Genomic DNA, 57,460 nt, shown 5'->3' with positions numbered 1-57,460 from the left:
TCGGAGAAATTGTCAATACCTGTGGACGGGTGTTGACGTTGCCTCAGCGCATGCGCGCGGTCTCGTGTAGATGATCGAAGATAATCTGGTCGACTGGGGAGACCCGGTGGCGGTCGGCGTGGGTGAGCCAGACCATCTCCTCGATCTCGCTGCTGGGCTGCAGAACGCCTTGGTAGTCGGCGGTGTAGCAGGTCATGCGGACCATCGTCCCGTCGGGGTGACTATGGGCTTGGGCGTGGAAGGTTCCGACGTGCTCGGCGGTGTCGGGAGCGATGATCACGCTGAGTTCTTCCTGGATTTCGCGGACGAGGGTGTCGATGTCGCCTTCGCCTGGTTCTCGCTTGCCGCCCGGGATGTAGTAGACGTCCTTGCCGCGTGATCGGGAGCTGAGGATCGCGCCGTTCTCGAGGCGGATCCAGGCGATCTTGTCGATGATGGTCATGCTTGGCGCTCCCTGGGGCTTGTCGGGTGGACTATGCGGCCAGGTCGGCTGGGCGCTCGACCAGTTGGCCGTTGATGAAGGTAGCGCCGGCGCGGACCAGGGCGACCAGGTGCGGTGCGTTCACCGCCCGCCACCGGTCCTGCGCGGACTCGATCAGCTTGAACGCCATGGCCAGGCCAGCGGCTCGGCTGCCGGGGCCCTTGGTGACGCGGGTCCGGTGGCGCACCGTCGCGAAGGTCGACTCGATCGGGTTCGAGGTACGCAGGTGGATCCAGTGCTCGGCGGGGAAGTCGTAGAACGTCAGCAGCTCGTCGAGGTCGTCGACGACCTTGGCGACGGCCTTGGGGAACTTGACGCCGTAGGCGTCAGCGAACCGCTTCGCCGCAGCACGGGCGTGCCGCTTGTCCTCGGCGTTGTAGATCTCAGTCAGGGCGGCCTTCGCGCCCGGATGAGCTGACTTGGGCAACGCGGCCAGGACGTTCGCTGTCTTGTGCACCCAGTCGCGCTGCTCCCGGGTGTCTGGGAAGACCTCCCGCAGTGCAGCCCAGAAGCCGAGCGCGCCGTCACCGACCGCGAGGACCGGGGCCCGCATACCCCGACGAGCGCAGTCACGCAGCAGGTCAGCCCACGAACCGGTCGACTCTCGGTAGCCGTCAGCCAGGGCGACCAGCTCCTTCGACCCATCGGCGCGGACCCCGACGACCACCAGCAGGCACAGCTTGTCCTCCTCCAGGCGCACGTTGACGTGAATGCCGTCGGCCCACACGTACACGTAATCGACGCTGGACAAGTCCCGCTTGCAGAAGGCGTGGTAGTCGTCGGTCCACTGCTTGCTCAGCCGGGTGATCGTGGCCGAGGACAGACCGGCGGCCGAGCCGAGGAACGACTCCAGGGCCGGGACGAAATCACCGGTCGACAAGCCGTGCAGGTACAGCAGCGGTAGCACCTCGGCCACCTTCGGGCTCTTGCGGCACCACGGCGGCAGGACCACTGACCGAAACCGCTTCCGCTGCCCGGTCTCCGGATCGACGCGCTTGTCGTTGACCCGCGGCGCCCGCACCTGCACCGCGCCAGCCGAGGTCATCACTTCCCTCGGCTGGGCGTGGCCGTTACGCACCACCAGCCGCCGGCCCTGCTCATCGCGTTCGACCGCCAGCTCGGCCAGGTACGCGTCAACCTCCGCTTCCAGCGCGGCGGCCAGCATCCGCCGGGCACCCTCCCGCACGATGTCATCCAGCAGCGAGACGTCCTCACGCCTCGCCCCGTCCTCGGCGACTACAGTCAGCACCAGGCGTACCTTCCCGACCGACGCGCCAACGTCGGCCTTCACTCGAGATCCTCAACCGATCATCGGGAAGGTACGCCCCTTCCCGACCGATCCACAGGTCTCAAGCATTTCTCGGGCGTTCGTCCTGGACTACATACGCCCCAGTGGCCTGATCGGTGCGGACGCGAACAAGATCGACCTGCCGCCGGTGGACTTCGACTACGTCGACGGCGTGCAGCCGAACTTCCGCGACGGCCGCGTCGACTACGACGAGTCCGGACTGGGTGTGTCCGCGGTGCGGATGCCCCGCCTGCTGGTGGTCCGTAACGGTTTCGGTGGGCGGACGGAGGTCACGTACGGGACGCAGAAGCCGTGCCCGCAGGGCGGGTCGACACAGTCGGGCTACAACAGTTGGCACAACGGCAAGGTGGGTAACTGGGACGTCAACACCGAGGACTGCTACCCGATCTTCCACTCACCACCCGGCGCCGACCCCGGCTTCGGCATCTTCCACAAGTACCTGGTCAAGAAGGTGGTGGTGAAGGACCAGGTGGGTGGGTCACCGGATCAGGTCACCCAGTACGACTACTCGGTCGGGAACCCAGCCTGGAAGAACCCCAACAACCCGCTCGTGCCCGACGAGTACGAGTCGTGGAGCACCTTCGCCGGCTACAACCGCGTCCGTGTGGTGCAGGGTTCGGGGACGGACCCCAGTAAGTACACGGTGTGGATGTCGAACTTCTTCCGCGGCATGTACCACGACATCTACGACCCCGGCAGCGGCGGCGGTATCAAACAAACCACCGTCACCGACTACGCCGGTGACACCTACGACGACCACTACGCCCGCGCCGGCCGGACCCTGCAAACCCGCCACTACCGGATGACCACCTACAACGCCAATCCGGCCAACGCCTCCTACACCGAGGTCGCCAGCACCCGCTACGACCACGTCATCCAAGGCAGCTCCAACGGCCCCGGCTACGCCAACCCCCGCCAAACCCGCCTCGGCCTGGAAAGCAACCGGGTCAAACTCGACGACGGCAGCTGGCGGACCAACGAAGAGAGAACCATCTACGAGTCCACGTACGGGCTCCCGATCCGCTTCCACCAGTACAACCAGGTCGGCGTCGCCGACAACACCTGCACCTCATACACCTACGCCCAACAGAACGCACCCAACTCCTACTACATGATCGACTTTCCGGAGCGGGTGGAGACCTGGTCGGGCGACACCTGCGGCTCCGGAATACTCCTCTCGCGCGAGGTCACGTTCTACGACACCTACACCGTCGAAGGCTCCCAGGCCCCGTTCGACGGCAACATCGCCGAGACCCGCACCTACACCAGCCCGACCAACTACGTTTCCAGCGGCCGCAGCACCTACGACAACACCGGCCGCCTCTTGACCTCGACCGACTCGGCGGGGCTGACCACCACGACCACCTACAGCCCGGTCGTGAACTGGCCCGACAACGGCATCACCAGCACCATCGGCGGCGGCTTTAACCACACCACCACCACGTTGATCGACCGACACACGGGTGAGCCGTCGAGGATCACCGACCCGAACGGCAAGGTCACCGACCTTGTCTACGACCCTGTCGGTCGCCTTGCCGAGGTCTACCTGCCGGGGCAGGCCAAGTCCACCGGGGTACCGTCGCTGCGGTTCAGCTACCAGATCACCTCGAACGGCATCGGCCAGCCGACCGCCCCGGCGCGGACCAGGAGCGAAAGGCTGCAGTCCCACAGCGGTAGCCCCGTCTACCTGAACTCCTACCAGTACGTTGACGGTCTCGGCCGGGGCAGGGAAACTCAGCAGCCCGGCCCGAACGGCGGCCGTGTTGTTGCCGCCACCACCTACGACGCCCGCGGCAACGTCGCCGCCACCACCGACCCGTTCCACAACAGCTCGGCGGCAGGGGCCGGGCTGGTCAATCCCAACCTCGCCACCGTCCCGGCAACCCACGAAACCAGCTACGACCACTTGAACCGGGCCACGACCCAGGTCGACAAAAAGCTGGGGACGGCGTGGCGGCAGACGGCCACCACATACCACGGCGACCGTGTCACGGTTGTGCCGCCAGACGGAGGTACCAAGACCGTCAGCCACATCGACGTCCGCGGCAACGCCACCCGCCTGGACCAGTACACCTCGGCCACCAACCCGAACACCTATCAGAGCACCACCTACACCTACGACCTCCTCGACCAACTCACCGCCATCGTCGACACCGACGGCAACACGTGGGCCACCACCTATGACCTCGCCGGCCGCGCTACCCAGAAGGTCGACCCGGACTCGGGAACCAGCGCCACCCACTACGACAGCGCTGGCAGAATCGCCTACACCATCGATGGACGTGGACAGAAGCTTTCTGTTCAGTACGACGGCAAGTCCAGGGCAGTTGGCAGCTGGGCCGGCGATGTCGGTACCGGCACCCGAATCACCAGCCACGTCTACGACACCATCGCCAAGGGATACCTGACCTCATCCACCCGCCACCACGGGGGCAGCGACTACACCACCGCTGTTATCGGCTACAGCGACCGCTACCAGCCCACTGGCAAGGCGCTGACGATTCCCGCCGCGGAAGGCGCCCTCGCCGGCACCTACGGCACCACGTTCGCCTACGACAAGGCCGGGCACCTCACCAGCGGTAGCGAACCCGCCGCAGGCGGACTACCCACCGAAACCCTCACGTTTGGCTACGACAACAACGGCTACGCCACCACCATTACCGGTGTCGACACCTATGTCGCGGCCACCAGCTACTACGCCCACGGCCCCACCCACCAACTTCTGCTCGGCGCCAGCGGCAAACGGGTCCGGCTGACCAGCACCATCGACCAACAGACCGGTCGACTCGACGCCACCAGCATCGACCTGGAAAACACCCCCGGCACCTTCACCACCAAATACGGCACCGCCTACGGCTACGACGCCATCGGCAACATCACCTCCACCCTCGGCAGCACCGATGGCACCGCCGATCAGGTCGAATGTTTCCGCTACGACCCGCTGCGGCGCCTGACCACCGCCTGGACCGGCGACACCCCGTCCGCCACCGCCTGCGACCAGACACCGCGACGAGGCGGCAGCATCGATCCGTACTGGCGATCGTGGCAGTTCGACGCCGTCGGCAACCGCACCAAACAAACCGACCACAACCCCGCGGGCAACACCGTGTGGACCTACGCCCACCCGGCAGCCGGCGCCACCCGACCCCACGCCCTTACCAGCGTCACCGCGACCGGCCCCCTCACCGCTACGCCGACCCGAACGTTCAGCTACGACAACGCCGGGAACACCATCACCCGGCACACCGAGGCCGGTGCGGTGCAGCAACTGGAATGGAACGCCGAAGGCCGTCTCGACACCTTGACCGAAGGCACCGACGAGACCACCTACGTCTACGACACCGAAGGCAACCGCCTTATCAGCCGCGCCCCGGACAAGACCACCCTCTACCTCGGCGCCACCGAACTCACCCTCACCACCGGCAGCAACCAACCCGACGGCACCCGCTACTACACCGCGGGAGGCCGCACCATCGCCGTGCGCACCCTCCTCCGCCTGGTCTGGAGTGGCAGCGACCACCAGGGCACCGAACAGGTCCAAATCAACGCCGACGACCTCACCAGCAGCCGCAAGCGCCGCCTGCCCTACGGCGAAGACCGTAGCGCCACCCAACCCACTTTCTTCGGCACCCGCGGCTTCGTCGGCGGCACTCAAGACGACACCGGCCTCACCCACCTCGGCGCCCGCGAATACGACCCCACCCTCGGCCGCTTCATCAGCATCGACCGCATCATGGACCTCACAAACCCGCAGCAAATTCATGGGTACGCCTACAGCAACAACTCGCCAGCCACCTACAGCGACCCGACCGGCCTCTACTTCGAAGAGGACAGTCACGGCCAGGGCCGTCGAGCCCAGATTGTAAAGTCATCCTCGGGAAAGAGCACGGTGAAGGTTTCCGGACGGCCGGTGAAAGTGGGCGCCAAGAAAAGCGGTGCTACCACGACGACCACCGTGATTAATAGAGGAAAGGGCAAGGGTGGCAAAAGCCCGGGTTCGGGCGCAAATTCGAATGACGGGCTTACTGGTAGTTCCCTGGGCATCTATCAGACGCTGTGGTGCTTAGATATGGGGCTACTTGCCTGCGCGAGAGGCATTGTGATTCAACAGAAGGCGCTCGACGTGTCGAACCGCCTTGCTGACAACTTCCGCTGGTCAACGGGGCGCCGTAACGCATTCCGCCATTCTTACTGGATGGGGCTGATGACCGTGCATGGCTTCACGTATGACGACGCGGTCACGCTCGGTGTCGCGCACGAGAAGGACACCGACACGCAGGGGGAGCTTCCCGGATCGGCCGACTCGAACGCTGATTTGCACAACAATTCCGTTGGCGCCCGCATCGGCGTGGATGTTCGACCGTGGTACGTGGCCGCGACCGGTGTCGGTGCCACCGCCAAGCACGAGAAGGAGCTAGAGGATAGGCTGATGCTGATGGTTGGCGGAGGTGTTCCCGGCCGTGGCCCCGCGGCACCTGAGAAGGGCCCTGCCTCCTACATCTCGGTGTGCACCCGCGATGGCTGGCTTATCATGATCGAACCGGGGAAGTGAGACGTGCGACGCACTGGGCGGCGACGGCGAAAGGTGTCCGTCCGGAGCTGGTCGGGCTTGGTGGCTGTTCCGCTGGCCTTGCTGCTCGTGGCGCTGGCAGGTGGATGCCAATGGTCTTCGCTCTCGGTCGTACATGTCACGATCTCGGACCCGGTCTGGTCGAACGACGGCTGGGTGTATTACCTGCGGGAGGAGGCTTCCGACGGCAGGCAGCTGTGGCGGCAGCGGCCGGCGCAGCGATCCGGGGAGCTTGTTTTGGACCAGGCTGCCGCCAAATCCGTCTGCCTCGACGGTGCGTTCAGTTTTCTCCATCGGTCGCCCGCTGGTGGGCTGAGAGTGGCGGTGGAGTGCGACTCCGGCACTCGTACCGAGTTGGTTGCCTACTCCGACGGGAGGCACCAGCTTGAGCCGCATGCATCGGTTTCGTTCCTTGGAGATGTTGCCCTCGTAGAGGGTGAGGCGACCGGCTATGCGGAGGTGCCACGCGAGTGTGGCATGGCTATCCAATCTCTCGTCGACGGCAAGCTGGGGGACCTTGACGCACTCATCACGGTGGATGGAAAGTCGCTCAATATTGGCGGCGGGGGCGATGACTGTAGCTCAGTCGTCTGGGTGCAGTCGCCGGCGGTTGCTCGCGGAAAATTGTTCTTCTTGGTCGCGTCGAACTCGTTCGGCAAACTGCCGGTGACGACATCGGATGTGTTGGAGGGGTTCACCTGGCAGCTCGTGCAGTGGGATCCAAAAAGTGGGTCAACGCAGTTTGTCGCCGAAATCCCTGGCATCGCCGACCTTGCAGCGAGCGGTCAAGAAATTATTGTGGCGGTCCATTCTCGGGGCAAGGGAAATGGGGTGTGGTCCATCGACGCCGCCAGTGGCAAGATGTTGCAAGTCGTGGATGGCGAAGAGGCCTATCATCCCAATTTCTCACCCGATGGCAAGGATTTCGTCTACGTCGAGGACCTTGGCCGCCTGAGGTTTGGGTCGCTTCCTGTCAATAAGTAATGCTCACGACCAGCCGCCACCCGCACCCGTCGGCGAAACTCGTCATCGATCGCGTCCCCCGTCCCGCTCTTCCGCCACGTCGTGAACCAGCGATGCGCCGCATCCGGCGGCGCCAGATCGCGAGGCATCATCCGCCACGGACAGCCCGACTGCAGCACACAGAAGACCGAATCCAGGATCAACCGATCGCCGTACTTGCGGAGCTGGCTGCCTTTACGCAGGTCTCGTACCGGCATCAAGGGTGCGAAGATCGTCCGCATCGCATCGGTCAAGCTCGACGGATAGCATGAACGGGCGTCATCCCCGCCGCAGTTGAAGTTGCGCACACAACGCGATCATGGCGGGGATGATCCATTTGTCGAGCACCCGCCATCGACATGTCTCGCCGTAACGCAACGCCCATACCGTTTACCCGACAGTCTCTCAGTCATGAACCTCTATTCCCCAGAGGGTGGTGTGACCTTCTATCCCTTTGCGGTTGGCTGATCTGGGCCCATACCCCGATGGGGTGATGTCGCGTTAGCACGCTCGTGAGTGGAAGTGCAGCGTTTCCGAATGATCTGACCGATGAGCAGTGGGCGGTGGTCGGGCCGTTCCTGCAGGCATGGAAGGACCGGCGTCCGTCGGTGTCGGGGCATCAGGGCCGTAACGAGCTACGGGAGATCGTTAACGCGTTGCTCTCAGGTTCTGTCAATCCCCTGGAACCGTGGAGGACTCGGTTATGCGGCCTGGTTCTCCAGGACGTATGTAGTTGATCGTTCGTAGTCGATCGGTGAGCGTCCGTTGCAGACGGAATGGCGGCGTCGGCGGTTGTAGAAGTCGGTGATCCAGGTGGCGATCTTCAGCCGGGCCTCGGTACGGGTGCGGAACTGGTGACGGTGGACGTACTCGACCTTGATGGTGGAGAAGGTAGCCTCGGCCACGGCGTTGTCGAAACACGACCCGACCCGGCCCATCGACTGGCGTACCTTCCAGCGGGCGCACGCCCGGGCGAAGTCGGCCGAGCAGTATTCGGCTGCCCCTGTCGCTGTGAAAGATCACCCCTGCGACGTCACCGCCGCGGGTGACCGCGGCCATTTTCAACGCGGCGACGACCAGGCCGGCGTCGTGGCGTTCGCCCATGGCGTAGCCGAGGATCCGTCGGGAGTGCAGGTCGATGACGGTGGCGAGGTAGAGCTTGCCCTCCTGCGTGGCGATCTCCGTCATGTCGCCGCACCAGGCCACGTCCGGCGCGGGCGCGGTGAACTGACGCTTGACCAGGTCCGTGGCGGCCGGCCGTTTGCCCTACTGGGTGCCCGTTCTGGTTCGGCGGCTGAGCTTCTGGTCGGTCATTGCGGGGTTGGTTGGTCGTGCCGGAGCAGGACAGCGTAGCCGGCGGCAAGGACGATCGCGACCGTTAGACCGGCACCGCATGCCTGGGTGACGGCTAGGAATACCATTCGCTGGGGGGCCACGTCCTCGACGGCGGCCAGGGCGGCACCGCCGGTGGCGGCGAGCCCGATGACCAGCCAGGCGGCCACCACGAGTACCCGATTGGCGGTCGGCCGTTGCTCAGGTACCGGCGACTGCCTGCGCCACCATCGGAGCAGCCAGACCACGACCACGACGGCGCCGACGATGGTGCTCACGCGCTGTATCCAGCGATAGCCCGGCGTGCCGAGGTGCGATTCAGCCAGCCAGCCGATGTGAGCAGCACCCCACATCCCGTCGTGCGTGAACGAATCCCACAGCACGTGCGTCAGCGCACCGATCACCAGGGAACCGACCAGCATCGCCGCGTAGCCAACCGACCATCGACGCTGAGACCCGGGCGAAGGTAGGCGTTCGCGCAGTCGAGCCGGCGAGATGGCGGTCAGGAAGCGGGCCAGCAGCCCATGCCAGAGGATCAACGCCCCAAGACCCAGCACCACGTCGACGCTGAGGACGCCGACGAGTGAGTGGGTCAGGGTCGCCTTCACCGGCAGCGGAAGATAGTAGGGGACATCAGGAGCCATGCTCCCAATCGCCAGGGCCGATGGCACCAGCCATGCTGACCGTGTCAACGGCAGCACAGCCGCGACGTGACTCCCCGTGAACGGCACCTCCGGCCCGCCTCCCTCGGTAGAATCCTAGAGACACCCAGCCGTAATCCACCAACCTCTGCCGCTGGAAGGGTTCAAGCGCCACCAACGGGAGTCGAAGCAGAAGCAAAGCGTCACCGGTGAGCTGATCGAGGCCGGCATCGGCGACCTGCCACTCAACGAGCAGTGGCTCCTCGAACTGGCCGAAGACGACAACTGGGAGACCTCCGCAGTCGCCAGCGCTCTCTCCAGGCGGGAGTGCCGTTATTTCCAGTCCCCCAACTGGCGCTGCCCGGCCTGGACCTGGTGCCGCTCGACGGCCTGCACAACTGACCATGTAAGGAATCGGCTTCACCGACGAGATCAGCGACGCCGACATCGACGCCATCGTCGCCGAAGCCCGGCATCGCTGCGCCGGCCTACCACCTTTGGATCTGTCATTCGGCCCGGTAGACCCCGACGCCGAAGGAATCGGCCTGCTCGTCCGCCCCTGGGACCGCGTCGAACACCTCCGCGCCACCATCCGGGACGCCATCGGCGCGGTGTGGCCCACTGTCCCCGAGCCCGCGCAAAGGTTCCGGCCGCACGTCACGATTGCCTACAGCGGCTCACCAGCACCAATCGAACCGATACGTGCCCGGCTGGCCGAACTCCGTCACCGGCCCCCGGTGCAGGTGACAATCAGACAGGTGCCGTTGATCGCGCTCCGACGGGAGAACCACACCTACCGATGGACGACAGTCGCGACGGTGCCCTCGGCCGAGTGACATCGGCTTGTCTTGACGGCCCACAGACCGTCCTGCCTCAGCCAGCTGCTGCCGTACTCCGCAGCAACGAGTCGTACGTGTCCGTTATGCGCGTCACCGTCACTCCGAGCGACCGGACCAGGCCGTCTAGACGTTCCTGCGCGGCCCGGCCGGACTCCTCGGTGCCGATCAACGCCTCTACCTCTACGAACGTGCCCAGCCCTTCGACGGCGTCCAGACATAGCGACACCTCACCCCACCGGCCGGTGCGGCGCCTCTTGACGATCTGTACCGTCGGTGTGAAGCCCATTGTCACCAGCGCGCCGTGCATCTGCTCCCGGTCGGCTACCACGGTCTCGTGTTCCAGGCAGGCCATCTCGTTGTCCACCGGCCGCTTGACGGTGAACAGGTGCCGGCCGTCCTGGGTGCGCAGCCGCGCGAACGGCACCCCGATCTTGCTCATGCCGTACCGCCACGCCGAAGGCGCGTATGCCTGATCGTCCTGACGTACCGCGTCGGACAACACAACTCCGTGAGCTGTCAGAGCCGCCAGCAGCGCCGTCTCGTCGCTCACGCGATATTTAACCTCGACTTCATGCACTGCTTCCGGGACAGCGGTCACGCCGCAGCAGCCTAGTCGCCGCCAACCCGCCGGTTGGCAGGCGCGCCGCCCGAGCCGAGTCGGCCGGCTCCGGCGGGGTGGCGGGGCTCCCGGTCCCTACAGGATCCGGCTACTGTGACAACACCCCGTACCCGCGCCTGTAGGAAGCCAGCCCTATGTCCAGCGCGCCGCAAGAGGTCCGCGAAGCCCGCCTCGCGCTTGGGCGCAAGCTGGCAGGGTTGCGTAAGGCCGCCGGCTACACCCAGAACAGCCTGGCACCGTTGACCCTGTACGGACGCAGCACCGTCGCCAACGTCGAGCTGGGCCGACAAAGCGTGGGCCGGGACTTCTGGGTCCGCTGCGACCAGATACTCGACACCGGTGGTGCGCTCGCCGCCGACTACGACCGGATGCAGGCCCGCGCCCGACAGCTGGATCGCTTGTCCGCCCTTCGTGGTCTGCCGTGGCCCTCTGGTCCGGACCACGCCGACGGTGAAGACGTCGACGGGCGATCGCCTCTTCGGGGCCGCAGGCCGGACGCTTCGCGGCCGGAAGGTGGTCTGCTCGCGGCAGCGCATACGCTCGGCCCAGCGGGGCTTGCTCTCGATGACCTCGACCGGTTCCATGCCGTGGGACGCGATGCCCCCCGCTACCTGGATGCCGACTTGGTCCGATACCTCGACAACGGACTGGACCGATGCGCCACCGCCGCCGGGGTCCACGGTCCACGGCACGCGCTACCGGGAGTGCTGGGCATTGTGGCCCTGGTCCAGCACTGCGCACGCGATGCGAAGCCGCAGGTGAGGCAGCCGCTGCTCGCCCTCGGTGCCCGGGCGGCCGAGTTCGCCGGCTGGCTGTACCGAGACTGCGGTCAGCCGTCCCCAGCGGACTACTGGCGCGACCGGGCAGCGGAGTGGGCCATGGAGGCCGCCGACTTCGCGATGCCGGGCTACGTGCTGATCAAGAAGAGCCAGTCAGCATGGGACGACCGTGACGCGCCCAGGATGCTCGGACTGGCCCGGGCGGCGCGAGAAGGGCCATGGCGACTCCCGGCGCGCGTCATGGCGGAGGCCGTGCAGCAGCAGGCTCGCGGTCTGGCGATGCTCGGCACCGGTCAGCGGCAAGTCGACGACATGCTGAAGGAGGCCCGCGACTTCCTCGACCTCGCCGCCGAGGACCGAACATCGTTGGCGGCTCACTACGACACCGTTCTATTCAAGGTGCAGACGGCGATCTGTTATGGGGAATCCGGACGCCCGGAGCAAGCCGTCGAAATCTACGGGTCGACGTTGACGCCTACCGTGTTCTCCGCCCGCGATCTCGCCTACTTCTCCACGCTGAAGGCTCAAACCCTGGTGGCCGTACATCGTCTCGACGATGCGGCGCTTGCCGCTACAGCGGCGATCGGCGCGGCATCGGCTGCGGGATCCGCCCGTACGCTCCGAGAGCTGTTCCGCCTGCGCCGTCGCCTCCAACCGTGGCACGCCCGCCCAGCCGTACACGAGTTTCTGCGGTTGATGGATGCGGTGTAGTCAGGACAACCACCCAGTGATCGACTGGATCGCCGCAGCCTGCCAAGCCTGGGTTCGTGGTTCCAGGTACTGGGGATCGTCGTGCGCCGCGATCCCGTGCTGCGCTCCTTCGATCTCGATCAACTCGGCCGGGCCAGCCAGTTTCTCGATGAGGTCGCGGGAACTCTGCACGGGGATGAACGTGTCACCGGTGCCGTGCAGCACCAGCGTCGGAACCTTGATCTGATCGACCGCTTGATCGGGTCGCAGGTAGAACACCTCGTTCAACAGTGGGCGACCGAGCTTGAACGTCGGCGAGTGCGGCAGAAAACCCTGTTGCAACAGCTGGCGTCCAGCGTCGTCATCGATCCGGTCGTCGGTCCAGTACGGCTTGTCGTCAATGAAACGCTTCTTGTAGTTGATCAAAGGGTTGATCAGAACCAGCTTCGCCAGCGACTCCGGATACCGCGCGGCGTAGAAGCCGCAGATGCCACCGCCGAAGCTGGCACCGAGCAGATGCACCGGCGCCGAGCCGGCGAGGGTCCTGGCATGTGCCAGCGCGGCGCGGATGTCGTTGAGCACGCCGGAGATGGTCAGATCCTCCTGACGACCTTCGCTCTCACCGTGACCCCGCAAGTCGAACCGCAAGGACGCGATACCGCCCGCGGCCAGTCCGTCCGCCAAGCGGGCGAAGAAACCACCCTCTTCCCGGGTGACACCGCCGCCATGTACGAGCACTGCGACCGAAGTCGATGGCGTCGCTGGCGCTACATATGTCCCCGCCAGCCGGAGCCCGTCGAGGCTTCGGAAGGCTACGGGCTGCGCGGGCGCTGTCGAAGATGACTCACCGAGCACGTCGTGTCCTCCGTCTGGCAAACGGCCTCGCCCGAGAGAGTACCGGCATCCGGCTGGAGTATTAGTAGTGCTTTGTTAGGTTGGGACGAGTTGGCGGCAGAGGGGGCAGAACCCGAGCCAGGTCGCGAGTAGGTACTGCAGTTGCCGCAGGACGGCGTACAGGCTCAGGTCTGCCCCACTGCTTTTGGGCGCGCCAGCCGCAGTTGGGTGAGGAACAGTTGGGCGGCCGCGGCGAGGGTGACGTGGCGGTGCCAGCCGATCCAGGAGCGTCCTTCGAAGTGGTCGAGGCCGAGGGCGGTCTTGAGTTCGCGGTAGTCGTGCTCGACGCGCCAGCGGCTCTTGGCCAGGCGGACCAGTTCGGCAAGTGGTGTGTCGGCGGGCAGGTCGGACAGCCAGTAGTCGCTGGGTTCGTCCTGGCCGGGAGGCCACTGCACGAGCAGCCAGCATTCGGGCAGGACACCGTCGTCACCGCGGTGCGGTCCGCGTCGGACGGCCCGGCCGGCGGGGCGCACCCGCAGGGCGAAGAAGTGTCCGGACAGGTCACCGACGGGCCGGTCGGGGTCGCGGTCGGGTGCGGGTAGCCGGGCACGCCAGCGCACCAGACGCGCCGCGTCGGCGCCGTGGGCGAGGGCCAGGTCCTTCAGGCTGCGAGCAGGGTGGGGGTACTTCGGTGTGGGATGGGGGCCGACTCCGGCGTAAGGGACCTCGACGGGCTGGGCGTCACCGGGTTGAGCCGTGGTGCTCGACGTGGTCGCCACGATGTAGCTGATGCCGCGTTCGGTCAGGCCCTGACGGAACTCCGCGACCTGGCCGTAGCCGGCGTCCGCGGTCAACAGCGGCGGACGCAGCCCCCATACGGCCAACTCGTCGAGCATTTCCAGGGCCATCAGCCACTTCGGCCGGTACCGCTCGGCGTCGGGGACCTTCGATGCCGTGCGCCGCCGGCGGATCTGGTCGATCTGCTCGGCAGGCGGCACCTGCACACGCACATGTGGTTTCTTCGCCCCGGCCTGGTCGCGCGTGACCGGCTGCTGGCGCAGCCTGCGGGCGTGCGCGTTCGCGGGCTTGCCGTCCGGGCCGGGGACGCAGGTGTCGTCCCATGACTCCGGCACGAACAGCCGCCAGTTCAGCACCGCCGAGGCGGCGTCGGTCGCCGCGTGGACGCTGACGGCGATCTGGCAGTTGGCGACCTTGCCGAGCGTGCCGGAATACTGCCGGGCCACACACGCCGATGCCTTGCCGTCCTTGGGAAACCCGGTGTCGTCCACCACCCACACCTGCGGCGCCACCAGGTCGACCGCGGCCGCCGCCAGCCGCCGTCGTACACCGGCGACATCCCAGGTCGAGGAAGTCAGGAACTGCTGCAACTGCTGGTGATCGACCCCGAGTCGTCCGGCCATCGGCTGCATCGACTTACGCCGGCCGTCCAGCATCAGCCCACGCAGATACCGCAGACCGGTTGCTCGCTGGTCCGACCGCCGCAACCCCGCGAACACCCCTGCCGCGAAGTCCTCCAACTGCGCCCGCACCCGAGCGATTTCCCGCTCATCCACGCACGCACCCAAACACCAGCACGACGCTCATACAAGCGACACGCCACAACGACCTAACAAAGCACTACTAGTACTCCAACGTCACTTCGCCTGTCTGCGCTGGTAGTGGGATCGGCGGGCTCGGGCTTGGGATGTTCGTCGCCAGACCGACCAGTGCAGGATGTGCTCTGGTGGGAGCGTCACGGCGAGGACGAAGGCGTTGAAGAGGTGGCGGATCTCGGCGACGGTCAGCGGAATGATCTCTGGGTCGGTGTCGGGCTGCCGCGCGGCGAGAATGGTCAGGACGGCGAGGGCGAGCATGGCCAAGGTGATGTGGCGGTGCCAGCCGGTCCAGCCTCGGACCTGGTAGTGGTCCAGGCCGACTTGGCCTTTGCCGGTCTGGAACAGCTCCTCAATGCTCCAGCGGGAACCAGCGACGGTGACGAGGGTGTGTAGCGGCGCCGGGCGGGGTGACCAGCACAGATAGAAGGCCAGCTCACCGGTACTGCGGTTGCGGCGGATCAGCAGACATCGATGCTCACCGGGGCTGGTGGCGGTGGTGATCCAGGCCCACAGGTACTCGCGTGGTCCTTTCGCCCCGGGTCCGCAGCTGTGCTGCTGCCACTCGCGGCTGGGGATCCGGTCGGCGAGGTCGTCGACGCGGATGAGGGTGCGGCCGTCGTTGACGTCCACGCGTCGGTCGCAGCCGACGGCCAGGACGTAGCCGATCCCGCGGTGTTCGAGGTCAGCGCGCAGTCCGGGGTCGGCGCCGTAGACCTCGTCGCCGGTAACCCACCCGAACGGGACTCCGGCGTCCAGGGCGGCGGCGATCATCTGCCGGGCCAGCGCAGGCTTCGTGGCGAACCCGACCTGGTCGGGGACGCCGGCGGCGGTGAGGCGGTCGGGCTGCTGACACCAGGTCGTCTCGGGTAGGTAGAGCCGACGGTCGATCATCGCCCGCCCGTGCGGGGCGATGTAGGCCAGGAACACCCCGACCTGGCTGTTCTCGATCCGACCGGCGGTGCCGGTGTACTGCCGCTGCACCCCGACCGAGGACAGGCCCTTCTTCAGGAAGCCGGTCTCGTCGCAGGCCAGCACCGCGTCGGGGTGCCCGAGCTGTTCGATCAGCCAGGCCCGAACGTCGTCGCGGACGGAGTCGGCGTCCCACACCGCCGTGCGCAGCAGCCGCTGCATCGCCTGCGGATCGTCGTGACCCGCCCGCTCCGCCAGGGACCAGCACGTCTTGCGTTCCACGCCCGACAGCAGTCCTTCCACGAACTGCCCGACGGTTCGACGGGGCTCAGCCCGCACGAACCGGTCAGCGACACGCGTTACCGCCTCGTCCAGGATCACCCGCCATCCGGCAGGGTCTACGCTGTGGCACGCGGCCACCGCACGATCTTCGATTGTCCTCACAAACCATCGATGATCAACGCGGTGGCCGTCTTCATACCCGCGCCACGCCCAACGCCGAACCCAAGTGACGTTGGAGTACTAGTCGTAGAGTCGTGGTCCTTTGGCGCCGTCGCCGCAGCTGCGGCGCTTCCATGCCAGGGTGGGCGCGTTGGCGGCGAGGACGTCCAGGCGGGAGTTGCCGACCGTGGTGGGGACCCGCTGGTTGCGGGGCACGGCCAGGACGTAGCCGATGCGCTGTTGCTGCAACCACGTCCGGAATTTCGAGTCCTGCCCGTATGCCTCGTCCGCGGTGACCCACTTCGCTAACAGGCCGGCGGCGATGGCACGTTCAATCATCCGCAGGCCCAGCGTGGGCTTTGTGGCGAACTCGACGCTCGTGGCGATGCCGGCTTCAGCGCGGCGAGCGGGGTCGTCGCACCAGCCGCGGGGCAGATACAACTCCCGGTCGACGGGGATCCGGACGCGACGGCCGAGTTGCTGCGCCGCGCCGACATGCTCCTGCAGGCCCTGCGGATGACGGACCCCGATCCCGGCGGGACGGCCGCGGTGGCCCGCTACATCGGGACCGCGCGGTTGCTCGCTGGCCGGGACAATCCCCCGATCGACGGCACGACGGCCGACATCGCGTGGCTGCTCCGGCAGACCGGTCACCGCGATGAGGCTGTCGACTTCGCCGAACACGGTCTGGCCAACCTGCGAACCGAGTTCGATGGTCGCAAGGTCATGTATGCGACCGAGAGCGTCCAGCTGCTCGACATGATCAAGGTGGCCCATATCCGGCTCGTCGCGCTGCTGCTCATGGATGCCATCGACCGCGGCGCCGAGGACCAAGCCGGCGAGATGGTCGAGGAGCTGACCACGCTCGACGTCTCCGGGGTCAGACCGGACTGCTGGGTCGAGGCCGCGTGCGCGGTTGCCCTCGCATTTCGGCGTTTTCCTGCTCCTGCCGGACCTTCCTCGGACCGGGCGAGTGGTGGGCATCGCGTCTGCAGTGATGGGTGCGCTCGTCGCCGAGGGGGATCTGCGCTGGTTCGCAGTGGTTGGGCCGCTGCTTGCGGCGTTGCCGGAGGATGAAGCAATACTGGCCTGGGCAAGCGGTCGTCGGTTCGAATCCGGCCGTCCCGACAAAGAAGAAGCCCTGACCAGCGGAAACGCGGTCAGGGCTTCGACTTTCTTCTATGAAGTTTTGAACCGTCCCCCGAAAACCCCCGTTTACCGGGTGCGGCATTCAAGTTTGTCATCGGTGTGCATCGTTGGGTGTGGGGATGTGTGTTGCCGGTTGGGGTGGGCGGCGAGGCGTTGCAGGACGTCGGAGACGTCTGGGACTTGGACGGGTTTGGCGGATGTAGTAGGTGGTGGTGACCTCTTCGCTGGAGTGGCCAAGTTGTGCGGCGGCGCTCTTTCGTTGATGAGGGTGGCGACGGTTTGCGGAAGGTGTGTGGGGTGTCCGCGGCGGCAGTTTGCGGGCCATGAGCATGCCGACGGCGGACCGAGTTGCTCAAAGCTCATCCGCTCACCCACCAGCGCCGCCTGATCAGCGACTGATCCCGCGAAGAGGGAATGGGCCTATCCGCTCGGCACGGCTGATGGCCCCGCGTGCTGACGCGCGGCGGCAATCAGGTCCGCCGGGTAGCCGGGTTCGGGCGGGCGATGATTTCGCCGGGGGTGCCCTGCTGGACCGGCACCCCTTCGTGCAGCACGATGATCTGGTCGCAGTTCTGCACGGCCTCACCGAGGTCGTGGGTGATGAACAGGACGGCCAGGCCGATGCCGTCGGCGAGGTGGCGCAGGGTCGCGGCGATGCCGGCCCGGGTGGAGACATCCAGCATGGAGGTGGCCTCGTCGGCGATCAACAGCACCGGATCACCGGCAAGGGCGCGGGCGATGGCGACTCGTTGCCGCTGTCCACCCGACAGCTGATCGGGACGTTTGTCGACCAGGTCGGTAGGGAGTCCGGCCAGGTCGAGGGCTCGGCTGATCCGGGTCGGGTGCAGGTGGCGGGGGGTACCGGCGATCCGCAACGGCTCCGCGACGAGGTCCGCGACCGTCATCGCCGGGTGCAGGGCACCGTATGGGTCCTGGGCGACGAAGCCGAGCCGGTGTCGTACGGCGCGCAGTCGCCGTCCCCGCAGGCGGGTCAGGTTGGTTCCGGCGACCTCGACCCGAGCGCCTCGCCCGGGCGCTGCCGGTGCGGCGGGAGGGCAGGCGTGACAGGCGGTGATCCGGTCGGTGCCGCCGGCGACACCCGACCGGATCACCACCCCGGTCAGTTGTCCGGCGGTGTCGCGGTGGCGGCGACGAGCAGGGACAGCTCTCGGACGAGGTTGTCCAAGGACTGGCCACTCTGCGCGCGGAGCAGTCCGAGGCTCAGGTCCGCCAAGAGGTAGAAACCGAGGGTCTTGGCCTGCTCGGAACTGAACGCGGCGAGGAGTTCCTCGGCACCGCCGAGGTCACCGCGATGCTTGGCCGCGATGACCCCGGCAGCGCGCTGCACCAGTTCCGCCGCGGCCGGGGTGAGGCCGGTCACGCCGGTCAGATCTTCGGCGCGGCGGCGCGGGCGGCATCGAACCGGGCGATCACGTCCGACCAGTTCACCAGGTTCCACAACCGGTCCACGTAGTCCGGTCGCACGTTCTTGTACTGCAGGTAGTAGGCATGCTCCCAGGCGTCGAAGACCAGCAGCGGCGTGGTGCCCTGGCCTACGTTGCCGTGGTGGTCGTAGACCTGTTCCACGATCAGTCGCTGCCCGAGCGGCTCCCAGGCCAGCACGCCCCAGCCGGAACCCTGCACACCCTTGGTCGCCGCCGACAACTGGCCGGCGAACGCCTCGAACGAGCCGAAGTGCTCGTCGAGCGCCGCTGCCAACTCGCCGTCGGGGCGGTCACCGCCGTCTGGGGACAGGTTGCCCCAGAAGATCGAGTGCAGCACGTGACCCGAGAGGTTGAACGCGAACGTCTTCTCCAGGCCGACCAGCGTGCCGAAGTCGCCCTTGGCGCGGGCTTCGGCGAGCTGCTCCAGACCGTCGTTGGCGCCCTTGACGTACGCGGCGTGGTGCTTGTCGTGGTGCAGTTCCAGGATCTGTCCCGACATCGCCGGCTCCAGCGCGCCGTAGTCGTAGGGCAGGTCGGGCAGGGTGTAGACAGCCATCAGAGTTCCTCCAGGGTTGCTGCCAAGATGATGCTCTTGCCACTATCTTGCAATAGAAGCGGTGATGGCGCGGCGAGGAGGGCGGTTGACCACATCGAAGACCGACCGCGTGAACGCCGCGGTGCGGCGGCTGCGTCGCGCCGGCCTACGTAACACCGCCGCCCGACGAGGAGTGCTCGACCAACTCGCCCATGCGGTAGGCGGCCGCGGGCACCTCACCGTGACCGAGTTGCACCACGCGCTGCTCGCCCATGGTGTGGCCGTGGAACTGTCGACAGTGCATCCGGTGCTGCGGCAACTGGTCGAGTGGGGCACTGCGCACACCGTGCCGGTCGGCCGAACGACCACGCTCGGTCTCGCCGACGACGCGCACCACCACGCCGTCTGTGGCGCCTGCGGCGACATGCGGCAGTCGCCCGAGGCGGTCGACGCGAGCCTCGCCACCGCACGCGCCGTCGGGCCAGATCTGCCCGCCCAGCCCGGCGGTGTCGTCGTCTACGGACGGTGCGCGGGGTGCCGGACAGCGACCCGATAAGGGCACAACCCGTCGGCGTACGGTCGGCCCCGACGACGGTGGGATCACAGCGCCCACCCCGTGCCCGCGGCGCCGGCACGGGCAACCGCAGCGGGCTGGCCGACAGCTATCGACTCGCCCTGCGGGCGATGGCACTGGCCAACGCACGGCTCGACGATCTCACCGACGCGCGGACGCTGCTGGCCGACCATCCCCCACTGTCCGCCGTCGTGGACACCGACCTGCACAGGCTGCAGGTGGTCGGACATCGCCTGCGTCAGGTGTTCCAGAGCGTGACGGCAGGCGGCGAGCGGGAGGCGGTGGACGAGCTCAAAGCCCTGCTGGCCCGGTACCGATTCCGGCCAATGATCTCCGGCACCTCGGCGGTCGACTGGCCGTGCACGTCGCCACACCTGGCACACCGCGCTCGGTCGAGTACGTCGCCGCCGCCGTGTGGGGACTCGCCGTGTGGCTGTGTGAACGGGGTATCGACCGGCTCGGCGTCTCGCGGAACCACGGTGCCCGACCGCGTTCCTCGACGACAGCAGCAACCGATGCCGCCGGTTCTGCTCCGACCGGTGCGCCACCCGCCACCACGTCCGCGCCCACCGCGCCAGACACCGCGCCACCCAGCCCTGACCACTGCCCAGGGAAGCCGGTCGATGGTCACGGCGCAGCCGGTGGAATGAGGAGCTTTACCGAGTGTGGCGACCCAGGTAATCGGGAGCCGAGCCCGATCCGGACTGAGCTTCCCCATCCGCACCCGGACGAGGCCGACCTTTACGCAGACCTGCTCACCGACCGGTATGCCCCGGGGATCGATGGTTGTTCTTAATCCCTTGTGGCGGTCACGCCGGATGGCTGATCCGGCTGGAGGGGGTCCCCACCCGTCACGGTGACATACGGTGCGTGTCTGGTCGCGGATTGACAGCGGCTGTGGGGTGGACGAGACTGGCGCGACAATTGAACAGCCGCGTGTGCGTGCGGGGGAAGTCCGGTCGAAGTCCGGCGCTGGCCCGCAACGGTGGGCCGCCAGGGGTATCCCTGGTGGCGAGCCCGAATACCTGCCGTGCCCGCGAGTCCTGCTCCTCACCCGTCGTGGCCCACGGGTCGGAGGCCGGCCAGTCGCGCCCTCGCCGGGCGGGCCGGGTTCTGATGACCGCCGGGCCGGAAAGGCGCTTCCGATGGTCGTCCGCCTGAGCCGGCACCGCCTGCTCGCCCTGTTCTGCGGCGTACTCGCCGCTCTCACCCTGGCCACCCCGGCGGTCGCCGCGCCCACTCAGGTGGGTGCCGTCCGGCCGGATGCGGCCGCTGGTTGGCTGGCCCGCCAACTCGTTGACGGGGAACGTTTCGAGACCGTCTTCGACGGCGTCGCGTACCCGGACCAGGGGCTGACCCTCGACGCGGTCTTCGCGTTCGCTGCCGCCGGTGCCGCCGACGACTTCGGCGCCCAGGCCCTGGCCTGGGTCACCCGACCGGGCGTTCGCGACGGGTACATCGGCGACGGAGTCACCGAGGCGTACGCGGGTGCGACCGCCAAGCTTGCCCTCGCGGTCGCGGTGCGCGGCGGTGACCCGACTGACGTCGGCGGTGTGGATCTCATCGCCCGGCTGCGCTCGCTCCAGTCGCCCAGTGGCCGTTTCACCGACCTGTCGGCGTGGGGTGATTTCAGCAACGCGTTCAGCCAGTCGTTCGCCATCCTCGCGTTGGACCGGACCACGCAGGGCGTGCCGGCGGCCGCCGCCGGGTGGCTGGCCGGCACGCGGTGCCCCGACGGCGGCTATCCGCTGCTGGCGGCGCAGCCGGTCTGTGTCTCCGATGTGGATGCCACCGCCGTCGTGGTGCAGGCGTTGCGTGCCGCCGGCCGGTCGGCCGACGCCGCTGCGGGGCTGCGCTGGCTGGTTTCCGTGCAGCGCGTCGACGGCGGTTTCGCCAGCGCGGGCGGGGTCGCGAATGCGAACAGCACCGGGTTGGCGGCGCAGGCGCTGCGCGACGGGGGTCGGCCGGTGGCCTGGCTGCGGGCCCGGCTCTTCCTGGCCGGACTACAGGTCGGCTGCGCCGCGCCGGTGGCCGACCGGGGAGCGGTTGATTTCGACGGTGGGGTCTTCGACCCGGCGACCGCCACCCGCGCCACCGCCCAGGCCGTGCTCGGCCTGACCGGCACCGGATATGCCCGGCTCACCACGGCCACCGCGTCTCCCGGTGCCCCCATCCTGCGCTGCCGCTGACGGTCCAGACAGCGCCCGTCCCCTCGAAGGAGTGTCCATGTCCTTTGTCCAGATTCCCGTCCGTAGGTGGCTCGCCGGTGTGCTGGCCACCGCCGTAGTCGCTCTCGGACTGATCGCTGTCGAACCGTCCCCGCGGGCTGGGCAGGCCGCCGCGTGCACCGGGACGTCCGGTGTCACCGTGGTGGTCGACTACGGTTCGCTCGGTGGCGGCGTCCAGGTGGCGTGTGCTCTCGGTGACCCGGCCACCGGGCTTGCCGCGCTGCAGGGCGCCGGCTTCACGGTGACCGGAACGCAGCGGTGGGGCCTGGGGTTCGTCTGTCGGATCAACGGTCAACCGACCGCCGCGACTGAGCCCTGCGTCAACACCCCGCCGGCCAGCGCGTATTGGTCGTACTGGCACGCCTCGGGCAGCGGCGCCGCCTGGACGTACAGCACGCTGGGGGCGACGAGTTACAACCCGGCGCCGGGCACGGTCGAGGGATGGTCCTTCGGTGCCGGTGTGGCACCCAGCATCACCGCCCCCTGACCTGCAGATCGGGCTGATGAGCCGCTGACGCCCGCCGGGTGTCGACGCCGTCTGGCACCGTAGGGCGACCGCACGGTACGGTGTCGACACCCGGCGTGTCGGGCACACAACTGAATGCGTCCCTTTCGGGGGGAAGCCGGTAAAGCCGGCGCTGACCCGCAACCGTGAGCGAGCCCTGTCTCGCGAGCCGGAATGCCCCGAATCGGACGAGCGGCTTCCACTGTCGAGGTCTACAGGGTGAAGTCCGGGCAGCCGACTTTCGGCACGTCGTCGCGACGGCGTTGCCGGTGCCTTCCGGAGCTTTCACCGACCGCTCTGCGAAAGGCACCCCTGATGCCCACATCCCCGCTCCGGCGCGTCGGCGCCGGTCTCGGCGTCGCCGTCGCCACGGCGCTCGCCATCGTCGTCGCCACACCCCCTTCTGGGGTGGCCGCCTCCTCTGCGGCCCACAGCGCTGCCGCGCGTGACGCCGCAGCCTGGCTCGCCGGCGAGTACGCCGACGGTGTCCTGCCCGGGCCGTTCGGTGGTGCCGACTGGGGCCTCACCATCGACGGCATGCTCGCCCTGGCCGCCACCGGCGTCGACCCGTCGACCCGGCAGGCGGCGACCGCGCAGATCGCCGCGAACGTGCGCTCCTACAACAGCTACGACGACTGGGGCATCGAGGGCTTCACCGACGGTGGCGCCACCGCGAAGTTGCTCTATGCGGCCTCCGCCGCCGGCGCCGATCCGACCGACTTCGGTGGCTGGGACCTACGGGCGGAAACCCTGGCGCTGGTCTCCGGGGCGCACACCGGTCACCAGCACGGTCGGATCACCAGCCGCACCACCGACGAGTCCGGCCAGGACCCGTCCAACACCTTCGATCAGAGCTTCGCGGTCCTCGGTCTGGCCCGCAGCGGCGGCGCACCGCAGGAGACGGTCGACTTCCTGGTCCGGCAGCAGTGCGCGGCCGGTGGGTTTCGGCTGTACCCGGATGCTGCGGGCGCACCGTCGCCGTCCTGCGACGCCGAGAGCAACGCCACGCTCGATGTCGACTCGACCGCGATGGCCGTCCAGGCGCTGCTGGCCGCGGGTGCCGACGACGCGGCGGGACGCGGCGCGGACTGGCTGGTGGCACAGCAACGCGCCGACGGGTCCTTCGGTGGGTCCGGGCCGACCAGCGGCGCGAACTCCAACAGCACCGGCCTCGCCGGTCAGGCACTCGCCGCGGCCGGTCGCGACACCGAGGCCACCCGGGCCGCCCAGGCCCTGGCAGCGCTGCAGCTCACCGGAGCCAACGGTGGTGCTGCTACGGCTGACGCAGGAGCCATCGCCTACGACACCGGCGCGCTGACCGAGGCAGTCGACGAGGGCATCACCGACAACCTTCGGGACCAGTGGCGTCGCGCTACCGCCCAGGCGCTGCTCGGCCTGGCCCAGGTGCCGCTCGGCCGGATCGGTCTCGACCCGCCGCCCACCGGCGGCCCCACCCCGTCGACCAGCGCGTCGCCCACGCCCACCGGCTCGCCCGCACCGACACCGACACCGACACCGACGCCGACCGACGCGCCGACCGCCAGCCCGACGCCGAGCGACACGCCCACCGCCGGCCCGACGCCGAGTGACACACCGTCCACGCCTGTCGCCACGCCGACCGTGAGCACCAGCCCGGTCGCGGGCGGACCGGGACGCCTGCCGACCACCGGCGTGGCCATCGGCGGGTACGTGCTCACCGCGCTGCTGCTCGTCGGCGGCGGAGCGGTGCTGCTGGTGCTGGGCCGCCGGCGGGCCACATGAGCAGCCGGGCGGTCCGTGCGGCAGTGGTGCTCGCGGTGACCGCCGCGAGCACGGCCGTCGGGGCGGCTCCGGCCCAGGCCGCCGGCCGCGCCGGTCATTGTCCGGACGCCGACGGGGTGACCGTGGTGGTCGACTTCAAGGAACTCGGCGGTGGGGTGGTGGTCCGCTGCGCCCCGGGCGACCAGGCCACCGGCCTTGCCGCGCTGAAGAGCGCCGGCTTCCAGATCACCGGCACCCTGCGCTGGGGCGAGGGCTTCATCTGCCGGATCGAGGGTAAACCCTCGGCCGCGACGGAGAAGTGCGTGGACACCCCTCCGGCCAGCGCCTACTGGTCGTACTGGCACGCGCCGGACGGCGGTGCCTGGACGTACAGCGACAAGGGGGTCCTCAACCGCAAGCCCCCGGCGGGCAGCTTCGAAGGCTGGTCGTTCTCGCTGAACCGCAGCGCCGACAATGCGCCGCGACCCGCGGTGGCACCGAACCGGCCGGCACCGCCGCGCACCACACCACCGGCACCGCCGCCGCCCCGCACCTCGGCACCGGCCCCGCCACCACCCGCACCTACCCCACCAGCACCGGGCAACCCGCCACCCGCCCTCCCGCCACCGACCGCGGACGCACCCGTGGCACCCGGCGTCGGCACCCCGACCGGTGCAGGTGGTACGCCCGCCGCCTCGGTCCCGGTCGCGCCGACCGGCGACCCGTCGGGCCCTGCGCCGCAGGTGCCGCCGACGGCGAGCGTCGTTCCGCCCCTGGGCGCCGCCCCCGTGCCGTCGACCGACCCGACGGGCTCGCTCCCGCCGGTCGAGGTGACCGGGGCCCGGGACGGCGACGGTCTGCCGCTGGGCACCCTGGCCGGGCTGTTCCTGCTGGTGGCACTGGTCGGCGGCGGTGTCCTCGCGGCCCGTCGTCGGCGTACCCCGGATGACTGACCGGGCCGTCGTCGACAGCGGACCGCCCGCCCGGGTGTCGGCGTGGTCCGGGGCCCGGTCCGTCCGGGCCGGCCGGCTACCGCGCAGCCTGCACCCGGGCGCGTGGTGGTGCTGGGCGCTGGGGCTGGCCACCGCCGCCAGCCACACCACGAACCCGCTGCCGCTGGCGATGATCGTCGCCGCGGCCGCGCTGGTGGTGGTCCGTCGTCGCGGCGACGCCCCCTGGGCGCTGGCGTTCCGGATGTACCTGGTGCTCGGTGCGGTGATCGTGGCGATGCGGGTGCTGTTCCGCCTCGTCTTCGGCGGTGGTCAGGGCGACCACGTCCTGCTCCACCTGCCGGAGATCCCGCTGCCCGCCTGGGCGGCCGGTATCCGGCTGTTCGGTCCCGTCGCCGCCGAACAACTCCTCGGCGGCTTCTACGACGGGCTGCGGCTGGCCACGATGCTGATCTGCCTCGGTGCCGCCAACGCCCTGGCCAACCCGAAGCGGCTACTCAAGGCCGTACCCGGCGCCCTGTACGCGGTCAGCACGGCGGTGGTGGTCGCCCTGTCGGTCGCCCCGCAACTGGTCGAGAGCGTGCTGCGGGTACGCCGCGCCCGCCGACTGCGCGGTGCTGCCGGGCACGGCCTGCGCGCCCTGCGGGGCATCGCCCTGCCGGTGCTGGCCGACGCCCTGGACCGGTCCCTCGCCCTGGCGGCGGCGATGGACTCGCGGGGTTACGGACGCACCGCCGCCGTACCGGCCGGTCAGCGTGCACTCACCGGTGCCCTGGTGCTCGCCGGGCTGGTCGGTGTCTGCGTCGGCACGTACGGCCTGCTCGACGCGACCGTGCCCGGCTACCTCGGCCTGCCGATGCTGCTCGCCGGGCTGGCCACGGCAGTGGCCGGAATGCTGCTGGCCGGGCGTCAGGTGCGGCGTAGCCGCTACCGCCCCGACCGGTGGCGGCTGGCCGAGCTGGCCGTCGCCGGGTGCGGCCTGGCCACTGCTGCGGTGATGACGATGGCCGGCACGGTGGATCCGGAGCGGCTCTACCCGCCGGTCAGCCCGCTCACCTGGCCGGAGTTGACACCCCTGGTGGTGCTCGCCGTGCTGGTGGCGGTGGCACCGGCCTGGCTGGCCCCACCGGCACCGACGGCGAACCCCGCCCCGCGACCGCTGCCCGTGCCACCGGCGGCGACCGGCCGTACCGACCACACGTCGCCTCGCGACACCGCCCAGCCGGAGGCACACCGATGATCGACTTCGACCGGGTCACCGTCCGGTACGCCGAGAGCCGCGAGCCGATGCTGCGCGACGTCCGCCTGCACATCCCGGAGGGCGAGCTGTGCCTGGTCGCCGGGCGCACCGGAGCCGGCAAGTCGACGCTGCTGCGGGCCATCAACGGCCTGGTGCCGCACTTCACCGGCGGCACCCTGTACGGCACCGTCACCGTGCACGGCCGGGACACCCGGGCACATCCGCCGCGTGACCTGGCCGACGTCGTCGGCGTGGTCGGCCAGGACCCGCTCGCCGGCTTCGTCACCGACACCGTCGAGGAGGAACTCGCCTACGGCATGGAACAACTCGCGCTGCCCGCGCCGGTCATGCGCAAGCGCGTCGAGGAGACCCTCGACCTGCTCGGCATCGCCGAGCTGCGGGACCGTCCGCTGCGGACGCTCTCCGGCGGGCAGCAGCAGCGGGTCGCCATCGGCGCGGTCCTCACCAGCCACCCGCAGGTGCTGGTGCTCGACGAACCGACCTCGGCGCTGGACCCGACCGCCGCCGAGGACGTCCTGGCCGCCGTCACCCGCCTGGTCCACGACCTCGGCGTCACCGTGGTGGTGGCCGAGCACCGACTCGAACGCGTCGTGCAGTACGCCGACCGGCTGCTCTACCTGCCCGGCGACGGCACTGTCGTCGACGGGCCACCGGACGCCGTGCTCGCCGGCATCGAGCTGGCCCCGCCGTTGATCGAGTTGGGCCGCGTCGCCGGCTGGACACCCCTGCCGCTCTCCGTCCGCGACGCCCGGCGTCGTGCGGGCGACCTCCGGCAGCGGCTCGCCGACGCGTCGCCCCCACCGGCCGCGCCGGTGCCGGACGGCGTACCGGCGCTGACCGCGCGGGGCGTCGTGGTGCGGTACCCGGGCACGGTGGCGGTGCGCGGCGTCGACCTCGACCTACACCCGGGACAGGTCGTCGCGCTGATGGGCCGCAACGGCTCCGGGAAGTCGAGCCTGCTCTGGGCAGTGCAGGGCAGCGGCCCACGCCAGAGCGGCACGGTGACCGTGCCCGGCCCGGACGGCGACACCGATCCGAAGGCGCTGCCCGCCGCGCAGGCCCGACGCCGGGTCGGACTGGTCCCGCAGACCCCCGGCGACCTGCTCTATCTGGAGACGGTGGCGGCCGAGTGCGCCCAGGCCGACCGGGAGTCCGAGGTGCCCGACGGGACCTGCCGGGAGTTGCTGGACCACCTCACCCCCGGGCTGCCGGCCGACCGGCACCCACGGGACCTGTCGGAGGGGCAGCGGCTGGCCCTCGCGCTCGCGGTCCAGCTCACCGCCGCCCCGCCGGTGGTCCTGCTCGACGAGCCGACTCGGGGGCTGGACTACCGGGCCAAGCGGCAGTTCGCCACCGTGGTCCGCCGGTTGGCCGCGCAGGGTCGGGCGGTCGTGGTCGCCACCCATGACGTCGAACTCGTCGCCATCCTCGCCGACCGGGTCGTGGTGATGGCTCAGGGCGAGATCGTCGCCGACGGTACTGCCGCCGAGGTCATGCTCGCCTCACCGGCGTTCGCGCCCCAGGTCGCCAAGGTCCTGGCCCCGCAGTCCTGGCTGACGGTGGACCAGGTCACCACGGCGCTGACCCGAACCGAGGTGCCGCGATGAGCGTGCTGCGGGTCGCCCCGCGCACCGCCGTCATCCTGACCCTGGCCTCCGTCGCCGCGCTCGCCACCTTCACCTGGCCGTTCTTCGTCCCCGCCCAACCTGAGAGCATGGCCCGCACCACCGAGGCGCCGCTGGTCTTCATTGTCGTCCTACCGATCCTGCTCGCGCTCGTTCTGGCCGAACTCAGCTCCGGCGGCATCGACAGCAAAGCCCTGGCGATGCTCGGCGTACTCGCCGCCGTCAACGCCGCCCTACGCCCGCTCGGCGCCGGCACCGCCGGCATCGAAACGGTGTTCTTCCTGCTCGTGCTCGCCGGCCGGGTCTTCGGACCCGGGTTCGGTTTCCTGCTGGGTGCCATCTCGCTGTTCGCCTCCGCGCTGCTCACCGCCGGGGTCGGACCCTGGCTGCCGTTCCAGATGCTGGCCGCGGCCTGGCTGGGGCTCGGCGCGGGGTTGCTGCCGTCCCGGCTGCGGGGGCGGGCCGAGATCGCCGTGCTGGCCGGGTACGGCGCGGTCGCCGCCTACGCGTACGGGCTGCTGATGAACCTCTGGTTCTGGCCGTTCAGCGTCGGCGCGGACACTCAACTCTCCTACGTCGCCGGTGCACCGGTGCTGGAGAACCTGCACCGCTTCGCGGTCTTCACCGCCGTCACCTCCACCTTCGGCTGGGACACCGGCCGGGCGGTCACCACCGCCGTCGCCATCGTCCTGGTCGGACCGGCTGTCCTGGCCGCGCTGCGCCGAGCCGCCCGCCGGGCCGCGTTCGACGCCCCGGTCACCTTCGCCACACCATCGGCACCTGGGCCTGTGCCGATCACGCCCGCAGAGGATGGTGGTTGCGGTGTGCGCCCGCAGGGCAGCGGACAGCAGGTTCCGGCGGTCGACCCTCATCTTCCGCCACAGACGCCCTTCCCATAGCGACGCACTCGCGAACGGGTAACCGGACAGGGTGCTGAAGTGACCCCTATCGGCCGGACACCTCGATGTCTGTCAGGGACTCTCGGTGGATCTTCTCGTAGGTGTCGGGGCTGACGTTACCCAGACGGCTGTGTCGGCGGCGAGGATTGTAGAAGCCCTCGATGTAGGAGAAGACCTCTATCTCCAGCTCATGCCGTGACGGCCAGGCCCGGGTGTAGACCAGTTCGGTCTTGAGGGTGGCGAAGAACGTCTCGGCCATGGCGTTGTCGTAGCAGTCGGCGACCGAGCCCATCGACGCGAGGACGCCGCAGGAACGCAGGGTTCGGCCGAACTCGAACGACGTGTACTGCTTGGGATCCGCGGTCGGTGTGCAGAATGCAGCCGTCCAGGTCGGCGCGTCTGGCGGCGGCGTTGTCCAGCGCGGTGACGGCCAGGCGGGACTTCATCCGCGAGTCGATGGAGTAGCCGACGATCCGGTTGGACCAGGCGTCCTTGATCGCGCAGAGGTAGAGCTTGCCCTCGGCGGTGTGGTGCTCGGTGATGTCGGCCAGCCACAGCCGGTTCGGGCCGTCGGCGGTGAAGTCGCGGCGCACGAGGTCGTCGTGCACTGGTGGGCCTGCCTTGCCGACCTTGCCGCGACGCTTGCGCTTGCCGAACGCGCTCCACCAGCCGTTACCGGAACAGATCCGCCACGCCGTGCGATCAGCCATCGGCTGCCCGGCGTCGCGGGCCTCGTCGGCCAGGAACCGGTAGCCGAACTCCGGATCGTCACGGTGGGCGTCGAACAACGCGTTGGCCCGGTACGCCGCCACCTCCTCGGCGCTGGCGACGGGTCGGGCCAGCCACCGGTAGTAGGGCTGGCGAGCGATCTTCAACACCCGGCACGTCACCGCGACGGGGATCCCGTCGGCGGCCAGCTCGCTCACGAGCGGGTAGAGCCTTTTCCCGGCAGATTCGCCTGCGACAGGTAGGCCGCAGCCCGGCGCAGGACCTCGTTCTCCTGTTCGAGGAGCTTGATCCGCTTGCGGGCCTCGCGCAACTCGGCCGACTCACCGCTGGTCGTGCCGGGCTTCGCGCCAGCCTCGACGTCAGCCTGGCGCAACCACTTGAACAACGTCATCGGGTGCACCCCGAAGTCCTTCGCGACCTGCTCGACCGTCACGCCCGGATCACGGTCACGGGCCACCCGAACGACATCATCGCGGAACTCACGAGGGTAGGGCTTGGGCACAGCGACATCCTTCCAGCCCGCCAACAAGGCAAGCCAACTCAGATGTCACCTACCGGTGCAGCAGACCCGAGTGTGTGCGCGGACCTCGCCAGGGCGATGTCCACGCTGTGGCACGGCCGCGGCGCCGAAGACGTCCGTTGGGCAGGGCCCGGGGAGCGGTGGAAGGGGCTGGCGACGGCGGCGGAGGATCAAGCAGCGGCAGACGAAGCGGTTAGTTCCACGGCGCAGGAGGTTTCTCAGACCGCAGCCGAGCTGCTCGTTGACGACGAGATTGCTGTCCACGACGAAGACGAGGCTGCAGCACGGGTTGGAGGCAGCGCTGATGATCCGTCGGGCGGGGAAGGCGCCGTGCGTGGCCTGGTTCTTCGCATTACCGGCAACGGCGCGGCGGCCATCACACACGCCCGCGCAGCCCAGGCAGATAGCCACCGTAGCGGAGGTCTCCCAGGGATATCCGCCGGATAACCGCGTTGTTGAGTCAGCCAAGCCGCCGCCGGGCGGCCGATCACGGGCGTGCGCGCGGTTGATGGCCCTCTGCCAGCAGGGCGGCCGACAGCTCGACCGCTTGTGGGACAGTCAAGTCACGGGTTCAGGCGATCGCATCGTCGATGAGGCCATAGGGCGGTTGGTCCGCCCGTCCGGAGTAACGCACGACAACATCGTCCTCGACCTCGGCGGGCGGGGCGTTGTCGACGATGATGATCTGGGTCCCGGCCCCTCGGCCGGTGAGCCAGGTGTGCAGGTGCTTGTAGAAGTCCGCGATCGTTACGGTGTCGGCGAACTCGGCATCGCGTTCGCCGGTTTGGCCGAGGTTTTTCTGCGGGCTGTCCAGGAAGAGAAAGCCGGGGTGGGAGCCACCCGACTCCCAGGAGACCTCGAAGATCGCGAGGATCCACGCGAGGGAGATCAGGGTCCGGCCGCCGGAGGATGCCGAGGTGTATCGGAGGTCGCGCACGAACGGGACCAGCTCGTCATTCAGACGGGCGCTACTCAGTTTCGGATACCGCCAGTCGGCCAGGATCGCGGCGAACCGGTCGCTGATGGTCCGGATGATCCCGGCTCGGTCCGTCCGATCTTGACCAGCATTAGCGAGTTCCTCGCGAAGGACCTTGACCGAGGTGTCCAAGCGGAGCACGTCGTTGGCTCGTCTTTCGAGGCTGCTGACCATCTGCAACCCCGTTCTGGCGAGCTGAGCCGCAGCAGTGGCGTTCTGGCGCCGCCGGGCAAGAGCGTCACGTTCGGCGAGGTAAGGGCTTATCGCCCGAGTGGTGGCCTGATCAACTTCGGCTGCTGCTTGCCGTTCAGCGGTACGAGCGGCTTCCATGCGTGGCCTGAGCCGGCTCACTTCTGCGTCCAGGTCATCCACAAATCTGGTTAGCTCGGCCAGGCGCGCTTTGGTCGCGCGCAGCTCGGTGCTGACGTCGAACGGGTTAAGAGAGCTGTCGCCATCCGGCAACACACCGGTTCCTCCGCTCGGACCGGCGGCCGCGCCGTTGATGGCGCCGCTCTGCTCCGGCACGGCTGGGGGCGCTACGTCGCCGAGAGTCAGCGTGCCAGTCGTATCGGCGACCGAGGCGTGGCACAACCCGCACGCCCCGCCTTCGACCCTGATGGTTCGTCCGAGGGTGGATAGACATGCTGGGCAGACCTTGATCTGGAGCGGGTCGAAGAGCTGATGAGCTTCAGTGAGCATGGTCAACTTGGCTACGTCGGCGGCGTACTGTGCCCGCAGCGGAACCATCCGGCGGAGCTGTGTCTCGCGGTCGCGAAGCTTCGCCTCAGCGCGACGTGCTTCCTCCGCGGCTGCTTGATGCCGCCGCCGCTGCGCCTCGGCGAATCCAGCGGCGGCGGCTACACGCTGGTCGATCGCTTCCTGTTCTCGGGCAACGACGGCCAACTCCTCGGCAGCTCGGTCACGGGCCATTTCCAGCTCCATGCGCCCGCCGAGTCGTTGTTCCTCGACGATCTGCTGTGCCGCTTCGTATGCCACCCGGGCCCGGGCCAGCCGTGTCTCCAGGTCTTTGATGCGCTGTCCGAGGTCTACCGCGCGGTCGTCGTGGACGTCGAACACCACGTCGACGACCTGGCGTAGTTTGAGCGCCTTCATGTGCTGGGTCTCGAACAGCAAGGACTTGCTCGCCACGCGCTCGTTCGGTAAGAAGCACAGTCCCATCAGGTCTCGGAAACTGAGCGGGTCTGTGCCAGAGTTCGCCTGGGTGGGGGCCTCGCGGAGCTGGACGCCTTCCAGCCCGCAGTGCATTAGCAAGAGAGAGGAGAGGCTGTCCGGGCTGCCGGGCGGTTTGATCGGCCGTCGTTCAACAGGGGGGCCAGCGCCGTCGTCGAGCATGCCGGGGCGTAGGAAAACCTGGCCGGCTTGATCCCCGAGGCCACGCTCGAGGACGTACGGCGTACCGGACAGTTCCAGCTCGACGAAGGCGTGTAGGACCTTCGCGATCACTTCTGGGTGTCGGGGGTAGTCGCCAGCGCCTAGGCAGTAGTCGATGAATTCCAGGACGGTCGACTTGCCCGTGCTGAAGGCCCCAGCGATGACGGACAAGGAGTTGAGGTTGCCTGTCTCACGATCAACGAAGTCGACCTGGTAGTGGCGTTCGGGCCCGACGAGCCGTAGCCGGCGGATTCGGATGCCTCGTCTGCCCGGCGGCGACGAGGCAGGGTTCGCGGGTGATGTCATGACGACCTGCCCACCCTGTCTTCGCCGAAGGCGTCCGCTTCGTCCAGATCTTCGGGCTCAACGAACAGGTCGGCCAGGTCGATGCGGTGGGGGCCCGAGGGCTGGCGAGTCCATTCGGTCACCTTCTCCCGGAGCGGTCCGGGCCGGACCTTCCTCAGCCTGCGTACGACAATGGTCGCTGCGGTCGTGTAGGAGTGCGCGTACATGGCGGTGAACCGCATCGCCATGTCGACGCCGGCGTCCGTCAACCGGTAAAGGATGTGCCCACGAACTGCGGTGGTCGCCAGGTCGTAAGCGAGCAGGAGCGCCAAGTCGTGCTTGAGCCGCTCTCGCCGTGTGGCGAACCTCTGCGCCGCGCTTGCATAGGACAACGCCCGGTCGTCGAAGCCCGCCATGAGCAACTCGAACCGGTCCGGGTCGTCATCGCTCGACGCCATCAGCAGGGGGTTCGCGGCGATGAAGTCGTACGCGCCGAGCCGTTCCAGCTCTACACCGTCCGGGTGGAACTCGGCGACCACATGGAGGAGAAGCACAAGTTGGGCCAGCCGGAACACCGTGTCGTCCTCCGGCACCGCCACCGGCGGCCGGTGGACGGCGTGGGCCGAGTCCGACGGCGCGGTCACGTGAGGGCTCCGGCGGTCTCGGTGTCGGGATCCCGCTGAGCCGGCGCAGGCACCTGTGCTGGCTGCCCGTCCCGATGCTCCACGACCACGTCTTCCCAGCGAGGGACCCAACCTGCACGGCCGTCCTCGACAATCCGGTGCATCATGCCGCACCGGTGCACGGGCGTCGACCGTAGCTCCGCCGGCCAGGAGTGGCCCATGCTGCGAATCTGTCTCATCACTGACGCGTGCAGACCCGGCAGTTTGGGGCCAGCGGGGTGCAACTCGGCCACCTCGTTGAAAGACGTCTCCCAGATGCTATGCACGGTCGCGTCTGCCTCAACGAGCGCATTAACCTCAGCCGGCACATCCTTGTCGACGATCTCGCGCGCGAGCAGCTCGGCGTTGAAGAACTCCAGTTTTGCCGAGCTGACCTGCTGGTGCCCGGCTTCCCGGAGCTGCCTGACGAACAGCGCGGTCTCCAAGGCGGTCGCCTTCTCCGGCTCGACCCGGATCACCTCGGGTCGGCCCGGCCTCGACTCTGCGGGGGCCTGGTATGGGTCGTAGTAATGGCGCCGGACATTAGCGGCGTCCGGCGAGATCAAGCGCTGCCGCAACTCACCCTCGTGCCAGAGCTCGATCTTGACGTCGCAGTCTTTTTCCGCCTTCTTCTTCCACGTGGACCACCACTTGTCCATCGGGGCGTCCATGCTCGCGGGAACGCACAAGATCCACTTTCGCACCTTGTGGCCATGCTCCGCTGCGGCCTTCATGGCCGACGAGAAGGACTCGCGGATCTGGCCCTGGTGGGAGGGCGTCACCACAGGCATGAAGTATTTCGCCTGCCAAATCACGATCTGCCCCGCCAGGTCACCGACCACGACGTCGATACCCCAGTCGCCCGGGTTGGCCGCGATCACGCGCGCGCCTCGATACCACGCGGCCACCAACTCGCGAATCATCTGCTCGAAGTCGTCGCGCGCGCCAGCCAGGTTGGCGGCTCGGAGTTCGTGCGCGCGAAAGTTGATCGGAGGCTCGCCAGCTGCCAGAACCAGCCCACTCTCCGGCACAGGACCTCCCTCCTCGACGCCTTCGCCGACAGCATTTCAAAGCGGACAGCGCAAAGCAATCAAGGGGTTACAGGACGGCAGGTACCCGATTGCCCATTCGCCTCTTCTTCGCGCACCATCCGGGGAAGTAATTTGTACAGTCCCGCCCGGCGACATCGACTTGGACGCGCCCGGCACTCGCCGAGGTGCACCGAAGGCTGGCCCTCGACGAGCCCCGCAACACCCAGATCGCCGACGACGTCGCCGCAGCCCTGACTCGCGGCCGCAACTGTCTCGTCCTGACCCGGCGGGTCGCCCACGTCGAGGCACTCACCGCCCTGCTCGCCGCACGCGGACACCAGCCACTCGTGCTTCAAGGCGCGATGAGCACCAGCGAACGACGGGCCGTCGTTGACCGACTCGACGGCGCCAAGACCGGCGACGGCCTGCTCGTCATCGGCACCACACCGTTCATCGGTGAAGGCTTCGACGCACCCGCCCTCGACACCCTCTTCCTCGCCGGCCCGATCTCCTACGACGGCCTACTCGTCCAATGCGCCGGCCGCGTCATCCGCGCCGCACCCGGCAAGGACCTCGCCGAGGTCCACGACTACCACGACCCGGCCACCCCCATCCTCGCCGTCTCACTCCCACGCCGCATGCCCGGATACCGAGCCCTCGGCTTCACCAGAACATGAGCGCATCCCATCGCGATCACCATGACTGGTCCGCCGGCTCCAGAGACATGACGCAAGCCAAGCGTGCTGGGCCTAGCCTGGCAGGCTAACGGCCATGGGCCGGTTCTCCGAGGACGAGCTGCAGGCGGTTGTCTCCCGGTACGAGGCGACGCGGGCGCAGGCGTTGACCGAGCGGGACGAGCAACTGCGGGCGTTCCACGCGGCCGGGTGGCGGCCGGTGGATCTGCAGCGGGTCACCGGGTACAGCCGGGAGACGATCCGTCAGGCGCTCCGACCGGAAGTCCGGCCGGCGACCAACATCAGCCGGCGCAGGACATCACCTCAGCCGCCGGCGGACTACCGGCCCTACGGTGACCGGAAGCCCTACGTGGTTGCCGAAGCCCTCACCGAACTACACGGCCCGACCGACAGCACGGTGACGCTCCCGCATCACCTCGACTGGTCCGGGCACGCCGAGTACGACCTGACCCAGCCCGCACGCCTGGCCAGCATGTACAAGGCGGTGCTCACCGAAGCCAGCACCGTCGAGGACCTGAACACCTGGCTCAATGCCGACCTGCTGCGGCGGCTCTGGCCCACCGTGTGGCTGCCACCCCAGCTCCGCCAGCACTGGGAGGACGCCTTCCCCGAACTCGCCGCGACCCGTAGCAACGCGACGTAGCGGTGGACCCCTTCCACGAACCGCCCCGTTCGTCTGGCCCGCAGATCGAACATCAAATGGCCGCGTATCGAACGCTTTGGGTGCCGCATATCGAAAGCAAGGGGCCTCGCAGATCGGAAATGCGGCGGTTATGATGACGCCGTGACCACACCGCATCTGATCCCCCGCCACGCTGCCGCGCAGGTCAACGCTGCTCTGGCGGACACCCGCGTCGTCTTGATCAGCGGGGCACGTCAAGCGGGCAAGAGCACCCTGGTCCGCCTCGTTGCCGGCGATCGTCTGGCCGAGCGCCGCGATCTTGATCGGGCTCAGGACCGGGCGGCGGCGATCGCCGATCCGGTCGGGTTCGTGGACGCCTCCGAACTCCTGGTCATCGACGAGATCCAGCGCGCTCCGGAGCTCCTGTTGGCCATCAAGGCTGCCGTCGACGAGGATCCCCGTCCTGGCCGGTACCTGCTCACCGGATCGTCTCGGCTGTTCGGCATGGTGGCTGCGCCGGACGCGCTGCCCGGTCGGATGGAAACCGTCGAGCTCTGGCCATTTTCCCAAGGCGAACTCGACGGAGCCCTGGACGGATTCATCGACGCCGTCTTCGCGCTCGGCCCGGACCTGCGACACGAGTCGGACGTGACCCGCGCCGACTACGCGGCCAGGATCGTGCGAGGCGGCCTACCCGAGGCCACCGCCCGCACCGACCCGCGCCGCCGCCAACGGTTCCTTGACGCCTATGTCCAGGCGCTCATCGACCGCGACGTGCGGCAGCTGTCCGACATTCAGCACAAGGGCGAGCTACGCAGGCTGGTACGCCTCCTCGCGGCCAGGTCCGCGACCATCATCGCCGCGAACTCCCTCGAGTCCGCCCTCGGACTGAGCCGGCCGACGATCGTCCGCTACCTCCAAGCCCTGGAAGAGATCTTCCTGATCAAACGGATTCCCGGCTGGTCCCGCAACCTCGGCACCCGTGCCACCGCCGCGTCGAAGCTGATCTTCGTCGACTCGGGCATCGCCGCCAACGAAATCGCGACCGACGCCCGGGCACTGCTCCGGCCGGGCGCACCGTTCGGGCCGCTGCTCGAGTCATTTGTGCTGTCCGAGCTGTCCCGCCAGCTCACCTGGTCCGAGCAGTTCGTCGACCTTTCTCACTACCGCGACCAGAGCAGGTACGAAATCGACGCGGTGCTCGAGAACCGAGCTGGTCAGGTGGTCGGGATCGAGGTCAAAGCAGCCAGCACCGTCGGACCCGACGACTTCCGCGGCCTACGCCGACTCGCCGACCGCCTCGGCGACGACTTCATCGTTGGCATCGTCCTCTATACCGGAACCACCACGCTGCCGTTCGGCGACAGACTCCGCGCCATGCCGGTCAGCGCCCTATGGCAGGTTTCCACCTCGACAGCAGGCTGACAGGCCGCTCATCAGCCGTCAGGGGAGTGGGCATGCCCTCAGCCGGGCGGAGGCGGTGGTGTGGCGGCCACGAGCAGGGCGAGTTCCCGGACCAGGTCGTCCAGGGACTGACCGGTCTGCGCGCGGACCAGGCCGAGGGCGAGGTCGGCGAGGAGGTAGAAGCCGAGCGTGCGGGCCTGGTCGGTGTCGAACGAGGCCAGCAGCGCCTCCGCGCCGGCGAGGTCACCGCGGTGGCGGGCGGCGATGACCCCGGCGGCGCGCTGCACGAGGTCGGCGGCGACCGGAACCGGGCCGGTCACGCCGGTCAGAGCTTCGGCGTCGCGTCGCGGGCGGCCTCGAACCGGGCGGTCACGTCGGCCCAGTCGACGAGGTTCCACAGCCGGTCGACGTAGTCCGGGCGTACGTTGCGGTACTGCAGGTAGTAGGCGTGCTCCCAGGCGTCGAAGACCAGCAGCGGGGTGGAGCCCTGCCCGACGTTGCCGTGGTGGTCGTAGACCTGCTCCACGATCAGCCGCTGCCCCAGCGGCTCCCAGGCGAGGACGCCCCAGCCGGAGCCCTGCACGCTCTTCGTAGCCGCGGAGAGCTGGCCGGCGAAGCCGTCGAAGGAGCCGAAGTGCTCGTCGATCGCGGCAGCCAGCTCACCGTCGGGGCGGTCGCCGCCGTGCGGGGACAGGTTGTTCCAGAAGATCGAGTGCAGTACGTGCCCGGAGAGGTTGAACGCGAACGTCTTCTCCAACCCGACCAGCGCCGCGAAGTCACCCTTGTCCCGGGCCTCGGCCAGCTGCTCCAGGGCGTCGTTGCTGCCCTTGACGTACGCGGCGTGGTGCTTGCTGTGGTGCAGCTCCAGGATCTCGCCGGACATCGCCGGCTCCAGCGCACCGTAGTCGTACGGCATGTCGGGCAGAGAGTAGACGGCCACCAGCAACTCCTCACACCATCGTCGTCGCAGAGTTGGGCGGGCACCCCGGCGCTGTTCAGATCATCGCGTTGCCGGAGCACCCGCCCACTGGTGCCAGCCACAGTGGTCGATGGAAAAGTAGAGCTGACCAGCACTTACGCACTTCGCTGAGCTTCCGCAGGCGATTACAGCGGCGCGCACGTGCGACCGGCGCAGAACCCCTGGAAAGAGAAAGCCGCAGGTCATCAGCCTGCGGACACGAATGGAGCGGCGGGTTAGGAAACGATGCTCTATCCCCTGAGCTACGAGGGCGCGAGGGCCCAGTCTAACGGCCTGCGGGTTGACCCGGGGTGGCAGGGAGTGGCCCACGTTCACCTACGTCACCCGGCCCCTGTTCTCCCAGCCTAGGACCACACCCGGAGCACACGGCGCCTGCCGTCGTGGGGTGCGGGTGGTTCAGGTGATGACGCGGACGCCGGGCCGGCGTTCGGTGGGGCGGTGGCGGGCAAGTCGTTGCCAGGAGGTCTGCGGACCGACTCTGGTGGGGTCGGTTGCCAGGCGCCGTCGAGAAGGTCGTCGCCTGCGGCAGGAGGTGTCGACGGCGGGTCACCGTGCTCGGAAGGGGTAGGGCTGGCTGGCGGACGACCGCCAGCCCCTGCCGTTACCCGACGACCCCAACTGCCGGGCCTGCGATCGCTGCCTCAACGGCCTGCCGGGCCGGACGACCCGCGGCCCGTCGAGGCCCCCGGGACCTGATCGCTGACGGACAGGGGTGCGGTTTACTCGGCGTTTCGAGTCGCTGGGCTGCCGGCGATCACCACTCTCGTACGTCCTCACCGACGCGGGTCAGCCGGTGGCGGTGACCGTGGTGGCGGTGACCGTGCCGTCGGCCGACCGGTCGCCCTGCACGCTGACCGTCTGCCCGGCCCGGAGCTTCGCCAGTTCGCTCTTCCGGCTGGTCTGCACGGTGGTGCGGTCGTCGGTCCGCACGGTGACCACGGTGCCGTCGGCGGTCTCCAGGTACAGGACACCGGCGTCGACAAGCTTCACCTTGCCAGTGGTGGCCGCCGCGGCAGGGGCCGGGGTCGACCCGTTGCCGGGCTCTCCGCGCCCCGAGCCCCCGCCGGGGAACCCGCCGGGCACCGCCCCCGGGACGCCACCCATCCGGCCGGGTTGCGCCGTCGCCGGAGCGTCTCCCCAGCGCTGCTGCACCTGCGTCCCGGCCAGGAAGCCGACCAGCACCAGCAGCAGCCCGGCCAGCACGAAGGTGCCCCGGTTCCACAGGCGGCGTGGCGCGGCGGCGGAGAGCGCGGCGGAGAGGTCGCGGTCGGGCTCCGCCGTGCGGTCCGGCGCCCCTGCCGCCTCGTCTCCCACCCGTTCGAAGATGACGGTGTCGGTGGTGTCCATGTCCTCGCCTCTCCGGATGGGCTACTCGTAACGCAGGGCGTCGATGGGGCGCAGCCGGGCCGCCCGGGCCGCTGGCAGGCCGCCGAAGAACAGCCCGATCGCGACCGACACGCCGAGGGCCAGCACGACGGAGCTGGGCACGATCATCGGCCGTACGCCAACGATGGAGAACCGGGACCCGACCAGCGCGACGGCCACCCCCAGCGCCCCGCCGATCAGGCTGAGCAGGGTCGCCTCCGTCAGGAATTGGACCAGGATCGTCCGACGCCGGGCGCCCAGCGCCTTGCGGATACCGATCTCTCGGGTCCGCTCGGTCACCGTGACGAGCATGATGTTGGTGATGCCGATGCCACCGACGAGCAGGCTGATCGCGGCGACCGCGCCGAGTAGGACCGTGAACGTCTCGGCCGTCTCGGTCTGGGTCTGGAGTAGCTGCGCGGCGTTCTGGATCCGGTACGGGGTGCTGCCGGTGCCGGTGCTCGGCATGCGTTGGGCGAGCACCGTGCCGATCTGCGTCTGGACCTCTTCCACCTGCTCCGGGTTCTTCGCCTCGACAAGGATCGAGCTGAGCGTCCCGTAGCCGGTCAGCACCTCGCGTACGGCCCGCAGCGGAGCGACCACCACGTCGTTGGCGTCCTGGAAGCCGGTTGTGGATTTCGGGGCCAGTACCCCGACCACTGTGAACAGCGCGCCGCCGACTGTGACCTGCTCTCCGATCGGGTCGGCCCCGGCGAACAGCTCGTCGACGACTGTGCTTCCGACGACCACCACCCGGCGGCCCTGCGCTTCGTCGTCGACGCTGAACGCCGTGCCGCTGGCGACCGGCGAGTTCGAGGCGTCGAACCAGCTCGGCCGGGTGCCGACGAACTGGCCGACCTCGTACTCCGCGCCCTGGTAGGTGATGGTAGCCGAGGTGCTGACCAGCGGAGACACCGATCGTACGTCGGGCGCGAGCACCGGGTCGGCCAGCGCGTCGGCCACCTCCACGGTGAGCCCGCCGCTGCCCGCGCCCCGGTTGGTGCCGGTCACCGTGAGGGTGTTGGTGCCCAGCGCCTCGATCCGGCTCGTGATCGCCTGAGCCGACCCGTTGCCCACCGCCACCAGCAGGATCACCGCCGCGACGCCGATCAGGATGCCGAGCATCGTCAGCGCCGAGCGCAGCTTGTTGGCGGCCACTCCGCGCAGGGCGAAGCGGAGGGTCTCGACAAGGGTCATCGCGGCACCCCCGCCGTGTGCCGCCCCGGCGCGTCCTGCCGGGTGTCGACGCGGACCTGGCCGTCGAAGAGCCGGACCAGACGCCGGGCCCGGGCACCGACCTCCGTTTCGTGGGTGATCAGCACGATCGTCCGTCCGGCGTTGTTGAGCTGATCGAGGATGACCAGGATGTCCTCGGTGGAGCGGCTGTCGAGGTTGCCGGTGGGCTCGTCGGCCAGCAGCAGAGCAGGCTCGGTGACCAGCGCCCGGGCGACGGCGACCCGTTGCTGCTGCCCGCCAGAGAGCTGGTTGGGGTGGTGGCCGGCGCGATCGGCGAGCCCGACGGCGTCCAGCGCGGCCATCGCGCGACGCCGACGTTCGGCCGGGCGGACGCCGGCGTACGCCAGCGGAAGCTCCACGTTGGCCAGCGCGCTGGTGCGGGGAATGAGGTTGAACGCCTGGAACACGAAGCCGATCAGCCGGTTACGGACCAGCGCGAGCTGCCGGTCGGCGAGACTGCTCACGTCCACCCCGTCGAGCAGGTACCGCCCGCCCGACGGCACGTCGAGACAGCCGAGGATGTTCATCAGTGTGGACTTGCCGGAACCCGACGAACCCATGATCGCCACGTAGTCGCCCGCCTCGACCGAGAGGTCGACGCCGCGCAGCGCGTGCACCGCCGCGTCCCCCTCGCCGTACACCTTGGTCAGCCCGCGGACGTCCAGGACCGGACGGCGCGGCGTGCCCCGGAGGTCCATCAGCGTCCCGCGTTTCCGGCCGGTCGCGGGCCCTGACCGCCACCCGGGAACCCGCCGCCGGGGAAGCCGCCGCCCGGGATGCCGCCGCCGGGAAGGTTCGCGCCACCCCGGGGGCCGCCGCCGTTGCTGCCGGTCCCGGCGGTGCTCTCCGGCAGAACGACCCGCTCGCCCTCGGCAAGCCCGGAGGTGATCTCGTACGCCTGGTTTCCGGCGAGTCCGACCTGCACCCGCCGCGTCTCCTCGCCGGTTTCGGTGACCACGGTGACGGTGCGCCGGTCGCCGCTGCCGCTGACCGCGGCCGAGTTGACCAGCAGGACGTCCTGGGCGGTGCCGGTGACCACGCTGACCGTGACCGTCTGCCCCGGCTTCGCGCCGGTCGGCAGCTCGTCCAGGCCGATCGTGACGCCGTAGGTGACCACGTTGTTCCTGGTGGTGGCCTGGGGGTCGATGGCTGTCACCTTTCCGGTGGCCCGCGCGCCGGACAGCGCGTTCCAGGTGACGGTGGCCGCCTGCCCGCTCTTGAGCCGGGTGGCGTCCGCCTCCGCGACCGCCGCGCTGACCTGGAGGTGGGTCAGGTCGGCAAGGTCCACGAACCCGGAGGCCGTGCTCGACGTGCCCGCGCCCTGCTGGCCACCGGAGCCGCCGGACAGGTTGCCGGACGACCCGCCCCCGGACAAGCTGCCCACCGTGCCGTTCACGGCGACCACCGTGCCGGCCATCGGCGCGGTGAGTCTCGTCCCGGCGACCCCGGCCTCGGCCTCGTCGACCGCGAGTTCCGCCTGGGTCACCGCGTTCTCGGCGGACGCGGTGTCGCCGCCGGCGGCGCGGGCCCGGTCCAGCGCGTTCTCGGCGGCGTCCAGGTTCGCCCGGGCCAGCTTGAGCGTTCGCTCGGCCGCGGCCGGATCCACGGTCGCCAGTAGCTGTCCCTTCTTGACGGTCTGCCCCACCCGTACGCGAATGTCGGTGACCGTGCCGGCGGTGACGAAGCCGGCGCTCGCCGTGGTGGCGCTCTCGATCGAGCCGTCCGCCGTGACCGTGGCGGTCACCGTCCCCCGCGACACCACGACAGTCCGGGCGGCCTGGCCCGGCTCCGCCTGTGCGGCGGAGTCACCGGTGACCGACGACCAGGCCCAGTAGCCGCCGCCGAGCAGCAGCAGGGCCAGTGCGGCGTTCACCACCACGGGAGGCCGGTGCAGGACAGCCGGCAGGCGCACACGCATGGCCGAAGCCTCCACCGGCCGGCTGGGAGGAGGTTCCAGGGAAGCTCAGAGCTGGCTCGGAATCCCCGTCCGTAACTCGGGCCGGTCGGCCGGCCCACGGTCGGCGACGTGTCCCCCGGCGTCGGGCTACCCGGCGGCTTCGTCGGGCGCGGCGGGCAGCAGCACCCGGAACGTCGTTCCCGCCTGCGGTGTGGTGTCCAGCTCGATGCAGCCGCCGTGGGCGTGCACGATCGAGGCGGCGATGGAGAGCCCCAGGCCGGAGCCGCCGCCGTTGCCCCGCCCGCGACTGGGATCCGCCCGGTAGAGCCGCTCGAACACCCGGCTGGCGTGCTCCACGGGAATCCCCGGCCCGTCGTCGTGCACCTCCAGCACCGCGAGCCCGCCGGCCGGCGCGGGCGGCGGGGCGGACCGGACAGCCGCGTCGGCCGTTGACGCGGGCAGCCGCCCGACCCGGACGGTGACCCGCACGTCCGGCCCGGTGTGCTGGAGCGCGTTGCCGACCAGGTTCGCCGCGACCTGGCGGAGCCGATGCTCGTCGCCGAGCACGCTCGGCGGCTCGAACGAGTCGTCGCGGTCGGCCAGGGTGGTCAGCCGGACACGACGCTGCGGTGTGCGGGCGTGCGCGTCACGGATGGTGTCGGCGGCCACCTCCAGCAGGTCGACGGGACACAGCACCGGAATCCGCTGCTGGTCCAGCCGGGCGAGCAGGAGCAGGTCCTCGACCAGCACACCCATCCGGGCCGCCTCGCCCTCGATGCGGCTCATCGTCTCGTCGAGAAGCGGCCCCGGCGGAGCGCCGCCGCGCCGGTACAGCTCGGCGAAGCCCCGGATCGAGGTGAGCGGGGTACGCAGCTCGTGCGAGGCGTCCGCGACGAACTGACGCAGCCGCCGTTCGGAGGCGGCGCGGGCGGCCATCTCGGCGCCGATCCGGTCCAGCATCAGGTTCACGGCCGCGCCCAGCCGCCCCGGCTCGGTGTGCGGGTCGGCCCCGTCGACCCGGTGGGTCAGCTCGCCACCGGTGATACCCGCGACGATGCCCTCCATCCTGGTCAGCGGGCGCAGGCCCAGCCGGACCACCGAGGCCGCGAGCAGGCCCAGCCCGAGCAGCACGGTGCCGGTGACCGCCACGTCGATGAGCAGCAAACGGTCGGCGGTCCGGTCCACCTCGCCGAGAGACACGCCGAGGACCACCACCGCTCCCTCCTGCCCGACCGGCACGGCCAGCAACCGCCAGTCGTCCCCGCCGTCACCGGCCGGAGCGGTGTACGGTCGCCCGGTTGCGGCCCGCGCCGTCACCTCGGCGAGCGTGCCCGGATCCGGAGCCCCCGCCGTCGGTGTGCTGCTGCGTTCGGTGTCGCGGGTACCGTCCGGGCGATAGGCCAGAACCAACTGGTCCTGTCCCAGGCGGGCGAACCGGCCGGGCAGATCACGCCCGGCACCGAACGCTGGTTCGGGCTCCGCCCAGGGGGCCGGACTCGCGGACGACGCGACTCCCGGCGGTGTGGAGTCACCGGGCCTGGGCACCGTCCCCGGCCCGCGGCCGGCGTGCAGCGGGCGGGCCTGGGCTGTCAGCTGGTCATCGATCCGCTGCAGCAGATAGCCGCGGAGCAGGAGGAATCCGGCCGTGTTCGCACCGAGCAGGGCAACCGTGGTGAGCGCACCGACCACGAGCACGAGCCGGGAACGCAGGGTCCAGTGCGCCCACGGGCGCACCCGCAGCCGGCCGTTCACTCGTCCCCGGTCGGCAGCCGAAGGGTGTACCCCACGCCGCGAACCGTGTGGATGAGTGGCGGGCCGAGCCGGTCGACCTTGCGTCGCAGGTAGTACACGTACGACTCGACGATCCGCCCGTCACCGCCGAAGTCGTAGTTCCACACCCGGTCGAGGATCTGCGCCTTGCTCACCACCCGGCCGGCATTGACCAGGAGATAGCGCAGCAGCCGGAACTCGGTCGGCGACAGCTCGACCAACTGGCCCGCCCGGCGCACCTGGTGGGCGCCGTCGTCGAGCTCCAGGTCGGCGTAGCGCAGCATCGAGGTCTCCGGCACCGTCGAGGGCTCAGGTTGGCTGCGGCGCAGGATGGCCCGGATCCGCAGCACCACCTCTTCGAGGCTGAACGGCTTGGCGACGTAGTCGTCCGCGCCGACGACCAGCCCGGTCACCCGATCCTCCACCGTGTCCCTGGCGCTCAGGAAGAGCACCGGCACCTGCCGCCCGGCCGCGCGCAACCGCCGGGCCACCTCGAACCCGTCGAGGTCCGGCAGCATCACATCGAGGACGACCAGGTGGGGATTGAACTCCTCGACGCAGGCCAGGGCCGCCCGGCCGCTGGCGGCCACCCGGGTGTCGTAGGCGACCAGGCGCAGCGCGGCGGCGAGCAGCGTGGAGATGTTCGGCTCGTCGTCCACCACCAGTACCCGGGCAGCGCCGGTTGTGCCGCCGAGAGCGGACGCCGGGCCGCCCTCGGGCGGCCGAAGGATGTCGATCTGCACCGGCCCTGCCTACCGGGCCCGCCTCGGAGCGACCTGTGTCGAGCCTGTGCCTGAGCTGTCACCAGGACCGCAGGACGACGTCGCCGGCAGCCAACCCCTCGATGATCTGGGTGTACTGGTCCCCGCGTAGGCCGACGGCGACCGTACGCGACTCGCCGGAGGCGCCGAACCGCACCGTGCCGTGGCCGTCCGACACATCGTGCACCGCGGTGGACGGCACACGCAGTGCGTCGGCCACCGACCCCGTACGCACAGTCACCGCCGCGGTCTGCCCGATCAGCAGGTTCTCCGGGGCTTCGGTGAACGAGAGCACCACGCCGTAACGGACCATCTGGCCGTCGGCGGTGCCGACCGGGTCCACCTGCACGACTGTCGCCGAGAACGCCTGACCGGCCCGGTCGGCGAGGCCCACCGTGGCGGCCTGCCCCACGGCGATGGCCGCCGCGTCCGCCTCCGGGAACTTCGCCTCAACCTGCATGTTGAAGGTGTCCGCCAGGGTGATGAAGGTGGCTCCTCGGCCGACCGCGCTGCCCACCTTTCCGGCGACCGTCAGAACGGTGCCCCGGATCGGCGCGGTGATGGTGACACCGGATCGCGTGCTCTCCGCCTCGGCCACCGCTGCCTCGGCCTGGTTCACCCGGCGTTGGGCATCGAGGATTCGGTCGCTTCCGCCCTGGGCTCCGCCCGAGCAGGCGGGTGCGCGCGTCGCGTCGGGCTGCGGGGCTCCGGAGCGCGCGGGGGCGGGGCTGGTCGGGGAGGAGGTGGGCGGCAGGCTGTGGGAGGACGGGGTCGGTGTCGCGGATTCCGATGCCGCCGGGGGAGTCGGGGTCGCCGTCCCGGTGGGCTGCGGCGACGTCCACGCGACGGGTCGGGAGGCCCGGCTGGCGGAGTCGACCGCGCGGACGGCGGCGGTAGGGCAGCTCGACGCCGCGCTTGTCGACTCGCGCGCCTCGGCCAGCGCGCTCCGGGCCTCCGCGAGATCCTGCTCGGCACGGTCGACCGCATCGGCCGCCGTGGCGACATCCTCGTCGGAGAGCGTGGCGAGCTGCTGCCCCGCCTGCACCACCGTGCCGGGCCGGACGGCGACGCTCGCCACCGTGCCGGAGACCGCGAAGCTCAGCGCCCGGGTGGTCGCCGCCTGGACCGTGCCGGTGGTGGCGACCTCGATCTCGACAGGTCCCCGGTCGACCACGACGGTGACCGGCCGGGCCGGCACCTCGTCGGCGTCCGCCGTGAACACCAACACCCCGGCGGCGCCGAGCACGAGCGCGGTACCGGCGGCGGCCCCCCAACGGCCTCGTTGAGTACGCCACAGTCGGGTCTGGCCGTCTTCCATGACGGCCAGTCTGCCCGCCGCTCCTCTCCGGCGGCTCGGTTCCAGCTCGGAGTTGCCTCAAAGCAGCGATCCTGCCGACGGGGTCGGCCCGGTGTCACCGAGAAAGCTCCGAGGAAACTCCCAGTCGGGTCCGAGGCGACCCGGAGCTGGGTCCGGTTACCTGAGCGGGTCCCGGAAACGGCTGAGGAGTCTCCGTGTCGAAGACTGGAAGGAGCCGCCTGCTGGCGGCCGTCCTGACCGCCGCCGCGTCGGCGCTGCTGACCGGCTGCAGCGGGGACAGCGCCCCCACCGCGACCGGCGGCGAGGGGAACAGCGCCTTTGCTGCGTACCAGAACTGCCTGCGCGACAACGGCGTCACCCTGCCCTCGGCCGGCCCGGACCGCTCTCCTGGGGTTCGCCCGTCCGGCTTCCCGACGGACCTTCCCTCCGGCTTCCCGAGCGACCGCCTGTCCGGCTTCCCCACGGACCTTCCCTCCGGCTTCCGCACGGACCTTCCCTCGGACGGCGAGGGACGCCGGTTCCCGGGGATGGGTCGGCCGGCAGATGTCGACGAGGCCACCTGGCAGAAGGCGCAGGAGGCGTGCTCCTCGCTGATGCCGGCCGGGCGACCCGGCGGGCGAGGTGGGCCCGGCGGGTCGAATGCACCGGACGCGCCGGACGCCGGGCAGGGCGACGGGCGGGACAGTGCCTACCGCACCTGCCTCAACGGGCGTGGCGTCAGTCCGGACAGTCTCGACCCGTCGGACGCCAAGGCGAAGGAGGCGCTGGCCGCCTGCGCGCCGGTCAGCCCACCAGCGCCAAACTGACCTCCGTCACCGCGCCGGCCCATCATGACGTTGCTGGCGGCCGGCAGGCGCCCCGACCCGACGACTTCGCCCAGGTTGAACGCCGCGGGCCCGCGTGTCGAACATGGAAGCCGCCGCCAGCAGCCCGCCGCTGAGGCAGGTCACGGCGCGGCTGGTAGGGCCACAGGGGCAACATCAGCAGAGCTGATCGAAATCTGTCGTGGTGCGTAAGGGACGTCTCGTAACTCGGGCGGACGTCCATGGTGGATCATGTCTGGGTGCAGGTGATCTCGGCAGCCCGCCAGGAGTGGATCTTCCCGTTCACCGGGTTGCAGCCCGCCCAGTTCCGTCGCCTGGTCAGGCTGGTCGCCGAGCGTGGCGGTGACACGATCGCCGATGGCCGGCCGGGCCGGCAATGGTCGCTTGACCTTGCTAATCGAGTGTTGCTGGTCGCCGCCTATTGGCGCACAAACCTGACGATGCGGCAGATCGGCCCGCTGTTCGGGGTGTCGCACTCCGCCGCGCACCGAGTGATCGACACCCTCGGCCCTCTGCTGGCCCTGGCCCCGGTACACCGGCGTCGGGTCGACCAGATCACCATCGTCGACGGCACCCTCATACCAACCCGGGATCACCGGCTGGCCGCGCCGAGCAAGAACTACCGCTACAGCACGAACCTGCAGGTCGCCATCGACGCCCACACCCGCCTTGTCGTCGCCCTCGGCGATCCGCAACCCGGCAACCGCAACGACACCATCGTCTACCGAACCAGCGGCATCGACCAGAAACTCGCAGGACGCCCCGTCATGGCCGACGGCGCCTACCGCGGCAACCCCGAGGTGATCATCCCCTACCGCAAACCCGCCGACGGCAGCGAACTACCCGACTGGAAAGCCGACCTGAACAAGCAGCACCGCACCGTCCGAGCGCAGGTCGAGCACGCTCTGGCCCACATGAAGTGCTTCAAGATCCTGCGCGACTACCGCCGCGCCGCCAGCACATTGACCGACACCGCTTCCGGTATCGCCCATCTCCACAACATCATCCTCGCGGGGTGACGCCAGCACCGTTCCCGGCAACACCTTCATCGAGTTACGAGACGTCCTTTAGTAGCACTTTGTTAGGTTTTTTCGGTGTGTCGCTTTCAGGGCGGTTCACCCCTATTCTGGACCAGGGAGGGCTTGCCCGAGTGTGGGTGGGGTCAGGGTTTATCGACTCCGGCGGCGGTGCCCGCGGGCCCGATAGCGGTGCAGATGATGGAAGGCCCGCCGTCCGTGTCCGTCTTGAGGAGCTCGGCGAACCGAGCAAGTTCGGCATTTTTCGTCGGAGCCGTCCGCTCGAAAGCATGGGCGGCCCGGGTGCCGGGTACCCACCGGGCATGGGTAGCCACAAGCGCAACAAGCATGACAGCGGCGGCGTGTCGGCGCGGGGCCGCCGGCACCCGGGCAGCGGAGCGCGGGGCCGGCAAGGGGCCACCGTGGAGCACTCGCCGGACCAGCGGCACGAGCGCACCGCAACCGGATCGGCCGGCACCGAGCGCGACCATGGTCGGTCGAAGGCGGCCGGGGAGGGGCGGGTTAACCGCCAGGGTACGGCCTGACCCGCTGTTACCTCTCTTCCGCGCGCTCGTCGGTCAGTTCCCGGGACTCCCTCTCGCGGAACAGTCCCCAGCGCACAATCCCGGGGCGTTGCCGGTAGCTGCGGACCAGCTCCATCGCTTTCATGAACTCCGGCTGCCGCTCGGGAGGAGGCACGCCGAGGCCACCGTCACCAGCACCGCGGCGTCGGCCACCAGCCCCAGACGAAGGCGCCGGCGGCCTGCTGACGGCGAAAGTCACGTGGTAGATCGCCAGGCTCGGCCGCCGGGGTTGGTGTAAGCCCGGCGGAAGGTGCGGGCATGGCGGGCGCGATACCTCGCTGGTGGGGTCGAGGCACTGGGGGCGGGGGTGCGGCGATGTGAGTCGCCGCCCTCAGGCGGCGCCCGTACCGGTGAAGGTTGCGATCGCGAGAAGGCCGGAGTAGGCGGCCAGGCCGGCGGTGAACCAGGTGAGGCTGGAGTGACGCTCGGGTGTTAGTTCGTCGACGAAGACGTTGAGCAGGATCCCGCCGCCCAGGAACGCGGTGAGCAGGTTCATCAGCAGGCCGGTCGGCTGGGCGACGACAGCGGCCAGCCAGCCGGTGCCGGCACCGGCGACGAGGACGAGGCGCCACCGGGTGGTGAGGCTGACCGGAAAGTGCTGGGCCAGCACGCCGTCGGTGGCCAGCACGTGCAGCCCCATGGCGACGGCGAACAGCACCGCCGGCCCGAGCCCGGCGTGCAGCTTGGTCGCCAGGGTGTACGTGATCAGCCCGCTGTAGAGGGCGAAGAAGCCGAGTTGGAACGCGAAGACCACCCGGGTTGGCTCCTGCTTGTGGCCGCTTGAGCGATGGGTGGCGCGTTCCAGCACGTAGAACGTGAAAAAGCCGACCAGCGCCACGAAGAACAGGATGAATCCGCGCGCCGGGGTGACGTCGACCTTTTCCTCTAGCACGTGGGCCACGGCCTGGTTGCCCTCGGCGAGGCGCGGCAGCAGGTATAGGAAGACGTACGCTGCGGCGATGCCGCCACCGAGCGAGGCCACCGCGTGGGTGGGCACCGGCAGCCTCCGGCGGATGTACGGTGCGAGCAGGTGAAGTGCCCCCAGAACGAACGCCATCACCAGCGTCGCCCACAGGCTGCCCGCCGGGGTCAGTGTCACCGGAGCGTGCGAGGGTCAATGCCGCCGGCACTTCGTCGGCGACTGGCGCTCACCCATCGACTACTAACGTTAAGCCACCCGCACCCTGGAGGCTGCGCGGGCGGGTAAAGATGTTGCTCGGCCAGGTTATCCAGGAAGGTCTGGCAGTATCCGACGATCCGGGCGAACTCGTCGAGATCCGTCTCGTCCTCCCCAGGGCGGTCCACGCCCCAGTTGCCGGCTGCGTCAGTCAAGCTCTGCCAGCGGCGACGCGCGTCGTCGGCGTCCAGCGGACGGCGCAGGCACCGGGGGTCGCGCATCAGGAAGCCGATGGCGTATTGGTCGATGGAGTGCTGAAGACGAAGCTGCAGTTCGCGCCCCTGCACACGGGCGTATGGGCGGCGTCCGTGGAGATGCACCACCGTGCCTGCAGACATACCATGGCGGTGCCACGGATGAACGTGTGGAGTGTGGCCGACAGTTCCCTCGCCCGGAAGTAGTAAAGGAACGGGAAGCGCTGGTTCGTCGGCTTGGGTCTGCACCTTACGGGCCGCGTTACTGAGCTGTGAGGTGAGTGGGTAGATCGACAGAACGTAGGTGATGGCTGCGGGCATCAGTCCGAAGCCTGCGGCGGCCTCAACGACCGTGATCAGGCGTAGTGTGTCAACGCCGGCGGCGACAGCCCACATCCGTGACTCCCAATCCGCACCGGAGCCTGCGGCCCGACGATGCGACGTGTCCATGCTGTTGGAACCGTTCCGATTGGCAGCGACGGCCGTGCCGGCTCACTGAAACACGCCGTTGAGCTGGCAGGTCGTCCTCGTACCGCACTGCCGCTCTTCCGCCTCTGGCGCTGCGGTCGCGCGGCGCCTTCGTTTCGTCCGGGCGTACCAAGTGGAGTCCTTCGTGCTGTTCTGGCCTGTCACCGGCAGTCGTGCCGCTGAACACCCATTTTCATCCGGCTCGCGGGTCGCGGATCATCGGATCTTCGCCACGCAGCGCCGCCGTCACCGACGCTACGTCGACTCCCTGCTTTTGATCCGGGCCTACTCGTTCGCCAGCACATTCTCCGCGAAACCGGACTGGTCCGATGGCCATTCCGGGATTCGCCGCAGGCTCCACTGCCCTGACGCAGGCTGTTACTGGCCGGCCAGCCTCCTGCTCGGCACTTCTCCCGTGAGCGCAACCGCCGGATGACTTTGTCCGGCTGCCGGCCGTCTCATCGGCGCCCCGGACGGCGACAGTCTGGCTCATCGAGCATCGTATGCGGGACCAGCCGCGAGCCGCCTTCGAGCGTGGATCGCCGTCGACTCGCCACCTTCGCGCAGCCCGATCCGGTGATGGCTCCGGGTTTCCGCTGCTCGACCCGGTTGATCCGGAACGCTGAATGGGTGGAGCAGCGATCGGGACGACCGGCGCTGGGACGCCTGCTGTCGGTCAGGCGTGCGCTGTGGTCGTTGGCCGTCGGTGTCGTCGCCGGGGCGGCCGCCGCGCTGGTCGGGGCGCCGGAATTGACGCCGCTGGTGGTCTGGACGATCGCGGCGGGCACGATCCTCGTTTGGGTGTGGCGGGCCTGCTGGTCGGCGAGCCCGAAGCGTACCGAGCAGCTTGCCGAGGCGGAGCGGCACTCCCGTTCCACTGACTCGGCGATCCTGATCGCGTCCGTTGTCAGTCTCGCCGTCGTGGGCGAGGCGCTCGTGCGCGCCTCGAACCAGCAGGACATGGTCGCTGTCACGCTGGTGATCCTCAGCGTCATCGGGGTGGTCTTGGCGTGGGCGCTGGTGAACACGGTCTTCGCGTTGAAGTACGCCCGGCTGTACTACCGCGACAACAGCGGTGGCATCGACTTCAAGCGGAACGATCCACCGGCGTACGCCGACTTCGCGTACGTCGCTTTCACGGTCGGCATGTCCTACGCCCCGGGCGAGAACGAACCGACGAGTAACCGCATGCGCCGGATCGCGCTCGGGCACGCGCTGCTCTCGTATACCTTCGGAACTGGCATCCTGGCCGTCGCCGTCAACCTGGTCACCAACCTGGGCCAGTCGTGATCCACGTGGCATGGCATGCGCCCGCTGCTGGAACGGATCCGCGCGTACCCCGGCCGGGACCCCACGGGCAGTGGGGCGCGTCGAGGCGATGAAGCTGACCAACGTTTCTGATCCGGCCCTGGGACGACCGGATGCTCAACCTGCTCACCACCTGGTTCACCGAGCACTTCTTGCAGAACTGGATCCGGCACGAGACGCGGGTGATCGGCGAGACCAGGCTCCACGTCGATCAGACCGCCGACCCGGACGACCTCCGCGCCGAGGCGAGGCGGCTCGTCAAAGCGTCACCGCTGTGGGATCGGCATTAGATAGAGGGTGCTGCAGATGGTGGACCCGACGCCCGAAGGAGCAGGTCATTCGTGAGCTGTTCCTCAGGCTTTCGATGACGATGGTGGGACGGGCATCATGTGCCGGCCGACGCGGCGGCGGGCCGGACCGAGAGGTCGAGTTCGCCGCCGACGACATTGACCTCGATGGTGTCGCCGGGATTCGCCCCGTCCTCGAGCAGCAGGGTCGATAGCCGGTCTTCCAGCTCACGCTGGATGCTGCGCCGCAGTGGCCGCGCCCCGTACTCGGGCTGGTAGCCCCGGTTGGCCAGCCACTGGGTGGCGTCCGGGCTGACCTCAAGGTTGATGTCCTGTGCGTGCAACCGGCGGCGGGTGCGGTCCAGCAGTAGGCCGGTGATCTCGAGGAGTTGGTCCCGGTCTAGGCCGGTAAAGATTATGATCTCGTCGATCCGGTTGAGGAATTCCGGCCGGAACCGCTGCCCCAGCAGCCCCATCAGTTCCTCGCGCTGGTCGCTGACCGGACGCCCTGCCGTCTGGGCGGCCAGAATGCGGTCCGCGCCGATGTTGCTTGTCATGATCAGGATGGTGTTGCTGAAATCGACGGTGCGACCCTGCGCGTCGGTGAGGCGACCGTCGTCGAGCACCTGCAGCAGCGCGTTGAACACATCCGCATGCGCCTTCTCTACCTCGTCGAAGAGCAGCACCGAGTATGGCCGGCGCCGAACCGCCTCGGTGAGTTGGCCGGCCTCCTCGTACCCGACGTAGCCCGGGGGCGCTCCGACCAGTCGGCTGACTGTGTGCTGCTCCTGGAACTCGCTCATGTCGAAGCGGATCATGCTGGACTCGTCGCCGAAGAGCGCCGCGGCGAGGGCTCGGGCCAGCTCGGTCTTGCCGACGCCGGTGGGTCCAAGGAAGAGGAACGACCCGTCGGGTCGCTGGGGGTCACTCAGCCCGGAGCGCGATCGGCGTACGGCGGCCGCCACAGCCCGTACGGCCTCGTGCTGGCCGACCACGCGCTCGTGCAGTTGCTCCTCGATGCGCCTCAACCTCTGCTTCTCTACCTCCGTGAGCTGGGTGACGGGAACACCGGTACGGCGGCTGACCACTTCGGCGATGTCGCTCATGTGCACCTCGGGCACCGGAGGCGTGCCCTCCTGCGCCGCCGCCAGGTCCCGCTCGGCCGCACCGATCTCGGCTTTCAGCGCACCCGCGCGCTGGTAGTCCTCGTTCGCCACCGCGCTGTCCTTCTCCCGGCGCAGCTGGGACAGCCGCTTTTCGATCTCCTTTTTGTCCGGAGCCGGGGTGCGGGAACGCAGCCGGACCCGTGCCCCCGCCTGGTCGAGCAGGTCGATGGCCTTGTCCGGCAGGAACCGGTCGGTGATGTAGCGGTGGGACAGTTCAGCCGCGGCGTCCAGCGCTTCGTCCGTGTAGCGCACCTGATGGTGCGCCTCGTACCGGTCGCGTACGCCCTTGAGGATCGCGACACTGTCCTCCACGCTCGGCTCCGACACCAGGATCGGCTGGAACCGGCGCTCCAGCGCCGGGTCCTTCTCGATGTAGCGACGGTACTCGTTCAGTGTCGTCGCGCCGACCACGTGCAGTTCGCCGCGGGCCAGGGCGGGCTTGAGCATGTTGCCGGCATCCATGGCCCCCTCGCCACCGCCGCCCGCGCCGACAACGGTGTGCAGTTCGTCGATGAAGAGGATCAGCTCGTCCTCGGCGGCCGTCACCTCCTGGATCACATTCTTCAGTCGCTCTTCGAACTCACCGCGGTACTTGGTGCCCGCCACCATCCCGGACAGGTCGAGTGCGACCACACGCCGGTTGGCCAGGGTTTCGGGCACCTCGTCGTTGATGATGCGCTGCGCGATGCCCTCGACGATCGCCGTCTTGCCGACGCCCGGCTCGCCGGTGAGCACCGGATTGTTCTTCGTACGCCGGGAGAGCACCTCGATCGTGTCGGCGATCTCGTCGTCACGCCCGACGACCGGATCGAGCCGCCCGGCCCGGGCGTCCTCGGTGAGGTCCCGCCCGTACTGGTCCAGGGTGGGGGTGGTGCTGGCCCCGCGCCCACCGGCGCCGCCAGCCGGCGGCGTGGGCCCGGTGACGGCCCCACCGAGGGCCCGCAACGCCCGGCCCGCGGTCGTCTCCGGGTTCGCGGCGATGCCGAGTAGGAGGTGTTCGGGGCCGATGTACGTCGCGCCGGACCGTCGCGACTCGCGGTGCGCGTCGAGCAGGGCGCGCTTCGCCGCCGGCGCGAGCGGAGGCGTGTCCTCGCGTGGCCTGCCCCTGGGGACGGCCGACTCTATCTGGCGAGCCAGGTCGTCGGAGTCGGCGCCGCTCGCGTCGAGGATCCGGCGGGTGGGGTCGGACTGGGCAGCGGCCCACAGCAGGTGCTCGACGTTGAGGTACGGGCTTCCCCACTCCGTAGCCTGCTCGGCTGCCCGTTGCAGGAGTTGCCGCGATTCGGTGGAGAGCAGCCGGGACAGGTCGACCCGCTCCACCGGACGTCCCGCGAACGGGTCCCCTCCGAAGAACCGACTCATCAGGTCATCCAACGAGCCGCCGGGGATGCGGAACGCGTCGAGCGACATCTCATACCCTTTCTGCCGGTGGGGTGGGTCCTCGGCACAGGCCCACCTGAACGCTACGCACCTTTCGCCCACAGAGTTGGCCTTTACGGGTTTCTGGGGAGGCCAGGGTTTGTACTCGCCGCGGGTGCAGGGCAGCCACTGAGGGTGGTTGTCGCGGAGGTCGCACCGGAGCGTCCCAGGCGCTGGGCCCCGTCGGCGCCTGCGGCCTGCCCACCATCGGATCGGCGCCTTGACCGGCAGGCCGGGAGGCGCGGGACCCCGGTACCCGCGGACCCTGCGGTCTGCCCTCACGAGCGCTGCGTTGTTACCGGTGGACTTGACCCAGGCGTCCGGCAGGCGTCCGAGTTTGGCCATCGGCGGGGGACCGAATTGCGCTCAGTGTTCCGACAGCACCACGCTCTCCGCCGTCTTGCGCCCCAGACATCTCCGCCGAGTTCGGGCGGCGAAGACGTGATCGAAAGGCGGCGGTGTACTTGCGGTCGCTCGCGGATGAGGAACCCTCCCCGCAGCACACCGGCCACCCCGCCCCACCCTCGATGCGGCCCGATCCGGTGATGGCTCCGGGTTTCCGCTGGCCGGCCCGGTTGATCCGGAACGCTGAACGGGTGGAGCAGCGATCGGGACGTGCGCTGGGACGCCTGCTGTCGGTCAGGCGTGCGCTGTGGTCGTTGGCCGCCGGTGTCGTCGCCGGCACGGCCACCGCGCTCGTCGGGGCGCCGGAGCTGACGCCGCTGGTGATCTGGACGATCGCGGCGGGCACGATCCTCGTTTGGGTGTGGCGGGCCTGCTGGTCGGCGAGCCCGAAGCGTACCGAGCAGCTTGCCGAGGCGGAGCAGCACTCCCGTTCCACCGACTCGGCGATCCTGATCGCGTCCGTTGCCAGTCTCGCCGCCGTGGCCGAGGCGCTCGTGCGCGCCTCGAACCAGCAGGACATGGTCGCTGTCACGCTGGTGATCCTCAGCGTCATCGGGGTGGTCCTGGCGTGGGCGCTGGTGAACACGGTCTTCGCGTTGAAGTACGCCCGGCTGTACTACCGCGACAACAGCGGTGGCATCGACTTCAAGCGGAACGATCCACCGGCGTACGCCGACTTCGCGTACATCGCTTTCACGGTCGGCATGTCCTACGCCCCGGGCGAGAACGAACCGACGAGTAACCACATGCGCCGGATCGCGCTCGGGCACGCACTGCTCTCGTACACCTTCGGAACCGGCATCCTGGCCGTCGCCGTCAACCTGGTCACCAACCTTGGTCAGTCATGACCCACGAGCGTTAGAAGCAGGACTGTCTCGCTAACGGCACCTCTCTGCATCAAGGCGTCGGCAACAGAGGACTCCGTGTCACGGATCATGGTGCGGTAGACGACGTCCGCGAGGCGGCGTTTCAGGCAGCGCGTCGCTTTGTGGGTTTGCCAGCGCCCGTTCAACCAACCCGCCCGCAAGGCGGGAGTGGGTGGCACCTCGAAGCTCAGCCACGATCACGGCGGAACACAGGCGGGTAACGGGCGTTGAGCGTCATCGACAAGCACCAAGGCTAGTCGACTTTCACTCAGCGCCCATCGTTCTCTGTCAGGGCTTATCAACGGTGTTACCGCTTCTGCTGACTTCCTGCTGACGCTCCAGCCTTGCCAGCCAGCCTTGTTTACGAAGTATGGCGATCCTCAGTCTGCCGCCCATGGTCAGCCCGGCGGCGTGGGTGCCTCAGCAGGCTTCCCGGCTGCCCGGCGTGCGTCGGCGACGGCGATCGCGAGCAGCACCACGGCCACTACGGCGACCACCACCAGCGGCGGGGCGAAGGCCAGCGGCACGGCGAGCAGCAGCAGGGCAGCAATGCCGAGCAGCCGGGGCCGGGACACGCGGGAGAAGACCACCCACTCCAGCAGCGTGCGGCCCGCCACGAACAGAGCCGGGCCGCCGAGCATCAACGCAAGCCAAGACTTGAACGTGTGGCCGGTGGGGTGCTTCTGCACCAGTTCATTGCCGATGGCGGCGGCGGCAACCCCGAGGATCATAAGCAGATGAGCGCTGCCGGCTACTCGGCCCAGCCTGGCGGGATTGGCCGCCGACTTGACCGCCGATCCGAACACCTCGCCCGCCCTGTAGAAGTAGATACGCCACAGCAGCACAGCGGTGATGAACGCGATCACCAGCCCAAACGTCTGCGGAAAGCGTCGGCTCCCGGACGCCTCGGTGTAGGCGATCCCGACCGCGAGGATCGTCTCCCCGAGCGCAATCAGCACCAACTGTTGATACCGATCAGCGAGATGCCCGGCAGCGGCCTCCCAAGCCAAGATGCGCTCTGGCTTTTGCCACGGCACCCACCAGCCCAGCCGCGCCGATCCGTACTCGATGACGATCGCGAGCGACCAAAGCAGCATCCTGGCCGCATCGTGGGCGACGGCACCGAGCAGC

The 57,460-nt window shown here is 69.2% G+C and carries 48 protein-coding genes and 5 pseudogenes (1 of these 53 cut by a window edge); 22 read left to right on the top strand and 31 right to left on the bottom strand.

Annotation, left to right across the window (positions count from 1 at the left end; all coding sequences use genetic code 11):
* Nucleotides 1–43: 43 nt before the first annotated feature.
* Together JMF97_RS23480 and JMF97_RS23475 are read right to left on the bottom strand one after the other, a co-directional pair.
* Nucleotides 44–442: an NUDIX hydrolase gene (locus tag JMF97_RS23480; RefSeq protein WP_203223458.1), complete on the bottom strand. Its 399-nt coding sequence runs from the start codon at nt 440–442 to the stop codon at nt 44–46.
* Between the two features lie 31 nt (nt 443–473).
* Nucleotides 474–1,730, bottom strand: coding sequence for an IS256 family transposase (locus JMF97_RS23475; RefSeq protein WP_203223457.1), 1,257 nt, complete (start codon nt 1,728–1,730; stop codon nt 474–476).
* Between the two features lie 187 nt (nt 1,731–1,917).
* Here JMF97_RS23475 and JMF97_RS23470 point away from each other — a divergent pair, with 187 nt between their 5' ends.
* Together JMF97_RS23470 and JMF97_RS23465 are read left to right on the top strand one after the other, a co-directional pair.
* On the top strand, nt 1,918–6,342 hold the full coding sequence (locus tag JMF97_RS23470; protein ID WP_307817070.1) for an RHS repeat domain-containing protein: 4,425 nt from the start codon (nt 1,918–1,920) through the stop codon (nt 6,340–6,342).
* A gap of 60 nt (nt 6,343–6,402) precedes the next feature.
* Nucleotides 6,403–7,344: a TolB-like translocation protein gene (locus tag JMF97_RS23465; RefSeq protein ID WP_146017428.1), complete on the top strand. Its 942-nt coding sequence runs from the start codon at nt 6,403–6,405 to the stop codon at nt 7,342–7,344.
* On the opposite strand, the gene JMF97_RS32250 is transcribed toward JMF97_RS23465, so the two are convergent.
* Nucleotides 7,290–7,604 (bottom strand): transposase, encoded by a 315-nt coding sequence (locus JMF97_RS32250; protein ID WP_102656649.1) that lies wholly within the window; start codon nt 7,602–7,604, stop codon nt 7,290–7,292. The two genes, JMF97_RS23465 and JMF97_RS32250, sit on opposite strands and share 55 nt — an antisense overlap.
* A gap of 270 nt (nt 7,605–7,874) precedes the next feature.
* Between JMF97_RS32250 and JMF97_RS32070 the strand changes: the two are divergent.
* Nucleotides 7,875–8,021, top strand: a pseudogene (locus JMF97_RS32070) (IS5 family transposase); the annotation flags it as partial.
* Nucleotides 8,022–8,063: 42 nt separating this feature from the next.
* On the opposite strand, the pseudogene JMF97_RS23455 reads toward JMF97_RS32070, so the two are convergent.
* From JMF97_RS23455 to JMF97_RS23445, 3 genes and pseudogenes are all read right to left on the bottom strand, one after another.
* A pseudogene (locus JMF97_RS23455) lies at nt 8,064–8,303 on the bottom strand (integrase core domain-containing protein); the annotation flags it as partial.
* 61 nt (nt 8,304–8,364) lie between these two features.
* Nucleotides 8,365–8,568 (bottom strand): annotated as a pseudogene (locus JMF97_RS32245) (DDE-type integrase/transposase/recombinase); the annotation flags it as partial.
* A 104-nt stretch (nt 8,569–8,672) separates the two neighbouring features.
* Entirely contained in the window at nt 8,673–9,425 is a 753-nt protein-coding gene (locus tag JMF97_RS23445) for a DUF4184 family protein (RefSeq protein WP_102656651.1), read from the bottom strand.
* Nucleotides 9,426–9,748: 323 nt separating this feature from the next.
* Here JMF97_RS23445 and JMF97_RS31515 point away from each other — a divergent pair, with 323 nt between their 5' ends.
* Nucleotides 9,749–10,171, top strand: coding sequence for a 2'-5' RNA ligase family protein (locus JMF97_RS31515; RefSeq protein WP_343898619.1), 423 nt, complete (start codon nt 9,749–9,751; stop codon nt 10,169–10,171).
* Nucleotides 10,172–10,208: 37 nt separating this feature from the next.
* Here the strand turns inward: JMF97_RS31515 and JMF97_RS23435 are convergent, their stop codons facing one another.
* Nucleotides 10,209–10,772, bottom strand: a complete 564-nt coding sequence (locus JMF97_RS23435) for a class IV adenylate cyclase (protein ID WP_233196629.1) — start codon at nt 10,770–10,772, stop codon at nt 10,209–10,211.
* 155 nt (nt 10,773–10,927) lie between these two features.
* On the opposite strand from JMF97_RS23435, the gene JMF97_RS23430 reads away from it, so the two are divergent.
* On the top strand, nt 10,928–12,283 hold the full coding sequence (locus JMF97_RS23430; RefSeq protein ID WP_203223455.1) for a helix-turn-helix domain-containing protein: 1,356 nt from the start codon (nt 10,928–10,930) through the stop codon (nt 12,281–12,283).
* Here the strand turns inward: JMF97_RS23430 and JMF97_RS23425 are convergent, their stop codons facing one another.
* The 7 genes from JMF97_RS23425 to JMF97_RS23395 form a co-directional block, all read right to left on the bottom strand.
* Nucleotides 12,284–13,000: an alpha/beta hydrolase gene (locus JMF97_RS23425; RefSeq protein WP_203223454.1), complete on the bottom strand. Its 717-nt coding sequence runs from the start codon at nt 12,998–13,000 to the stop codon at nt 12,284–12,286. It lies immediately after the preceding gene.
* 281 nt (nt 13,001–13,281) lie between these two features.
* Nucleotides 13,282–14,670, bottom strand: coding sequence for an IS701 family transposase (locus JMF97_RS23420; RefSeq protein WP_203220259.1), 1,389 nt, complete (start codon nt 14,668–14,670; stop codon nt 13,282–13,284).
* An 81-nt stretch (nt 14,671–14,751) separates the two neighbouring features.
* On the bottom strand, nt 14,752–15,999 hold the full coding sequence (locus JMF97_RS23415) for an IS701 family transposase (RefSeq protein ID WP_425559838.1): 1,248 nt from the start codon (nt 15,997–15,999) through the stop codon (nt 14,752–14,754).
* A 144-nt stretch (nt 16,000–16,143) separates the two neighbouring features.
* Nucleotides 16,144–16,896, bottom strand: coding sequence for a transposase (locus tag JMF97_RS31510; protein WP_238359911.1), 753 nt, complete (start codon nt 16,894–16,896; stop codon nt 16,144–16,146).
* A gap of 785 nt (nt 16,897–17,681) precedes the next feature.
* A complete protein-coding gene (locus JMF97_RS23405) occupies nt 17,682–18,326 on the bottom strand; it encodes an ABC transporter ATP-binding protein (protein ID WP_158244847.1) in 645 nt (214 codons plus the stop codon).
* A gap of 5 nt (nt 18,327–18,331) precedes the next feature.
* On the bottom strand, nt 18,332–18,592 hold the full coding sequence (locus JMF97_RS23400; RefSeq protein WP_102656672.1) for a superoxide dismutase: 261 nt from the start codon (nt 18,590–18,592) through the stop codon (nt 18,332–18,334).
* A gap of 5 nt (nt 18,593–18,597) precedes the next feature.
* The gene (locus tag JMF97_RS23395; RefSeq protein ID WP_203223453.1) at nt 18,598–19,212 is read right to left on the bottom strand and encodes a superoxide dismutase; all 615 of its coding nucleotides are present in this window, start codon (nt 19,210–19,212) and stop codon (nt 18,598–18,600) included.
* An 85-nt stretch (nt 19,213–19,297) separates the two neighbouring features.
* Here JMF97_RS23395 and JMF97_RS23390 point away from each other — a divergent pair, with 85 nt between their 5' ends.
* The 9 genes and pseudogenes from JMF97_RS23390 (at nt 19,298) to JMF97_RS23350 (ending at nt 28,973) form a co-directional block, all read left to right on the top strand.
* Nucleotides 19,298–19,747 carry a Fur family transcriptional regulator gene (locus JMF97_RS23390; protein ID WP_158244848.1) on the top strand — a complete coding sequence of 150 codons (450 nt, stop codon included), beginning with the start codon at nt 19,298–19,300 and terminating at the stop codon, nt 19,745–19,747.
* Between the two features lie 540 nt (nt 19,748–20,287).
* Nucleotides 20,288–20,365: pseudogene (locus JMF97_RS31500) on the top strand (CGNR zinc finger domain-containing protein); the annotation flags it as partial.
* Nucleotides 20,366–20,910: 545 nt separating this feature from the next.
* A complete protein-coding gene (locus JMF97_RS23380) occupies nt 20,911–21,954 on the top strand; it encodes a prenyltransferase/squalene oxidase repeat-containing protein (protein WP_102656675.1) in 1,044 nt (347 codons plus the stop codon).
* 31 nt (nt 21,955–21,985) lie between these two features.
* Nucleotides 21,986–22,480, top strand: a complete 495-nt coding sequence (locus JMF97_RS23375) for an SCO2322-related protein (protein ID WP_203223452.1) — start codon at nt 21,986–21,988, stop codon at nt 22,478–22,480.
* A 333-nt stretch (nt 22,481–22,813) separates the two neighbouring features.
* Entirely contained in the window at nt 22,814–24,259 is a 1,446-nt protein-coding gene (locus JMF97_RS23370) for a prenyltransferase/squalene oxidase repeat-containing protein (protein WP_203223451.1), read from the top strand.
* The gene (locus JMF97_RS23365; RefSeq protein WP_102656678.1) at nt 24,256–25,191 is read left to right on the top strand and encodes an SCO2322-related protein; all 936 of its coding nucleotides are present in this window, start codon (nt 24,256–24,258) and stop codon (nt 25,189–25,191) included. The genes JMF97_RS23370 and JMF97_RS23365 overlap by 4 nt, the downstream gene beginning before the upstream one ends.
* Nucleotides 25,184–26,428 carry a CbiQ family ECF transporter T component gene (locus tag JMF97_RS23360; protein ID WP_203223450.1) on the top strand — a complete coding sequence of 415 codons (1,245 nt, stop codon included), beginning with the start codon at nt 25,184–25,186 and terminating at the stop codon, nt 26,426–26,428. Before JMF97_RS23365 ends, JMF97_RS23360 begins: the two co-directional genes overlap by 8 nt.
* Nucleotides 26,425–28,056 carry an ABC transporter ATP-binding protein gene (locus JMF97_RS23355; RefSeq protein WP_155222111.1) on the top strand — a complete coding sequence of 544 codons (1,632 nt, stop codon included), beginning with the start codon at nt 26,425–26,427 and terminating at the stop codon, nt 28,054–28,056. The genes JMF97_RS23360 and JMF97_RS23355 overlap by 4 nt, the downstream gene beginning before the upstream one ends.
* A complete protein-coding gene (locus JMF97_RS23350) occupies nt 28,053–28,973 on the top strand; it encodes an ECF transporter S component (protein ID WP_203223449.1) in 921 nt (306 codons plus the stop codon). Before JMF97_RS23355 ends, JMF97_RS23350 begins: the two co-directional genes overlap by 4 nt.
* Nucleotides 28,974–29,019: 46 nt before the next feature.
* Here the strand turns inward: JMF97_RS23350 and JMF97_RS23345 are convergent.
* The 4 genes and pseudogenes from JMF97_RS23345 to JMF97_RS23330 form a co-directional block, all read right to left on the bottom strand.
* A pseudogene (locus tag JMF97_RS23345) lies at nt 29,020–30,204 on the bottom strand (IS3 family transposase).
* A gap of 589 nt (nt 30,205–30,793) precedes the next feature.
* Nucleotides 30,794–32,896, bottom strand: coding sequence for a DNA recombination protein RecN (locus JMF97_RS23340; protein WP_238359909.1), 2,103 nt, complete (start codon nt 32,894–32,896; stop codon nt 30,794–30,796).
* Complete coding sequence (locus JMF97_RS23335) at nt 32,893–33,519, bottom strand: hypothetical protein (protein ID WP_307817069.1); 627 nt, start codon at nt 33,517–33,519, stop codon at nt 32,893–32,895. Before JMF97_RS23335 ends, JMF97_RS23340 begins: the two co-directional genes overlap by 4 nt.
* Entirely contained in the window at nt 33,516–34,568 is a 1,053-nt protein-coding gene (locus tag JMF97_RS23330; protein WP_203223448.1) for a hypothetical protein, read from the bottom strand. Before JMF97_RS23330 ends, JMF97_RS23335 begins: the two co-directional genes overlap by 4 nt.
* A 185-nt stretch (nt 34,569–34,753) precedes the next feature.
* Here JMF97_RS23330 and JMF97_RS23325 point away from each other — a divergent pair, with 185 nt between their 5' ends.
* The 3 genes from JMF97_RS23325 (at nt 34,754) to JMF97_RS23315 (ending at nt 37,310) form a co-directional block, all read left to right on the top strand.
* Nucleotides 34,754–35,245 carry a DEAD/DEAH box helicase gene (locus JMF97_RS23325; protein WP_307817067.1) on the top strand — a complete coding sequence of 164 codons (492 nt, stop codon included), beginning with the start codon at nt 34,754–34,756 and terminating at the stop codon, nt 35,243–35,245.
* 94 nt (nt 35,246–35,339) lie between these two features.
* Entirely contained in the window at nt 35,340–35,906 is a 567-nt protein-coding gene (locus tag JMF97_RS23320; protein WP_203223447.1) for a hypothetical protein, read from the top strand.
* A 141-nt stretch (nt 35,907–36,047) separates the two neighbouring features.
* Nucleotides 36,048–37,310, top strand: a complete 1,263-nt coding sequence (locus tag JMF97_RS23315) for an ATP-binding protein (protein ID WP_203223446.1) — start codon at nt 36,048–36,050, stop codon at nt 37,308–37,310.
* A gap of 38 nt (nt 37,311–37,348) precedes the next feature.
* On the opposite strand, the gene JMF97_RS23310 is transcribed toward JMF97_RS23315, so the two are convergent.
* From JMF97_RS23310 to JMF97_RS23270, 9 genes are all read right to left on the bottom strand, one after another.
* Nucleotides 37,349–37,609 (bottom strand): superoxide dismutase, encoded by a 261-nt coding sequence (locus JMF97_RS23310; RefSeq protein ID WP_203223445.1) that lies wholly within the window; start codon nt 37,607–37,609, stop codon nt 37,349–37,351.
* Between the two features lie 5 nt (nt 37,610–37,614).
* The gene (locus JMF97_RS23305) at nt 37,615–38,229 is read right to left on the bottom strand and encodes a superoxide dismutase (protein ID WP_203223444.1); all 615 of its coding nucleotides are present in this window, start codon (nt 38,227–38,229) and stop codon (nt 37,615–37,617) included.
* 825 nt (nt 38,230–39,054) lie between these two features.
* Nucleotides 39,055–39,615: a DUF5666 domain-containing protein gene (locus tag JMF97_RS23300; RefSeq protein WP_238359908.1), complete on the bottom strand. Its 561-nt coding sequence runs from the start codon at nt 39,613–39,615 to the stop codon at nt 39,055–39,057.
* Between the two features lie 21 nt (nt 39,616–39,636).
* Nucleotides 39,637–40,830 (bottom strand): ABC transporter permease, encoded by a 1,194-nt coding sequence (locus JMF97_RS23295; RefSeq protein ID WP_203223443.1) that lies wholly within the window; start codon nt 40,828–40,830, stop codon nt 39,637–39,639.
* Nucleotides 40,827–41,567 (bottom strand): ABC transporter ATP-binding protein, encoded by a 741-nt coding sequence (locus JMF97_RS23290; protein ID WP_203223442.1) that lies wholly within the window; start codon nt 41,565–41,567, stop codon nt 40,827–40,829. Before JMF97_RS23290 ends, JMF97_RS23295 begins: the two co-directional genes overlap by 4 nt.
* Nucleotides 41,567–42,787, bottom strand: a complete 1,221-nt coding sequence (locus JMF97_RS23285) for an efflux RND transporter periplasmic adaptor subunit (protein ID WP_203223441.1) — start codon at nt 42,785–42,787, stop codon at nt 41,567–41,569. Before JMF97_RS23285 ends, JMF97_RS23290 begins: the two co-directional genes overlap by 1 nt.
* A 126-nt stretch (nt 42,788–42,913) precedes the next feature.
* On the bottom strand, nt 42,914–44,518 hold the full coding sequence (locus JMF97_RS23280) for a sensor histidine kinase (protein ID WP_307817066.1): 1,605 nt from the start codon (nt 44,516–44,518) through the stop codon (nt 42,914–42,916).
* Nucleotides 44,515–45,267 (bottom strand): response regulator transcription factor, encoded by a 753-nt coding sequence (locus tag JMF97_RS23275; protein WP_203223483.1) that lies wholly within the window; start codon nt 45,265–45,267, stop codon nt 44,515–44,517. Before JMF97_RS23275 ends, JMF97_RS23280 begins: the two co-directional genes overlap by 4 nt.
* A gap of 70 nt (nt 45,268–45,337) precedes the next feature.
* Nucleotides 45,338–46,615: an efflux RND transporter periplasmic adaptor subunit gene (locus tag JMF97_RS23270; protein WP_203223440.1), complete on the bottom strand. Its 1,278-nt coding sequence runs from the start codon at nt 46,613–46,615 to the stop codon at nt 45,338–45,340.
* Between the two features lie 194 nt (nt 46,616–46,809).
* Here JMF97_RS23270 and JMF97_RS23265 point away from each other — a divergent pair, with 194 nt between their 5' ends.
* On the top strand, nt 46,810–47,421 hold the full coding sequence (locus tag JMF97_RS23265) for a hypothetical protein (protein WP_203223439.1): 612 nt from the start codon (nt 46,810–46,812) through the stop codon (nt 47,419–47,421).
* 257 nt (nt 47,422–47,678) lie between these two features.
* Complete coding sequence (locus JMF97_RS23260) at nt 47,679–48,458, top strand: transposase family protein (protein WP_203223438.1); 780 nt, start codon at nt 47,679–47,681, stop codon at nt 48,456–48,458.
* Between the two features lie 912 nt (nt 48,459–49,370).
* On the opposite strand, the gene JMF97_RS23255 is transcribed toward JMF97_RS23260, so the two are convergent.
* Together JMF97_RS23255 and JMF97_RS23250 are read right to left on the bottom strand one after the other, a co-directional pair.
* Entirely contained in the window at nt 49,371–50,138 is a 768-nt protein-coding gene (locus tag JMF97_RS23255) for a hypothetical protein (protein WP_091330077.1), read from the bottom strand.
* Complete coding sequence (locus tag JMF97_RS23250) at nt 50,135–50,806, bottom strand: hypothetical protein (RefSeq protein WP_146017439.1); 672 nt, start codon at nt 50,804–50,806, stop codon at nt 50,135–50,137. Before JMF97_RS23250 ends, JMF97_RS23255 begins: the two co-directional genes overlap by 4 nt.
* Before the next feature lie 702 nt (nt 50,807–51,508).
* Here JMF97_RS23250 and JMF97_RS23245 point away from each other — a divergent pair.
* Nucleotides 51,509–52,168: a DUF1345 domain-containing protein gene (locus JMF97_RS23245; protein WP_307817065.1), complete on the top strand. Its 660-nt coding sequence runs from the start codon at nt 51,509–51,511 to the stop codon at nt 52,166–52,168.
* Between the two features lie 131 nt (nt 52,169–52,299).
* Entirely contained in the window at nt 52,300–52,476 is a 177-nt protein-coding gene (locus JMF97_RS23240) for a hypothetical protein (RefSeq protein ID WP_158244849.1), read from the top strand.
* Nucleotides 52,477–52,571: 95 nt separating this feature from the next.
* Here JMF97_RS23240 and JMF97_RS23235 read toward each other — a convergent pair whose 3' ends face one another.
* Entirely contained in the window at nt 52,572–55,049 is a 2,478-nt protein-coding gene (locus JMF97_RS23235; RefSeq protein WP_203223436.1) for an ATP-dependent Clp protease ATP-binding subunit, read from the bottom strand.
* Between the two features lie 605 nt (nt 55,050–55,654).
* Here JMF97_RS23235 and JMF97_RS23230 point away from each other — a divergent pair.
* Nucleotides 55,655–56,311 carry a DUF1345 domain-containing protein gene (locus JMF97_RS23230; protein WP_307817064.1) on the top strand — a complete coding sequence of 219 codons (657 nt, stop codon included), beginning with the start codon at nt 55,655–55,657 and terminating at the stop codon, nt 56,309–56,311.
* A gap of 416 nt (nt 56,312–56,727) precedes the next feature.
* On the opposite strand, the gene JMF97_RS23225 is transcribed toward JMF97_RS23230, so the two are convergent.
* A protein-coding gene (locus JMF97_RS23225; protein WP_203223435.1) for a low temperature requirement protein A crosses the window boundary here: on the bottom strand, nt 56,728–57,460 show its 3' portion. It continues 461 nt past the right edge of the window; only the last 733 of its 1,194 coding nucleotides appear in the window; its start codon lies off the right edge, out of view — the gene reads right to left on this strand; its stop codon occupies nt 56,728–56,730.

Origin of the sequence: Micromonospora fiedleri, assembly GCF_016774385.1 — a bacterium.
Taxonomy (GTDB): domain Bacteria; phylum Actinomycetota; class Actinomycetes; order Mycobacteriales; family Micromonosporaceae; genus Micromonospora; species Micromonospora gifhornensis.
This window is presented reverse-complemented; position numbering and strand designations above follow the sequence as displayed.

Excerpts from the sequence above, each read along its gene's own strand:
- JMF97_RS23370 (WP_203223451.1), top strand. The coding sequence starts at position 22,814 with ATGCCCACATCCCCGCTCCGGCGCGTCGGCGCCGGTCTCGGCGTCGCC.
- JMF97_RS23380 (WP_102656675.1), top strand. The coding sequence starts at position 20,911 with ATGGTCGTCCGCCTGAGCCGGCACCGCCTGCTCGCCCTGTTCTGCGGC.
- JMF97_RS23320 (WP_203223447.1), top strand. The coding sequence starts at position 35,340 with ATGGGCCGGTTCTCCGAGGACGAGCTGCAGGCGGTTGTCTCCCGGTAC.
- JMF97_RS23290 (WP_203223442.1), bottom strand. The coding sequence starts at position 41,567 with ATGGACCTCCGGGGCACGCCGCGCCGTCCGGTCCTGGACGTCCGCGGG.
- JMF97_RS23355 (WP_155222111.1), top strand. The coding sequence starts at position 26,425 with ATGATCGACTTCGACCGGGTCACCGTCCGGTACGCCGAGAGCCGCGAG.
- JMF97_RS23360 (WP_203223450.1), top strand. The coding sequence starts at position 25,184 with ATGACTGACCGGGCCGTCGTCGACAGCGGACCGCCCGCCCGGGTGTCG.
- JMF97_RS23395 (WP_203223453.1), bottom strand. The coding sequence starts at position 19,212 with ATGGCTGTCTACACCCTGCCCGACCTGCCCTACGACTACGGCGCGCTG.
- JMF97_RS23300 (WP_238359908.1), bottom strand. The coding sequence starts at position 39,615 with ATGGACACCACCGACACCGTCATCTTCGAACGGGTGGGAGACGAGGCG.
- JMF97_RS23295 (WP_203223443.1), bottom strand. The coding sequence starts at position 40,830 with ATGACCCTTGTCGAGACCCTCCGCTTCGCCCTGCGCGGAGTGGCCGCC.
- JMF97_RS32250 (WP_102656649.1), bottom strand. The coding sequence starts at position 7,604 with ATGCGGACGATCTTCGCACCCTTGATGCCGGTACGAGACCTGCGTAAA.
- JMF97_RS23430 (WP_203223455.1), top strand. The coding sequence starts at position 10,928 with ATGTCCAGCGCGCCGCAAGAGGTCCGCGAAGCCCGCCTCGCGCTTGGG.
- JMF97_RS23365 (WP_102656678.1), top strand. The coding sequence starts at position 24,256 with ATGAGCAGCCGGGCGGTCCGTGCGGCAGTGGTGCTCGCGGTGACCGCC.
- JMF97_RS23285 (WP_203223441.1), bottom strand. The coding sequence starts at position 42,787 with ATGCGTGTGCGCCTGCCGGCTGTCCTGCACCGGCCTCCCGTGGTGGTG.
- JMF97_RS23270 (WP_203223440.1), bottom strand. The coding sequence starts at position 46,615 with ATGGAAGACGGCCAGACCCGACTGTGGCGTACTCAACGAGGCCGTTGG.
- JMF97_RS23250 (WP_146017439.1), bottom strand. The coding sequence starts at position 50,806 with ATGTGGGCTGTCGCCGCCGGCGTTGACACACTACGCCTGATCACGGTC.
- JMF97_RS23340 (WP_238359909.1), bottom strand. The coding sequence starts at position 32,896 with ATGACATCACCCGCGAACCCTGCCTCGTCGCCGCCGGGCAGACGAGGC.
- JMF97_RS23480 (WP_203223458.1), bottom strand. The coding sequence starts at position 442 with ATGACCATCATCGACAAGATCGCCTGGATCCGCCTCGAGAACGGCGCG.
- JMF97_RS23350 (WP_203223449.1), top strand. The coding sequence starts at position 28,053 with ATGAGCGTGCTGCGGGTCGCCCCGCGCACCGCCGTCATCCTGACCCTG.
- JMF97_RS23240 (WP_158244849.1), top strand. The coding sequence starts at position 52,300 with ATGCTCAACCTGCTCACCACCTGGTTCACCGAGCACTTCTTGCAGAAC.
- JMF97_RS23235 (WP_203223436.1), bottom strand. The coding sequence starts at position 55,049 with ATGTCGCTCGACGCGTTCCGCATCCCCGGCGGCTCGTTGGATGACCTG.